Origin of the sequence: Enterococcus sp. AZ163 (assembly GCF_050498925.1) — a bacterium.
Classification (GTDB): Bacteria; Bacillota; Bacilli; order Lactobacillales; family Enterococcaceae; genus Enterococcus_A; species Enterococcus_A ferrettii.
The window spans coordinates 115,343-173,013 of record NZ_JBIPAO010000003.1; the positions used below are offsets into that span (position 1 = coordinate 115,343).

A 57,671-nucleotide genomic window follows, 5' to 3' on the forward strand; every position below is an offset into this window, starting at 1 on the left:
GTATACAAAATAATTGTGTAGCCCTTTTCCTTGTATTGCTTCATTTGATCCACCACTTCTTGAATTGGCTCAAGATCGGTATATTCCTTCTCACCCTTTTTCTCACAAAAGGTATTATCGATATCCATCACAATGGCTCTCATTTGCCACCTCAATTCTAGCGTTTCTCTTAGTTGTCTTCTGACTCAATCGTTAGACACTCATTGGGCTTAGCCGCTCAGCCATTCCCGAATATTCTGCATACCCGCTATCATTCTGACCCGTTGTCAGATAGACGAAAAATTCCGGTGCCAAGGCATAGCCCTGTCCCCATTTCGTAATGAGGGAATCCCCTTGGTAGCCGATTTTCTTGAACTTGCTTTTAATCTTAGTGGCAATACAAGAGAGTTGACTGCGATTCGAATCGGTTTCACCTTCCGACCACAGCACTTCACAGATTTCAGCACGAGAAAGCATTCCCCCTTGTGCCTCTAGCAACAGCTGAAACAGCCGCTCTTCCTTTTTAGAGAAATAAATCCGTCCCGTTGCGGTTTCCAACGTCCGATTCTCCATTCTCTGAACCGGCGGACATTCTTGGCTTTTATTTTCTAGCCGTTCTTCGTAATAAGTACTTTGCAACAAGACTAATTTTTCCCGCATGCTATCAAATGAAAGTGCTTTTGACAGATAGCCAAAAATACCGGCTTCTTTTTCTTCTTCATTGCGTTCGCTTTCAGAAGTCAGGCGAAGCGCCATATTTTTACCTTCACTAAGGGCCGCAATAATTTTACTCACCTCTAGATTACTCATTGTTTCACTCAACAAGACGATGGGGAAAAATTGAACGATCGAAAGCATCCGATGATTATTGAAGGTTTCAGCGGAACAAAACACTTCGTAGTTTAATAATTGCAGCTGCTTTTGCAGCTGCTGCTCAGCCAATATATTTTTGGTAAGAATCAGTATCCTATTCATACACATACACTCCTTGTCTTTCCTTTGTTGGTGGGTCATTCCACAAGACTCATTGAAAACTCTGGGGTCAAACAATACCCGCTGCCCCAAATCGTTTGTAAAAGATCGTCACTAAAACCAGCTGCTGCCAGCTTCTCTTTGATCTTTTTCACTAACACAGACAGCTGGGACATGCGCGAATGGTTCAACGGCTCTTTCCAGAGGTAGTCGCACAGTTCCTCGCGGGAAACAATGCCACCATTGGTCGTTTGCAAATAATGAAAGAGCTGTTGCTCCTTTTTCGTTAATGTTTTTATAAAATGCTCCTGCAGCCTTTCGGTCATCGCCGAATGCTGGTGCAAGGCCACGCGCTGTTTTTCTTCTGTTTGTTGAACCTGTTCCATTTTCTCAGCCAAGCAGTGCCTCCTGTTTTTGTTTCTTTCTCAATAGGATCGAATCGGCAGTTGAAAAGCTTGGGCGGCTTCCTTCGACAGTCGCTTCATGGGTTGAACGTCAACCAATTCTCCTTGAACCACCAAACGACTCGTCGCATACAAATCCCCACAAGTGATCAACGTTAACAGCTTCCTCTCTGGAACGATCGCCAACACTTCCGTCTGCGTTGGACGGACTTTCTCCTTATGCACCGTTTGATAGGTATAAACACTGGATAGATCCGTTAAATAGATCACATCTCCCAACTGAATTTCTTCAAGCGGTGTAAACAAAAGCTCCGCTTGATCCGAACGATGACTGGCCAAGGCATAATTTCCTGTTCCCATTTCCTGATCAGGTGACAGAGTCCCGGCACCATATAACAACCCTTCATTGGATAATCCTTTAAAAATCGGCAGCCGAATCTTCACACTAGGAATCGCGATACTCGCAATCACTGGCAGCTCCTTTTTTCGTCCAGCCAGTTGTGATTTCACAACCGCCTCTGAGCTGAGCGACTTCACTTGATCGAAATCAAAGGGCGCCTGTTTCTGTTTGTTCTTCGCTAATTGCTGCTTCGATAGATGTCCAATGTCATAAGCTGCACCCGTATCCTTTATAAAATAATTGATCAGCGGTTTATTAAATAGAAGAAAAAGTCCGACAACAATCAGCAAAAAAGAACAAAACTGAACGATTTTTTTCTTCATATCTTCCCTTTCTGTAAAAAAAAAGCCATACGATTGAAAAAAACGAACGATCCGTCTAAAAAGATTAATTCTTAGTTCTAGAGAGATCGTTCGTTTCCTTACTGTTTCCTACTCTTCATGATCGAAAAATTCATCAATTGTATCTTTGGTCTTGCGTTTCTTACGCTTCAGCTTGTCCTTCAGTCCAAGCAAGCCAAGTCCAAGCAAGCCCAAACCAGCAGCTGGATAGGCTGCTTCTTTCACTTCGGTCCCTGTCTTCGGTAATGAACCAGCTTTCACTGTCTGAGAAGGTCCCTTCTTCGGAGTCGGTTTGTCCGTATCTGAATCACTGTCTGAATCTGAGTCGCTATCCGAGTCTGAATCGCTATCTGAATCCGAATCGCTGTCCGAGTCTGAGTCGCTATCTGAGTCCGAATCACTATCTGAATCTGAGTCGCTATCCGAGTCTGAGTCGCTATCCGAGTCCGAATCACTGTCCGAATCCGAGTCGCTGTCTGAATCTGAATCGCTATCCGAGTCCGAATCACTGTCCGAATCTGAATCGCTATCCGAGTCTGAATCACTGTCCGAATCCGAGTCGCTATCCGAATCTGAATCACCATCAGACTTCACGATATCCTTCACCTTTTCACTTTCTTTTTGTTCTTCTCCAGGCTGATGGCCCTTCAAAACAATTTCAACTACATCGCCATCTTCCAAGGTAATCCCTACTAAGCGCGCGAGATTCTGAATATAATCATTCAAATCAATCGAGAAGCTGCTTCCAGGAGTCACAGCAAAATCAGCAATAAATAATTGACCATTGATATAAAGATCGATGGTGTAGTATCTATCGAAATCCGTATTCTGATTAGGCACATACCCAGTAATCACAGAACCACCTACGTAATTTGGATTCAGTGTTGGTGGAGTAACTACCCAATCGTCATAATCAACATCCTCGTCTGAATCGCTATCTGAGTCCGAATCGCTGTCTGAATCTGAGTCGCTATCTGAATCGCTGTCTGAATCCGAATCGCTATCCGAATCTGAGTCACTATCCGAATCTGAATCGCTATCTGAGTCCGAATCGCTGTCTGAATCTGAGTCGCTATCTGAATCTGAATCGCTGTCTGAATCCGAATCGCTATCCGAATCTGAGTCACTATCCGAATCTGAGTCGCTATCTGAGTCCGAATCACTATCTGAGTCTGAATCGCTATCCGAATCTGAATCACTATCTGAATCTGAGTCACTGTCTGAATCCGAGTCGCTATCCGAATCTGAGTCGCTGTCCGAATCTGAATCGCTATCTGAGTCTGAGTCACTGTCCGAATCCGAGTCACTGTCCGAGTCCGAATCGCTATCTGAATCTGAGTCACTATCCGAGTCTGAATCGCTATCTGAATCTGAGTCACTGTCCGAGTCTGAATCGCTATCCGAATCTGAATCGCTGTCTGAATCTGAGTCGCTATCCGAGTCCGAATCGCTGTCTGAGTCTGAATCGCTGTCCGAGTCTGAGTCACTATCCGAGTCTGAATCGCTATCTGAATCTGAGTCACTGTCCGAGTCTGAGTCACTATCCGAATCTGAGTCGCTATCTGAGTCTGAATCGCTATCCGAATCTGAATCGCTGTCTGAATCTGAGTCGCTATCCGAGTCCGAATCGCTGTCCGAGTCTGAGTCACTATCCGAATCTGAGTCGCTATCTGAGTCTGAATCGCTATCCGAATCCGAATCGCTGTCTGAATCTGAGTCACTATCTGAATCTGAGTCGCTATCTGAGTCTGAGTCGCTATCCGAATCTGAATCGCTATCTGAGTCTGAGTCGCTATCCGAGTCCGAATCGCTATCCGAATCTGAGTCGCTATCTGAATCTGAGTCGCTATCCGAGTCTGAATCACTGTCTGAATCTGAGTCGCTATCTGAGTCTGAATCGCTATCCGAATCCGAATCGCTGTCTGAATCTGAGTCGCTATCTGAGTCTGAGTCGCTATCTGAGTCTGAATCGCTGTCTGAATCTGAGTCGCTATCTGAATCTGAGTCGCTATCTGAGTCTGAGTCGCTATCCGAATCTGAATCGCTATCTGAGTCTGAGTCGCTATCCGAGTCCGAATCGCTATCCGAATCTGAGTCGCTATCTGAATCTGAGTCGCTATCCGAGTCTGAATCACTGTCTGAATCTGAGTCGCTATCTGAGTCTGAATCGCTATCCGAATCCGAATCGCTGTCTGAATCTGAGTCGCTATCTGAGTCTGAGTCGCTATCCGAATCTGAGTCGCTATCTGAGTCTGAGTCGCTATCTGAGTCTGAATCGCTATCTGAGTCTGAGTCGCTATCCGAATCTGAGTCACTATCTGAGTCTGAGTCGCTATCCGAGTCTGAATCGCTGTCTGAATCTGAGTCGCTATCCGAGTCTGAATCACTATCTGAATCTGAGTCGCTGTCTGAGTCTGAATCGCTGTCCGAATCTGAGTCACTGTCCGAGTCTGAATCGCTGTCCGAGTCGCTGTCTGAGTCCGAGTCGCTATCTGAATCTGAATCACTGTCTGAATCTGAATCGCTATCCGAATCTGAATCGCTATCCGAATCTGAGTCACTATCTGAATCCGAATCGCTATCCGAATCGCTATCCGAATCTGAGTCGCTGTCTGAGTCCGAGTCGCTGTCTGAGTCCGAGTCGCTATCCGAGTCTGAATCACTGTCTGAATCTGAATCGCTATCCGAATCTGAGTCACTATCTGAGTCCGAATCGCTATCCGAATCTGAGTCGCTATCCGAATCTGAGTCACTGTCTGAATCTGAGTCACTATCTGAGTCCGAATCACTGTCTGAATCTGAATCGCTATCCGAATCGCTATCTGAATCCGAATCGCTGTCTGAGTCCGAATCGCTATCTGAATCTGAATCACTGTCTGAATCTGAGTCGCTATCCGAGTCTGAGTCGCTATCCGAATCTGAGTCGCTATCTGAATCTGAGTCGCTATCCGAGTCCGAATCGCTGTCTGAATCTGAGTCGCTATCCGAGTCCGAATCGCTGTCTGAATCTGAGTCGCTATCCGAATCGCTATCTGAGTCTGAATCACTGTCTGAGTCCGAGTCACTGTCTGAATCTGAGTCGCTATCTGAATCTGAGTCGCTATCCGAGTCTGAGTCGCTATCCGAATCTGAGTCACTATCTGAATCTGAGTCGCTATCCGAGTCTGAATCACTATCCGAATCTGAGTCGCTATCTGAGTCGCTATCTGAGTCTGAATCGCTATCCGAGTCTGAGTCGCTGTCTGAATCTGAGTCCGAATCACTGTCTGAGTCCGAATCACTATCCGAATCTGAGTCGCTATCCGAGTCCGAATCACTATCCGAATCTGAGTCGCTATCCGAGTCCGAATCGCTATCTGAATCTGAGTCACTGTCTGAGTCCGAGTCGCTGTCCGAATCTGAGTCGCTATCCGAGTCTGAATCGCTGTCTGAATCTGAGTCACTGTCTGAATCTGAATCGCTGTCTGAATCTGAGTCACTGTCCGAATCTGAGTCACTATCTGAGTCTGAATCGCTGTCCGAATCTGAATCACTATCCGAGTCTGAATCGCTGTCCGAATCTGAGTCGCTATCCGAATCTGAGTCGCTATCTGAGTCTGAATCACTGTCTGAATCCGAATCGCTATCTGAATCTGAATTGCTATCCGAGTCCGAGTCACTGTCCGAATCTGAGTCGCTATCCGAGTCCGAATCGCTGTCTGAATCTGAATCGCTATCCGAATCTGAGTCGCTATCTGAGTCTGAATCGCTGTCTGAATCTGAGTCACTATCTGAATCTGAGTCGCTATCTGAATCTGAGTCGCTATCCGAATCTGAATCGCTATCTGAGTCTGAGTCGCTATCCGAGTCCGAATCGCTATCCGAATCTGAGTCGCTATCTGAATCTGAGTCGCTATCCGAGTCCGAGTCGCTATCTGAATCCGAGTCGCTATCTGAGTCTGAATCGCTGTCCGAATCTGAATCACTATCCGAGTCTGAATCGCTGTCCGAGTCCGAGTCACTGTCCGAATCTGAGTCGCTATCCGAATCTGAGTCGCTATCTGAGTCTGAATCGCTATCCGAGTCCGAGTCACTGTCCGAATCTGAGTCTGAATCGCTGTCTGAATCCGAATCGCTGTCTGAATCCGAATCGCTATCTGAGTCTGAATCGCTGTCCGAGTCACTGTCCGAATCTGAGTCGCTATCTGAGTCTGAATCGCTATCCGAGTCCGAGTCACTGTCTGAATCTGAGTCACTATCCGAGTCTGAATCACTGTCTGAATCCGAATCGCTATCTGAATCGCTATCCGAGTCCGAGTCACTGTCCGAATCTGAGTCGCTATCCGAGTCCGAATCGCTGTCTGAATCTGAATCACTATCCGAATCTGAGTCGCTATCTGAGTCTGAATCGCTGTCCGAATCTGAATCACTATCCGAGTCCGAATCACTATCCGAATCTGAATCGCTGTCCGAATCTGAATCACTATCCGAGTCCGAATCGCTATCCGAATCTGAGTCGCTATCCGAATCTGAATCGCTATCTGAGTCCGAGTCACTATCCGAATCCGAATCGCTGTCTGAATCCGAGTCACTGTCTGAATCCGAGTCACTGTCGGAGTCTGAATCGCTATCTGAGTCCGAGTCACTATCCGAATCCGAATCGCTGTCTGAATCCGAGTCACTGTCTGAGTCTGAGTCGCTATCTGAGTCTGAATCGCTGTCCGAATCTGAATCGCTATCTGAATCCGAGTCACTGTCGGAGTCTGAGTCGCTATCTGAGTCCGAGTCACTATCCGAATCTGAATCGCTATCCGAATCTGAGTCGCTATCTGAGTCTGAATCGCTGTCCGAATCTGAATCGCTATCTGAATCGCTATCTGAATCGCTATCTGAGTCACTATCTGAGTCACTATCCGAGTCTGAATCGCTGTCTGAATCTGAGTCACTGTCCGAATCCGAGTCTGAGTCACTGTCTGAATCCGAATCACTATCCGAATCCGAGTCGCTATCTGAGTCTGAGTCACTGTCGGAGTCTGAATCGCTATCCGAGTCTGAGTCGCTATCCGAATCTGAGTCACTATCCGAATCTGAATCGCTATCTGAGTCTGAGTCACTATCCGAATCTGAATCGCTGTCTGAATCCGAGTCAGAGTCGCTGTCCGAGTCTGAGTCGCTATCTGAGTCCGAATCACTATCTGAATCCGAGTCGCTATCTGAGTCTGAATCGCTGTCCGAGTCCGAATCGCTGTCTGAATCTGAATCGCTATCTGAGTCCGAATCACTATCCGAGTCCGAATCGCTGTCTGAATCTGAATCACTGTCGGAGTCTGAATCGCTATCCGAGTCTGAGTCGCTATCTGAATCTGAGTCACTATCCGAATCTGAGTCACTATCCGAATCTGAATCGCTATCTGAGTCTGAGTCACTATCCGAATCTGAATCGCTGTCTGAATCCGAGTCAGAGTCGCTGTCCGAGTCTGAATCGCTATCTGAATCCGAATCACTATCCGAGTCTGAATCTGAGTCACTGTCGGAGTCCGAATCGCTGTCGGCATCCGAGTCACTATCTGAATCATCATCTTTTACATAAGTGATCTTTGTATCTTGTTCTGGATTGGTTATTTCCCTTTTCGTATACCCTAGGCTAGGGTCCGTTTCGTCGATCAGCTCTAATTCTTCTCCATCTTGTGTCGCTACATAGCCAGGTTCATAAGGAATTTCAGGTCCTTCCAGAATCCCACTTGCATCCTCTGGGTCATTGACATAGTCAATAAGCGTTTCTTCTCCATCTTTTTCAAGAACGTATTGGCCTAATTTACCATATACATAGGTAATTGTTGGTGTATCTTCCGCACCAATGATTCCCTCTGACGATCCACCTTGTTTCTCTACATAGATATAGCCAGTAACCACTTGAATCTTTTCTGTAATCGTGTCGCCAACCTTTACTGATTCAGTGTCTGTATAAATTGTTTGGCCATTTCTGTCGACATACGTGTAAGAAATCGTCTTTGCTTGCCCCTCATAGATATAGGTAACGACTGTTTGGTTATCTGCCAGAACAGTTTCTGAATTACTATCGGTTTCCACAAGATCGTAGCCAGGGATTGCTTCTTCCTTGTTGGCAACAGTATCATCAAAACGTTGAGTATACGTTACAGTTGGATGGACTTCATCTCCGTGTTGATTCAAATATCGATAAGTAACTGTTGAGTCGTTCCCTTCATAGATATACGTAATGGTCGATGAACCATTAGGCTGGGCAATAGTATCTCCTTCTCTTCTAGCAAAGGTATACTGCTCAAAAGTCTTTGCTTCAGGGGCAATAATTGCCTGACCCACTAGATACTCCGAGTTAACTTCATCAGCCGTTAGTTCTTTGCCCGTATCACTTACGTAACGATAGGTAACCGTGGTTGGATTTCCTTCATAAACATAAGTGACTCTTGACGCATCATTTTCTAAAACGGTTTCGGACGAACCTGCTTGAACTTCCTTGAAGGTATAGTTAGGAATCTCCAATTTATTCTCAGGAACTGCTGCACCTACTTCTCCTTCAGCGGTTGTGTCCTCAGCAATTGGATTCCCGAACGTATCCACATAACTATAGGTAACATTCGCTTTCGCTACCCACTGATCGGAAAGAGGTCCTCCTTCTGTTCCGTATTCCATAATATCTGCCATAATATCTAGCGTAAGGTTTTCAAAAACACTCGCATATTCAATCAATTCTGCCGTTGTTACTGTAGGTGAGGTTCCAGCAGCTTTAGTTGCGTCAAATAAAGTTTGGTAAGCAGTTCCTAAATAGTTTTGATAAGTTGCTTCGATACTTGGATTTTCTCTAAAGTCAGTAGCCATCGCAGTATTCGCTTTTCTCACCGCAGCTCTACGGGCATCTATCAGTTTAGTGATGAGTGTATCCAATTCTCCAACGGCAGCTTCAAGTTCTTTTTTGTTGTTCAATTGATCGCCAGCTCTAACTTCCAAAACCGAATTAATCTTGTCCATTACTCCTTCTTCATTGCTAACCAACTCAGCCTTATCAAAAACAGGCTTAACAATTCTGTTGTACACATTTGTGGCATTGGGCGACATGCCTTCTGGTCGTGGAATAAATTCCCCAGAATCATTGGTAAAGAATGCCATATTTTCAACAGTCTCAAATGTAAAATTAGTTTCATTAGTCAATGTATCTTGTAAATCATTTCCTGTTGCATAAACGTTACCGATTGATAGTGAGCTAATAAATAGCGCGATAAATGGACTACTTGTGAATATAACTTTTCTGCCATATTTACGATAAACGATTTTTTTCTCTTCTGATGGCTGATACCTTTTTTTCATCTCATCAAAATTCATCAACAAATTCCCCCTTTAAACAAGTGAGGTCACACAAATTCACTTGCTTTACTTGTGCGCCCTCACAAAATGGTTCCATTAGCTACTTACTTATTCTGGTTTTTCATTTCTTCTTTTCTTTTTCTTTGAAACCTCATAGAAAGTAAGACCTAATCCAACCATTCCCAATCCAGCAACAGAATAAAGCAGCTGGCTTTCTTCTGTACCCGTACTAGGAAGTGATTTCTTGCTCAAGGAAGTGCCTGACGACCCGCTTGTCCCTGTACCTGGAAGTGTTTTAGGTTTATCGGAATCTGAATCACTGTCTGAATCTGAGTCGCTATCTGAGTCCGAATCGCTGTCTGAATCTGAGTCGCTATCCGAGTCCGAGTCGCTGTCTGAATCTGAGTCGCTATCTGAGTCCGAGTCGCTGTCTGAATCTGAGTCGCTATCCGAGTCCGAGTCGCTGTCTGAATCTGAGTCGCTATCCGAGTCCGAATCGCTGTCCGAATCTGAATCACTATCCGAGTCCGAATCGCTATCCGAATCCGAGTCACTGTCTGAATCTGAATCGCTGTCTGAATCTGAGTCGCTATCTGAGTCCGAATCGCTATCCGAGTCTGAATCGCTATCCGAGTCCGAATCGCTATCTGAGTCTGAGTCGCTATCCGAGTCTGAGTCACTATCTGAGTCACCTTGAACCACTGTACTCGCAGTTTGGCTTTCTTTATCTTCTTTTCCTTCTTGATGCCCTTTGACTATAGCGGTCACGACATCGCCTTCTTCAAGTACTTTTCCAGTCAGTCTTGCGTATTCATTTGCAATTTCAGCTAAATCATAGAAGAAATTCCCCTCAGAATCCACGGCTACTCCACCAACAATCAACTGGCCATTGACATATATGTCAACTGTGTACGTCCGATCGTAATCCATATTCTGACTTGGTATATTTCCAGAAATAACGGTATCTCCACCTTTATTAGGATTTAATGTTGGCGGGTTGACAATCCAATGATCATAATCAGCGTCCGAATCTGAGTCGCTATCTGAGTCCGAATCACTGTCTGAATCCGAGTCACTATCTGAGTCTGAGTCGCTATCCGAATCCGAGTCGCTGTCTGAATCTGAGTCGCTATCTGAATCCGAGTCACTATCTGAGTCTGAGTCGCTATCCGAATCCGAGTCGCTATCCGAGTCCGAATCACTGTCCGAATCTGAATCGCTGTCTGAATCTGAGTCGCTATCTGAGTCCGAATCACTGTCTGAATCTGAGTCGCTATCCGAGTCTGAGTCTGAGTCGCTATCCGAATCCGAGTCGCTATCTGAGTCCGAATCACTGTCTGAATCTGAGTCGCTATCCGAGTCTGAATCGCTGTCTGAATCTGAGTCGCTATCCGAATCCGAGTCGCTGTCTGAATCTGAGTCGCTATCTGAATCCGAGTCACTATCTGAGTCTGAGTCGCTATCCGAATCCGAGTCGCTATCCGAGTCCGAATCACTGTCCGAATCTGAATCGCTGTCTGAATCTGAGTCGCTATCTGAGTCCGAATCACTGTCTGAATCTGAGTCGCTATCCGAGTCTGAGTCTGAGTCGCTATCCGAATCCGAGTCGCTATCTGAGTCCGAATCACTGTCTGAATCTGAGTCGCTATCCGAGTCTGAATCGCTGTCTGAATCTGAGTCGCTATCCGAGTCCGAATCACTGTCTGAATCTGAATCGCTATCTGAATCCGAGTCACTATCTGAATCCGAGTCACTATCTGAGTCTGAGTCGCTATCCGAGTCCGAATCGCTGTCTGAATCTGAGTCGCTATCCGAATCTGAGTCGCTATCCGAGTCCGAATCGCTGTCTGAATCTGAGTCGCTATCTGAGTCTGAGTCACTATCTGAATCCGAGTCACTATCCGAATCCGAGTCACTATCCGAGTCTGAATCGCTATCCGAATCTGAGTCACTATCCGAGTCTGAATCGCTGTCCGAATCTGAGTCACTATCCGAGTCTGAATCTGAGTCACTATCCGAGTCTGAGTCGCTATCTGAGTCTGAATCGCTGTCTGAATCTGAGTCGCTATCTGAGTCTGAATCGCTGTCTGAATCTGAGTCGCTATCTGAGTCTGAATCGCTGTCTGAGTCTGAGTCACTATCTGAGTCCGAATCGCTATCTGAGTCTGAATCGCTGTCTGAATCTGAGTCGCTATCTGAGTCTGAATCGCTGTCTGAATCTGAGTCGCTATCTGAGTCCGAATCGCTGTCTGAATCTGAGTCGCTATCTGAGTCTGAATCGCTGTCCGAATCCGAATCGCTGTCCGAATCTGAATCGCTATCTGAGTCTGAGTCACTGTCTGAATCCGAGTCACTATCCGAGTCTGAGTCACTGTCTGAATCCGAATCACTATCCGAGTCCGAATCGCTATCTGAATCTGAGTCACTATCCGAGTCTGAATCGCTATCTGAATCTGAGTCACTGTCGGAGTCTGAGTCACTATCCGAATCTGAGTCGCTATCTGAGTCTGAATCGCTATCCGAGTCTGAATCGCTGTCTGAATCTGAGTCGCTATCCGAGTCCGAATCGCTATCTGAGTCTGAGTCACTGTCTGAATCCGAGTCACTATCTGAATCTGAGTCGCTATCTGAGTCTGAATCGCTGTCTGAATCTGAGTCGCTATCCGAGTCCGAATCGCTGTCTGAATCTGAGTCGCTATCCGAGTCTGAATCGCTATCCGAATCTGAATCACTATCCGAGTCCGAATCGCTGTCTGAATCTGAATCGCTATCTGAGTCCGAATCGCTGTCTGAATCTGAGTCGCTATCCGAGTCCGAATCGCTGTCTGAATCTGAGTCGCTATCTGAGTCCGAATCACTATCTGAGTCTGAGTCACTGTCTGAATCTGAGTCGCTATCCGAGTCTGAATCGCTGTCTGAATCTGAGTCGCTATCCGAGTCCGAATCGCTGTCTGAATCTGAGTCGCTATCCGAGTCCGAATCGCTATCTGAGTCCGAATCACTATCTGAGTCTGAATCGCTATCTGAGTCCGAATCACTATCTGAGTCTGAATCGCTATCTGAGTCTGAATCACTATCTGAGTCTGAGTCACTGTCTGAATCCGAGTCACTATCCGAATCTGAGTCGCTATCTGAGTCCGAATCACTATCTGAGTCTGAGTCGCTATCTGAGTCCGAATCGCTGTCTGAATCTGAGTCGCTATCTGAGTCTGAATCGCTGTCTGAATCTGAGTCGCTGTCCGAATCCGAGTCGCTATCTGAGTCTGAATCGCTGTCCGAATCTGAGTCCGAATCACTATCTGAGTCTGAGTCACTGTCTGAATCCGAGTCGCTATCTGAATCTGAGTCGCTGTCCGAATCTGAGTCCGAATCACTATCTGAGTCTGAGTCACTGTCTGAGTCTGAGTCGCTGTCTGAATCTGAGTCACTGTCTGAGTCTGAGTCGCTGTCTGAATCCGAGTCACTATCCGAATCTGAGTCGCTATCTGAGTCTGAATCGCTGTCTGAATCTGAGTCGCTATCTGAATCTGAGTCGCTATCCGAGTCTGAATCACTATCCGAATCTGAGTCGCTATCTGAATCTGAGTCACTATCCGAGTCCGTGTCGCTATCCGAGTCCGTGTCACTATCTGAGTCTGAATCGCTGTCCGAATCTGAATCGCTATCCGAGTCCGAATCACTGTCTGAATCTGAGTCACTATCTGAGTCCGAATCGCTATCTGAATCTGAGTCGCTATCCGAGTCCGAATCGCTGTCTGAATCTGAGTCACTGTCTGAGTCTGAATCGCTATCATCGTCACTTTGTTCAAATTTTATTTCCATATCTTCATCTAGCGCACTTACCTCTGGAGCTTTGTACCCTTTGGTTTCATCCGTTTGATCAAACCATTCCAGTGGGGTGCCACCACCATCTACCGGTGTGTAACCCTCTACATATGGAATAATCTGATCTGGATTTCTTTGTGTTGGATCTGTTTGGTGATTCTCATACTTAATTGATTCTTGAATTTTAGAACCATTTTCATCCACAAAAGTATAGCTACCCATCTCTTTATAGGTATATACAACCGTGGCTGCACCACCAGAATCAATTTTCCCTAAACTTTCTTCACTGGTATCAAATCCAGTAATGGTTGTTTTATCTAGATAGTACCCTTCAATTACTGTTGCTCTGTCAGTAATCTCATCTCCAACAGCAGCATTGACATTAATTGCCGGACTTAACTCTCCTCCACTACTATCTTCAAAGGTGTAATCAAGTGTTGCGCTATTAGGTGTTAATGTTAATACCGTATCTTCTGTCGCATCAGCAGGTGTTATGGTGGCACCATTTTGATGAATAGTTCCATTCGGTCCAACTAGATGATAACCAGCAGGCACACCACTCACAGTTAGATTGGCAACTGTTGTTAAATTAGCATTGACTGTGTAGCGGGCATCTGCTAAAGCAGATAAATCTCCTGAACCTTTATATGCTGAAGTATCATAATCCCACATTCCAACCTGCTTATAATGATATTCAACTGTTTGTTCTTCTTCACCAGTTACAGTATAGAAATTCATAGCACTTTGATTGGTTAGAACATACCCATCATTTCTATGATTGCTAGCTGTAATAACTAAGGAACTACCTGTTGTCCCTTTCATATCTCTTTCATCTAACTGAGTTTTTTGCCCTTCAGCATCAACTAAATAATCCACTACCTTGACTTTTCGTTCCAATGCTCGATAAATGAAAGTAACTTCTTCATTTGTATCTTCGACAAATGTATACGTATAAGTTCCGTCTTCATTATCAACAAAACCTGTCGGAACCTCTTTTACTTCTACAAACTCATATCCTGCGATTTCTTTTGGTGTAATAGCTGCGGTTACATCTGGGAATCCACTAGCTATCGCTTCAGATACATCAGCAAGGCTGCCGTCTTCTGTTTCATAGTTTGCTACTAAGGAGCTCTGCTCTCTTACTGTTACAATATTTGGTTGTGAACCTATTTTAGACGGAGTGGATACACCATTAACTGAGTCCCTATAAACTACAGTCATCATATGAGGTACAGAATCATCTTCAAGTGTGAACTCAAATCGCTGGGTAGTGCTCGTAGGTACAGTGCTATAGGTCGAGTTCACTTTGGCTTCGAATTCCGGTGTGTAACTTATCCCATATATTAAATTAAAATATTCAGCAGGAGTTCTTGCTCCGCTTTCTTTAAATTCACGTGAATCAGTAAGTTTGGCTCCATTCGCACCTGTACCAATGTTTCTAGCAGTTATAAAAGTATTGTCACTTTGCCTTACCACCGTATAGGTATTGGCACCTGCTTTCTCAAGAATTTCCATTATTTGTGTCTCAGTTGAATTTACAGGAACTTCTACAAAGTTGAATTCCGTTGTGTAGGTTGTTGCCATAAAATACTGAGCCCCTGATTCGTCTGGTACAGGCATCACCACGTAGGCATTTCCCAAAAGAATTTCATTTGGATCTTCACCAGTATATGAAGCAATAGCTGAAGTAGACTCTATTTCAATTTTTTGTAACTGAACTATATTTTCGGGAACATCCTTTGGCTCTTTTTCTTGTAGTGAGCTTCCCGTTTTATTATTATTAATATAGAGATAACTGCCGATTAAAACATTTGGAGCAGTAACAAAATTGGAACTTAATGTATATCCTGTAGTTGTTTCTGGATAAACAGTCACAGCTGCCGAAGTTGTGACTGTTTCCAACAACTGACCTCCGAAAAAGATATTTATTGGGTTATAAATAGCTTTCTTCAATTCCGCACTGTAATAAATAACAAATCCCTGTCCGAGACCAGTGTAACTATCAACTTGTCCAGGTAAGGAGATTGCAAACTCCTTCTCACCACTCTCTTGATCCATATCGGAAGTTACAGTAATTACAAACCCGACATCATCAGATTCATACTCAATTGTTCCAAGTCCGGGAATTGTACCATTGGTTCTTGCAAATGCCCCTTGACCTTTAGCCATAGGCAAATCACTTCTATCAGAAGTTATAGGTATGATTATTTTATCCCCATTTTTGGGCTTTGCTAGTTCACTATTTAAATTCATTATGAAGCTAATACCACTATGCATGGCCTGACTTGAATAACTAGATGTTACAGGATTACCATCTTTATCAACTCGATGTACTGTATCTTTATCAATACTTATTCCAGCATCTTCATTTACTACCCAAGTTTTCGTCCCATCCGGATTCTCCGTAGCTCTTGGTTGTGGTCGTTGAGGCATATCCGTTCCTGCTGCAACAACCTCATTACTCTGTTGCGCGACTTCCTCCACTGGATCACTACTGGCAACCGTTCCTACTCCTTCACCAGTGGCATCCACTACTTCATTTTCTGCGGCATGAGCCAACAGATTGCTTGCTGGACTTGCCACTGTACCAACCAGCATTGCCCCAGCAACGCCGCCTTTAACTACCCAATTCTTCTTAACCTTGTGCATCCGGTATTTCTTGATTGGTTCATGCCGGTACACCATTTTTCTTCTTCTACTCATACGTTTTGCAACTCCCCTTTTTGCTAATTTCCCCTTTGATTCTTATTTACTCCGTGTAAAAATAGGTATAGAAATTGATCAGTCCACTTAAGAAGTGTTCCTGATCATCAATCCGCATGCGGAATTTATCGTGTCTGGTATAAAAACCATTCACAATCTTATCTGGTCGTTTCATGAATAACGCCATTTCGGGATGCATGACGCCTTTTTCGATTTCGATTACCGCTCGCTTAATAGCAACTTGTTGCAAGCGCCAGAAATCCGTTTTCGAGACAAATTCAGTGAATTGCCCTTTTTTATAGTCATCGGATGCTTTTAACTGATCCGTCGTTTTGATGGCTGCCATTAATAGTTCCAATAAGGTTGGATACGCGGTATCCCGATGCTCAATGAAACTTAAATTCTCAAAGGCATTCTTTAAACCAAACTCATAATATTTTTTGTCTTTCAAGTACAACAAAATTTCGTTCGTGGCGTAGCTCAACCAATGATCGTGGTAGCGTTCATAGTTCTTCGCTACAAAGCGATCAAACAGTTTTTTCGCTAGTTCCAAGTGTTGTGGATTCTTAGTGATCGCATACCCTCGTAAAATACTAAAAACTGCTTCGCCATCGTAGTAAATAATATTGAATTTCTTCTTGGTCTCAAGATTCTCATTTAAGATATGGGTGGTTTCACCTTTTTCATCGACAAAGTGCCGTTCCATCCCTAAAATCAGTTGATTGATCGCGGCTTCATATTTGGTATTGCCAGTAATCACTTGGAACTTCGCTAAAGCCAAGACAGCTAAGGCTTGGGCACCTAATTTTACAGAGATCCCTGAGCCCGCTTTTTCCTTAATGTATAAGGCATCTTCTGTTTGAATCGTTAGATTAGCTAATCCCCAATCCAATCCTTGTTCCGTGGCCTTCAACTCTTCGGTTTGTTTCAGATATTCCTGCGCTTCCAACAAAGCATACAAACTAGAGAAATGCCGAACGGAATTGTACCCGGTCAGCTTATAATCATAAGTGGGATAGTAGCCATAAATGAACTGGCCGGAATCCTGTATTTGTCGCTGTAAGAAAGCGGCTCCTTGGGTTATTGCCTCATCAATAGCCGGCGGCAGTGTTTGATAATCGACGGTTCGCATTCCGGCCTGCTCCTGCTGGGTGGCTAAGGTTAGCCACTCGCCATTTTCCAAGTAATGCCCTTGCGTATCGAACACATAGAATTTCCGCTGAGCGATTTTGTTCTTTAGTGTCTGTCCATATTTTTTCTTCATGTAGCTGTCGATATTCTTTTGATCAAAGGACAATTCAGGTGCATTAAAGCCCACCCGATGATTGGCTGAAGGCTTGATCAAGGCATTGCCCATCAATTCTTCTGCTAGAAAAGCCGTATTGAATTTCTTGTCAAAGGCAATACCCGACCGAAAGTAATTGTTGCGGGTGACGACTGACAGCTTGCGCATGAGTTCTAAATATGTGCATTCCTCGATTGTTTTGACTACATCTACTCGGATGTAGGTCTGCTTGTCTTTCGCTTTCTTTAGTTCTTTTCTTAGCCACTCCAGGCAGTCCTCTAAACGTGCTGTGCGGATATTTTTTACTTTGGCGCGATTATTCCCTTTAGAAACCGATAAAAATACCAGTCGTTCTGCTGTCTCAATCGGCACTTGTTTGATTAACTTTTCCAATTTGGTTACTTGCTGCTCCACTCAAAAACGTTCCCTTCTCCAACAATCTCTTACCGATGTTTAACGCCATCGGCCGCGCTTGGGTCCCCATCTGTTCACGATTGGTTTACTCTCTGGTGTCACACGCAGCGGGCTGTCATCTGTATCGGCTTCCCAAGGATACAAGCCGTTCTCATCCTTTTCGTAGATGGCTTCAATCCGTTGATTCTCTTCTTCTGCGGTAATTTGCCGATGCTTGTACCGATTTTGTAAATACCGTACAGCCATCATGGTAAACGTGAGGGCAATCAGGATTCGCTTAAAATTAAATCCGCCAGCCCCCACAGCACTATCCATAGAAGAAAGCCATGCTGTTTGAAGTAGTTGTGTCATCATTGCCTCAACTCCTTCATTCGATCGGCCAGTAGGAGGATTTCCTTCAAGGTCTTGTATTCTTTAAAGTCATAGAGAGACACGACCTTATGAGTGAAAGTTTCCCCTAGCATCAGGTAGCGCAGCACAAAAGGATCATAGATGGACGTGAGTCGCGGCTCTTCATTCTTCACTTACATGACCTCTTTCTCCCGTTCCAACACCTGCGTGGTGGATGGTTGTCTGGCTTGTGTTCCCTTTCGGACTGTTTCATTTTTCTTTGTTAATGCTTCAATGCTTGCCGTGTATTCTTGACTAATTTCCTGTCTGGCAGCGGTCATCATTCCAGCGAAAGTCAGAATCTCGTCATGGATCGAGGCCTTCAGCTGCAACAAGTCGTGCTGTTTCCTCTCCAACAGGTGTTGTTGGGCCGTTAACTCTGCCGCCCATTGCTCCTGCTCTTTTTGCAGGGCACTGATTTCCAGCTTGCTGCTGAAGAGGTTTTGCAGGCGCTCTTCTTCGGCTTGGTTCATCAGGGCTTGTTGTTGTTGTTCCGCTTCGGTTAACAACGTCTGCTTTTGTTGCTGAGCGGTGGTTAAAATACTGGTCTTTTTCCGTTCGGCTTCTTCCAGTAGTTTATTGGCTGCTTTCTCAGCTGCTTCCAGTGTTTGTTGGGCAATTCGCTTCATCTTGGTGATGTCTTGGTAGTCTAGATGCAGTTGCTTGAATTGGTCCCACTCGGCTTTTTGTGCTCTTAATTGATTCAGTGTCGCTTCTAACTGCTGAATCTTCTGCAACAAGTCGTTCTTTTCCGTTTCTTGTTGGGTAGTCAAACGGTTTTGTCCAGCTTGTTTTGACGTTAGCTTGGTCTCTAGTTTTTCCTTTTCTTCAATCAGGCGACGTATCCGTTCGTCATAGGTCTCATAGTCATCGGCCACGTTTCGCAAAAAATCATTGACATCACTCTGCCGAAAGCCGCCTAAAGCATTCTTCTTAAAGGTGAGCTTGCGCAGTTCAATTGCTTCAAAATTCATTGACTTGTTTCCTCTCTACGCTTGGATTTGGTGCAGCTTGTCATCAAAGGTTCCTGCCCAGTTTTGCCATTTCACATCGTTGATTTTGGCTAATGCGGCTTTATAATCGTAGATCAGCGTATCGCGGAAGTTGATTTCTTCCCGCTTGGCTGCGCCGATTGCTTGTTTGGTTTGCGCCATCTCTTCTGCTAGTAGACTTAACTCATGCTTGGTCTGTTGCAGCATCATTTCCTTTTCTTGTTCTAGCTTCACTAATTCTTGTTGGCAATGGGCCTCTATTTCCTGCTTCCGTTGTTCGGCTGCAGCCAAGACCTGATTGGCTTGTTGCTGGATCGCTCGACGACTGGTTTCGGCTTGCTTTAAAAGGTTCGTCTTCTCTTCTTTGGCTTCTTTGATAATGCGGCCGCGTTCAACATGGGCCTCTTCAATGATCTTAGCCCCTTCTTGTTCGGCACTGCGTTCAATTTCTAACGCTGTTTCCTGCGAAATTAGGATGGCCTCTTGGAAGGTACTGCTGGGCTGCTTGGTCGCTTCTTGTTCTTTTTCCCAAGCTAATTGTTTCAAACGTCCTTCCAGCTCTTCCGTTCGCTGTTTTTGTTCGTGCAGCTCGATGACATAGCGCGAACGTTCTTTACTGAACTCGTCTTCCTGCTTCTTCTGCCGAACAGTGATCATTTCGATATCTTCTTGCAGGTCTTCCTTGTCCTGTTCAAAGCGCCGATAATCTTTGGCGACATAGTGCAGGAAATCGTCGACATCATATTTCCGGTAACCGGAAAAGGATGCCACTGGAAACGTGGTTTTTTTAATCTTTTCTGAATCGAATTTCATGGAACTCCCCCTCCTAAAACAACACTGTTGCTGGATCAACCAGCCGCTCCACCGCTAAGGTTGAATCTAAGCACAATTCAAAGTGCAAATGGCTGCCGGTACTGTTACCGGTTGAACCAACAAAGCCAATCGTTTGTCCTTGTTCGACCCGCTCTCCGGCATTGACTGCGAAGTTGCGTTGATGGGCATACAAGGTTGTTTCTCCATTGTCGTGTTGAATCACGACGTAATTGCCCCAAGAGTAGTGGTACTCTGCAACCAAAACTTTTCCTGCTTTACTAGCAAAGATTGGCATGCCTTCACCAGCGGCTAAGTCAATACCTCGGTGAAATTCACTGCCGCGCATTCCGAATGGACTTGATACAACGAAATCATTCAATGGTAGTAAATAACCTGATGAAGCCACTTGATTGGTGGCTTCAGATTCCTCTTTCGGCTGATCGTATTGCGTTAAGTTATAGGTTTCGATTAAGCCATTTAGTTTCTTGTTGTAAGAAGTATCCGTGGCATACTTGCCTGTTAAGAATGCTGTCGCTTCTTCATAATTTTCAGTAGTCGTTTTCCAAGCACCCTTATAAAAATCTTGATTACCAGAAATCCCTTCTTTCAACAATTTCGCATAATCTTCAAAGCAATCTTCGTAATCGTCATAGGCTCTGAAGCTGGCTTGGATCGTGGTCATGTTGCCACCACCCGTATCTTCTTGCGTGGCGAAACTAACGCTCTTGCCTTCGTGTGCTCCCTTAATTCCAAATAAGTTATAGTTCGGTGCTTGTGCCAATTGACTGCCGCCCGAACCGGATTCTAAAATGGCTTGAGCAATCATGACCGACGCATAAAGTTCCTGTTCTTGCCCAATCTTTCGTGCCGGTTCGCCAATTTCTTCAATAAATTCTGTCGTCGTTAAGTTCCGATCAAATTTGATTGAACCATGACTAGCAGTAGTTTGTTGCGGACCAACGGGCACGATATTTTCTGGGGAGTGCACAACAATCGGTTCAGTTACTGGCTCTTGGACCGGTTGTTGTGCAGGCTGTTGCACGTAAATGACTTCAAACTCAGATTGAGGAGTGGGGGTCTCTTTTTCTGGTTCAACTGGTTTGGACGGTTCTGGTGCCGAGATTTCCTGTTCAGGCTCCGGCTTTGGTTTTTCTGGTTCAGGCTTTGGATCTGGCTTCTCTTCCGGTTTAGGGGTAGGAGCCGGTTTTTCTTCTGGGTCGTCTGGATCAGGGATAGGAGTAGGTACTGATTCAGTCTCCTCCTCGTCTTCCGAATCAGGCGCTAACACGTTTTCTTCCTCTTTAACTGATCCTCCATCAGAAGGAGCAATGACCGTTTCCTCATTTACAGGTTTGGAATCTTCCTTTGTCTCCGTTGGAGCAGCTGAGGAAATGGTTGGCTGTTCAACTACTACCGACTCACTGGTCGACGCTGCTTTCCCGCTGATCGTATTCTCCGTTGAAAGGGTGCCTTCCGCCGCATGAGCCAACACAGAGGTGCTGTTTATGGCAATTGAAGCTGACCCCAACAAGGTTGTGGTTCCAATAATCCCTTTCCTTAGTGTCGGATGTTTACTACGTGATCGAAAGACTTCCTGTTCCCACATTCGCTGATACCTTTGCCTTCTTTTCAACTCTTTCCTCTCCTATCCATCTCCATTGGTTGCTTGAACAACCAGGGTGCTTTCTATATACTTAACTTATTTATAGGTAAATCTGGATTACCGACTTGAGTAAAATCTAACGAAGTCCCTGGCTCATTTAAGGCAATTTCACTGACTTCGTACGTTAACCGTTGCACAAGCGCTAATAAGGGGGTGGCTAATTCCGCAATTTCAGCCTCGGTCAGGTCTTCCTGGGTTTCAACCTGTTTATTTTTTATGTGATTAATTTGAGTGATGCCGCCTGAAATCTTAAATTTCTTAACCGTTAATGAGAAATCTAATCGGGTGCCCACTGTACTTGTGTGGTGTTCTTGTGATTCTGGATGTTCCGTTTCCAAAGGAAGAATACTTAGATTGAGGAGCTGTTCCTCTGTATCTTCTTGGATGCGATCGTAATGAAATGCTTCCACTAGCGGGTGGCGTCTGTGAATCTCCATTTTGTTCCCTCCTGACTATCTGTAACAACTTAATTTATTACTACTTAACGATGAAATAAATAAAGAAAAATGGTCGCATCAATTGCTTTAACGCCATTTTTAATTGGAAAAATCGATTCATTTAGTCACTGATTGCCCCTCTTAACTCATGAAATTTATTTCTTGGTTTTAACAAGACCAAGAGAACCAGCGAACAATCCTATGAAGACAATAAAAAACCGCCAATTGACGGTCTTTGACGGTTTAAAAAGTTTGTGAAAAATAAAATGAAGAAAAATTAATAAATAATGAGAGAATATTTCGGATAAATTTTTCAATTTACTGCGTTGATCCTTGAAACGATTCTTCAGGGAAACACGTTTTAGTGAGACAGACATCTACACCCAACAAAGTAAGCGTTTTCTTTAAAAATGAAAAAAGAGTTGCCCGATAACTAAAATACTTACTTTTTGTAAGCTATTAGCTGATGGCTCGTTCCATCTGTTTGACCACCTTGATTCGTTGCTCCAGCATCGAATCAGTATAGGTGTCTAACGTTAACTTCGCTGAGCTGTGGCCCATGAGCTGGCTAACACTCTTGATATCCCCTTTGCTCTCGATGCAGCGGGTCGCAAACGTATGGCGCAGCTGATGGAAATGGATATGTTCCAGCTTGGCTTTACTCCGCAGCTTATGAAAGTGATAGGTCAATAGACGCGGCTCTGCCGGGTTTTCTTTGGTTGAAAAGACAAATTCCCCAGTTGAGTCTGCTTGATGCTTCAACAATAATTCTCGCAACAGACCACTCATAGGAATGTAACGGGCAGAAGCTTCTGTTTTGGAGCTGGTATGAATCAGCTCTGTTTTACTCTCCTTGTCTAAAACACAAAAGACACGTTGAAAGGTTGAATGGACGTGAATAGTATTGTCATCAAAATCAATGTCCTGCCAAGCCAACGCCGAGGCTTCGCCAATGCGTAAGCCGGCATGCAAGGCCAGAAGTATTGGCAATCCTTTACTGGTCTTTTCTGTTAAGGCAACGGTCTCTAATGCCTTTTGTTCTTTTTTTGTTAAGGCCTGATGCTTATTTTTAACTGCCTTTGGCAATTTTACTGAAGCAAAGGGAGCAGACTTCAAAAGATTTTTGGTAATGGCAGAATGAATGCACTGATTGACAATTCGGAAAATGACTTGAATCGTCGAATCCTTAAGTTCCTGTGCTTTTAATGATTCCAGCAGCTCTAAACCAGCTGCTTCATCCAGTTCATTCAGCGCATAGTTGCCAATCACCGGCAAGACGTAATGCGTTAATTTGTGCTTGTAGTTGGCATGGGTTGATTGCTTCACGTGCTCTTCTGCCTCATAGAGCCAGCGCTGTCCCCATTCTTCTAATAGGATGCACGCTCCTCCCTGGGTTTCCTGGATCAATTGATACTTTAGCTTCAATGGATACAATTTCTGGCGGACTTCTTGAAGGGATTTGCCGTATACCGAGCGGTATTTCCGTTTTCCATTCGCTTTTTTGCCAACAGAATAACGCCCTTCCCAACGTTTGTCCTTTCTTCGATAGATATTTTCTCCTCTGCGCATAAATAATTTCCTTTCTATAGAATGACGGAATTTTTGACGGTAAATAGAGAACCCTGTTCTACTGCCATTCTTTATTTCTTCTTTTTCCAACAATAAATAAAACGATTCAGATTAATTATTTTTTTAAAAGATATTGCGTATTCTAAGCGCATATTCTATAATTAATTCAGTTAAGAATAAATTTTACAACTGATTTTGTTTTGATTTCTCGATTCCTCTTAATTTTGTTAAGACTAAGATATATTTTCTGCTATGAATGATAACTTTTAACCTCTCTCCACCACAAAAGCGAGTTAAAACCTCAATTATTTCTCATTTCATTATAATACAACGATATAGTTTATTGGAATTTACAAATAGAAGTTTGTGAATTTTTCAGTTTATAAAAGTTATTAACTAGTGTTTTTTATTAATTACACTATTCCCAAATGAATCGGTTAAATGTACTATATTAGTATCCCCTTAATAACTGGGACAAGTAAAAATTATACCCTAAAAAATGATCGGAGTGAGAATCAATGTTACCTATAAAAAATGAAGAATTATGGATGAATGAAAGCGATATTTTGTTAAACTGCCAAGAATGGGGTCCTGATTGGGCGCGTGAATTAGAGCGAGCCGATCCTATTTACCCAACCTTGGATATCATGCAGACTCACCTTGTCCTACCAATCCCTGGGCAAAATGCAACCCTCACCTTTTATGATGAGAACCAGTGTTACCATTCTCCCTTCAAAACGCTGACCACCTTACGGCGGAAGGAAGAAGCGCTAACCTTCTATGACTACCCTCTTACCAGTCAGGTGTTCACTCATTTACACCAGCATTTAAACGTTTTTCAGAGCCGCCTGCATCCCATGGTGAATGCCCTGTATGTGCTTTTTCCACTAACCACCATTGAGCATACAATCTGGATCAATCCTTTATCCATTGACACCATTTGGGAAGACTCTGGCCGAACCTACATCAAGATGGCCAGTGGCCCTGGAGCGATTGTCAAAACCCGCAAAGAAACCATTATCAAATATGCCGCGAATGCAGCTCTGGCTTTTGCCTGTTCTGAACGGGATCTACCATGGCCAACGAAACGATCGCGTTACGGAACACCACTGGACTATTTACAATTGCCAGACACACCGTTTGGACTCCTGTTAAGCAAGCAGCCAGTTTTACAGCAATTTCCTTTCGAGTCCGGTATTTATTATCACCAATATTCGACTCGCTGGACGACCCACTATCAGGCTGAAGCAGAGAGAAATCGCGGCTTCGATGCCTTCCCTTTGGATGAACAGTCCGTATGATCAGACAAAAATAAATAACTAGAAAATAGAGGCAGTTTCCCTTTCATCAGGTGAAACTGCCTCTTTGTTTGTTCTTAATTTTTTCGTATTTTGTTATTTTATCTTTTTTCCAAAATAGCTTAAACCGACCTTTCCGTTGATATACCAAGGTTTATCGGCTTTTCCCCACAAAAGGAGAACACCCCGATTAAAAAAACTTTTCTGGTACCCCAGCCCCTTTTTTCACTTTTCCAAAAATCAAAAGCCTATTAAATCAAGGTTTTGATTTTTGAAAAGGGCCTGTAAGCCCGAATTATACTCTGGGGTCCCTATAGCTTTTTTTTGAAAAATTATTTATTGTTTAGTCACCGGCCGGGACACAAAAACGAAAAATAAAACAACACCATTGGAGGAATGAAAAAAATGATCCAACTACTAGGAACAAAATTGCAGGTCCAAATTGAACAGAATGGCGAAGACAAACAAAAGAAAGTCAATTTCAGCAATATCGTCAATAATCCAGCGGAAGCCGACATCGTAGCATTAGGGGAAATAATGGCTGACCTAGCACCTGACGGCAGCTCGTTGGACAGCGTGATTGTAACAAACCAAACACGAGTTACTAAATAAAGGAGGTTAACTATGCCTACAACTAAACTAGTCGCTAGATTTCAAACGGAAGATGGAAAGAAGCAAACTTGGTCTTATGAAACGCCCAATAAGAGTAAAACAGCAGAAGAAATGAAGGAAACACTTGAGAGAATGACTCAACTAAATCTGTTTCAAAAGCATGGCATTCGTCAGTTTGCGGCGATCCAAAGTGCTGAATTTATTACTACCAAAGAAACAACGATCTTTTAGTCACTTATTATAAAAGCTTCGTTCGCTTAGACATTTTCGAAGTCATCACTAAAAACATACTGAAAACATTAAAAATAGCCCCGCAGTCTGAGTCCTGCGGGTGCTAAAGGAGGAATTAATCGATGTCAGAACAGCCTTTTACCACTCATCAGCTGTTTCATTCAAAACAAGAAAAATTAGAAGAAAAAATTCTGAACTTCTATCAAGAAACACAGGATAGTACTGTCACTATCCAAGTTTTACTAGCCGCTAAAGTTCGTTACCAGCTAGGCGACACAAGCTTTCACTTATTTATGAAGGGATTGGTACGGCATTTATTTTCCAAAGCAACGATTAACCGTGCCCTTCGCCGTTACTTCTTTTTCTTTGCGGACTATTTTACCAAAGATGAGTGGCAAAAGCTGACTGCGCGATGTTTTCCAGCTGAACCTGTCACTACTGAATTATTTGAAGTCACTGAAGCCCATACCCTTGGAACTGATCTGTCTGCAGCAGAAAGTTCCTGAAAATAATAAAAAAAGAAAAAAGAGGAGAGATCTATATGTTAAAACTAAATGCTTCATTTGAAGACGAAATGGGAAAAAGACACCGTTGGTCTTACAATGAACCTAATCCAAATCTAACACCTGAGGAAATTCGCACGTCATTAGAAACCCTAACCACACTGAAGTTATTTGAGAAAGACAATGTGAAGCAATTTCAAAAGGTGGTTTCTGCTAAATTCGTAGAAACGATTGAAACACCACTCTTTGATTTATCAAAACCAGCCCCACAAGCTTATGTAGCAGATCCAGATAATGTATTTACACCGCAATTTGTGATTGAAGAAGTATCCCAAGTCTCTGAAGAAGTTACTAAAATTGATGAAGCTGCCATCGCTTTAGAAGAAGAAAAAGCTGTAAAAACACTGGCTGCACCCGCTGAACAAGGGCCAGTAGCTCCTGTTTCAGTGAAAGCAGTAGAAGCTGCTGGTATGAAGAGAACCGCTCCAGCTGTTGTTCCAGCAAAAATTTCTGTGCCGCTAGCAGCTGTTTCTGAAGAAATGAAATTTAATCCTCTTCCAAATGATTCAGCTAAACAGCTGCTTGAAGCGACTGAATCACACGAACCTGAAGCTCCTGTTAAACCGATCAACCCGCGAAAGGCTCAGGTAGATCGAGTTCGAGCCTTCCATGAAGCCAAGAGGAAGAAAAAAGGGACGAAGAAGAAACGCTAAACTGCCTTTCTTCCCTGCCCTCACCTGTCGTAAAGGGGGTGACACTTAATTGAGCAGTGTTTCTGGCGGTGGCTGAACTCCCTGAAAGGAGGGATGCTTGTATGCTTACCCTAGGAAAGGATTCTCCGCCATGACTGTGTTTCAAGCGTTGACGCTGGCAATTGCCTTTGCGACCTTGATCATCACCATTGATCGACAGAACAAGAAATAGATTCTACTCTCACAGTCACCGTCTTAAATGGTGCTACTGAGGTGCCAGCGCGCGGCACCTCTTATCTGAGTAGAGGGTTACTATTTTTCTGCTACATAAATGAAAGCTGGATTGAAGAATTTGTTCATTGACATCAGAATATTTTTTAGAAGGATCTAGCTGCTTCGGAACTCTCAGAAGATATCAGGAAACTATTGCAAAAATAAGTGGCAAGTAGTATGTATTTGGCGGGTGCCTTAGAAATCTTTACTTGAATCTACTGCTCAATGAATTTGAAAAATATTTACTTCATACCCAATTCCAAGTCGGGATTTTTATTTTTCGATTTTTCTCTATAGCATTTTAAACTTAGAAAACCTTTCAACCGAAAAAAAACGACTCAAGGAACTTGATCATTTCCTTAGAGCCGCATTCATTTACACATAATGGATTGTTCTGTACTATCTATTTTCATACATGATTATTAGAGTTCTTTATAGCTTTATGAGCTTGTTTCAACAAGAAACAGCATTCGTTTTGAGTCCTCAGAAGTCGAAAGCAATCTTTGTAATTGTCTTGTTATGCTTCTAAACTTCTCAAAGATTTAATCAGATTATCGTAAGTCTCTTCTTTTTTAAATAAAGCTGAGGTTCCTAAGACAAATCCATCCACACTCATTTTGAGCTGGTTTTCTATTTTATCAGGCGATAGTGCCCCATCTGTATAGATTTCAAAGGAATAGGCTTTTTCCTCTCTTAAATTGGCAAGCTGTTGAATTTTTGCATCGACAAGATCAAGATATTTTTGTCCAGCAAAGCCTAAATTAACTGTCATTACAAGAACAGCATCCACCATTGGCAATAGCTCTTGAATAGTGCAAATAGAAGTGCTGGGACTTAGGACAATGCTTGCTTTAAGTCCCTTTTCCTTTATTTTTTGAATTGTTTTACTGGGTTCAGGATCTACCTCTGGATGAATATGAACCATATCCCCTGAAACCAATTCAAAATAATCGATAAACTGATAAGGTGATTTCGTCATTAAATGGACATCCAATGGTTTCTTGGAGACTCTTTTTACTGCTTGGATATCCTGCTGTCCTAATCCAAAGCTTTTGACGAAGTGTCCGTCGATTACATCAATATGATAGCCATCGACACCTGCTTCATCTAATTTTTTTATTTCCGAATCAACTTGAGAAAAATCAAGACACATTAACGAAGGCAATAATTTCATGACGGATCTCCTCCATTCACATTAAATAGTTGCTTTAAGTCGGCAATACCTTCACTGCCTGCGGTGATCGCTTTTTCTTTAAGTTCTTGAACATTTCCGACTGTCTGACTGTTAACGACCGCTTCGATTAACATCGGGAGATTCACACCAGCGACGAACTCGACATTGGGCGTATTCTCGTTCAGTTTATTTAAAATTAAAGCACTCCGATTTGATGGACTGCCACCCAGCAGGTCGATAAAAACCAAAACTTGTCTCCCTTGTTCTAAAGAAGTAAAGATTTTCGATTGAATTTCTTGTTCTAAATGCTCTACATCATCGCCATGAAAGAAGCCAACATAAGTGATGGGGGTTGTTTCTCCGACAATGAGCGTTACTGTTTCTTCAAAAGCTTTGCTTAGTGGTCCGTGTGTAGCGACTACAATATCAATCAAGCTGCTCACTCCCTTAGTTATTCAATAAATTTAGCAATTGAATGGATTCTCGATTTTTTTTGATTTCTTGATAATAATACAAGGTCTTTTCTATATAAGGTGCATCCTCTTTGATTTCTAACAGTTCAGCCAGTAATTTTCGGTGGTCACTAGGCATTTCGGGTTCGGTGATCCCTTGTAGTTCTTCCCAATAAACCAATGCCGCAGCTGCATTAAAAGGTAAAATCTCTGTATCCAACTCATTTTGTCTAATAATCGTATAGGGTGCATAGATTCGTTCGGTTTTGCCAAGCTTACGTTTGGCTGCCCGACCGTTTTTAATACAGAAATCGATAATTGCCCGATCCTTAAACTTAGTCATCGCTTTGTCAGAAAAGTCTTTTTGCTCTTCTAGGGGAATGTTAAAATATTTTGCCAAGCTAGGATTCAAGCTTTCCTGAAGCTGATCGATCATCGTTAAAATTTCAGGATCATTTGCGGCGTCACCAAATAATTCGTAGCCTTTAAGATACCCTAAATAGCTTATGATCCCAGCAAAACAGTTATACGTATAAATTTTACGTTTTAAATAGTTTTCAAAATCATGGATCTTTTCTGCTCCATTAAAATCAAGTGTGCCCTCAAAATGATCGGTATCATAAGGGAAGTGGGTGATATTTTGTGACAAAATGTCCAACCGTGTTTGTTCTAGATTGATTGTTGAACAAAATACCGCCGTTTGTGACACGTTAAAATTTAAATCCTGTTCAAATACTTCTACTAAAGCTTCGTGAAGAACTTTTCCAGGGTTAATGCCGTTTTCACAGGTTAATAATTGTGGCAGGTTTCTATCCGACTGCCAATTTTTACGGATCGTTGTGGCAACGGCTTTTAAGTTTTGTTCACCTACAGCGGTAAAAATCATGTCTGCTGTTTCCAAAACTTCGGATAAATCATCCTCCACATGATAGCCGGTAATCTTTTTTACAATAAAAGGGGTGCGATCTTTATTGTAAAAATGAATGGAAAAGAAGCCATCTTGGTTTATTCGCTGGATCAGTTCCTTATCCTGATCAACGAAGACAATTTCTACGTTTTTTTCAACTAAGTATCTTGCTGTGTAGCCTCTACCTGTCTGACCTGCGCCAAAAATGACTACTTTATTCATCTTCCTTCACCTGCTTTATCCATTCTTTTTCTTTCAACTCATCAATCGCCGCAAGTACCAATTTTAATAAAGCATCATTTTCTTTTAGTCCAGACAGCTCCTCTAACGTTTTGATATCTCCCTTTTCTTTTCTCATCTCCTGCAGCTTTACGGAAACCGGATCTTCCTCGTTATCATAGTAAAGCGCAGCTGCGATTGCTTTAGCAAGTGCCCTAGGCTCAAACCCTGAGTCTAAGGCCATCTTTGCAGGGCCGATTAAGCGATCGGTCGGCGATAACTTGCGAATTGGATCTCTAACGATACGATCCACAGCATCAATAATTGTTCGACTTTGGTATTTTTCTTTGGCAATCTGAGAAAACTCCAGCTGACTCTCTTCTGATACCTGCAATTGAGCGATCAACGCTCGATTTATCTCATCGTATCCTTGATCAAGTAGTTCAACTATTTCAGGATCGTTCGCTGCGTCACTCAATACTGTATACCCTTTTAGCGAACCTAGGTAGGCAATCAACGCCACACTGGTATTATTTGTATAAATTTTTTGATACAGCATCTTGCCAAACTGCGGATCAAACTTAAAATATTGCCAGTCAGGGAGTTGATTAACCGTTATTCGTGCTTGATCGACGGGAATCTCCCAATAATCCTGCACCCAGGTATCCATCTGGTTTTTCAGATCAAAATCCGCTGGTGCTGAGGTTCCTGAAGCGCGAATTACAGCTTGGCTAACATCATTTCCGTCTTCAAATTTGTTTTGCTCCGCTTCAGATAAACCATTTAGAATCGCTTCGTGAAGTTCCTCCGCTGGTGTGAGCCAATTTTCACAGGTGATGAATACATTTTTGGGAAGCTGATTTTGCTGATACAACTCATGGTAAGCTTCTGAAATTTTTTCTCCCACACCTGCCAGATTTTTACCGCCTACTGCAGTGAAAACAACGGTGGATTCTGCCAATTCTGTTGCCAGTCGTTCTTTATCAGAGAGTAAATATGCCTGATAATGATCAATAACTGTATCCTTTTCTGCGTTTCCCAAAACATGAACGGTGTACGTTTTATACTCATTTAGCTGTTCCACCACCGATGGATTCACATCAAAAAATGTCAGCTCTACCTGATTGCGTTTTAATAGCGACGCCACAAATCCTCTACCTATTCTACCTGCACCTATAATAATTGCCTTCATCAATACTTCCTCCCCGTTCTAAATAAATCCAATCAAAACTCCTACGACTGCAATCATGACTAAAATCAATAGCAATTTGGTAGAGCTAAGATTCTTCTTCATTAACAAATACAAGGTGAGAAAAATAATCGACAATGGTAAAATCCCTAAAATGATCTTATCGAATAATTCTTGGATAACCATCTTATTGGCTCCTAAGTTAATGACCGCCGAAGAGGAAAGCTTCACTGTATTTGCAGCTAACCCGCCGATTGTCACTGCCCCAACACTGGTTGCCATCGTCATATACTTTTCTAATAAACCGCCAGAGAAGATTTCGCTAATTCCTTCTTTTCCTTTCGTAAATAGTTTGCGAAACCCAAAGTAAGAAATACCGTAGTTAATCCCTAGTGTCGCCACCATATAAAAGATTGGTCCAAAGAAGCTCCCGCCAGTCCCTAGCGCAATCGCAATAGAGCCGATAATTGGAACTAAAGTTGCTTGTCGTAATGTATCCCCAACACCGGCCATAGGTCCCATCAAACCAGTTTTCATACCTGAAATATCTTCGCTTTCAATAGGAACACCCGCTGCTTTTTCTTCTTCCATGGAGAGAACAACGGCTAAAATAAATGGCCCTGTTAACCAAGGCTCGGTATTATAGAATTCCATATGGCGAGCCATCATTTCTTTTCTTTCCTGCTTGTATTTGTTGGCATCTGGATACAAGCGTTCCATGACATGGATCATTGTCCCTGCCATCGCCGGACCCTGCATTCGCTCCCACGAATAAGTCGTTTGTGCTAAGCTGGTCCAGTAAATAAAGGCTTTGTTTAAATCCTTTTTCGTTAATTTACGGGATTCGTCAAAAGTCATCTCATTCATTTGATTGTCCATTTTTAGACCTCCGCTTCATCTTTAAATTTTAAGTCTGCATAGAAATAAGCAATGATCGTGGCAAAAACTGCTAATAGCATCATTGGCAATTCTGCATAAACAACTAAGAAATAGCCCAACAGGAATAAAGGAATGATTCCTTTTCGATTCATAATTACTTTAAGGGTTAAGGCAATCCCCAGAGCTGGTAAAACACCGCCGATAGCACTAAGAATACTCATCGGTGTTCCTTCTAGAAACGTTAATAGGGAAGAAACAGAGCTGCCTCCCAGCTTTAAAATCAGCATCACAGGAATCGCGCTAATCGCAAAAGTAGATAATTGAGACGGAACTAAATGAATGAACATGATTTTATGATAGGTTTCTTTTTCTACCATACGATCCATCCATTGAACAAAGAATGAGTTGATGGTTTGTCTGACATTCCAAATCAGTGTTCCAACTAATCCAAAAGGAACGGCTAGGGAAATCGCTACTTCTGGTGAAGAGCTGGACATAATGGCTAAAGCGGTCCCAACTATCCCGGCAATACCTGGTTCGCTGGAAACAGATCCTCCCGGTGAGATAAAACCAATAAAGAATCCATTGATTGTCGCACCGATAATTAATCCGGTTAACGGGTCCCCCAAGATAATACCTACGATCGTCCCTGCCACAATCGGCTGCCGGACAGAAACACTGGTCAACCCTGTTAACCAAGGACTATTTGCAACAGTAAAATAATATAGAACGCCAATTAAAAACGCTTGAATAAGTGAAATTTGCATGTTGGTTCCCCCTCTTTAAAGAACTGACGAAAGTTGAACTTTGTTAGTATCCGGTGTTACTTGGAAAAAGACATCTAATCCTTTTTCTTGCAGCTTAACCAAGGCAGCTTTTTCATCCTCTGAAGCTGAAATATTACGATACAATGGACTTCTTTCAGGCTTGGCTCCCATTCCGCCAACACCTAAACTTTGAAAATTGACACCCTTTTCAACCAGCTCAAGCACTACATTTGGCGTTTTCACGAGAACAAATAGTTTTAGCTTGGGATCGTCTTTACTTAGATAGTCAACCGCTTGTTCAATCGTTAGTACCTCCAACTTAATCTTCCCAGGCATCGACTGTTTCATAACCATCTGTAAAAACGTATCCTTGGCTACTTGGTTATCAATAATGACCACACAATTGGCTCCAGTCGTTTGAACCCAAGCGGTCATAACCTGTCCATGCACCAAGCGATCATCAACTCGTGAATAAACAATATTTTTCATACATTTTTCCTCCTTTGTTGTTACTTTACTAAAAGCAAGTATCGTGCCAACTCGCTAAAACGCGCTTCAGCATACCTAAAGAAAGCAAAATGCACACATAAAGGAGGATTCTCCAAATGTGTGCATTTTATTCCTTTGATGTGTGCAGCTGCGAAGACCGCATTCTAACTTGTGTGCACGGAGCTATCCTTCGAGATTAATGATTATCTCGATCAAATACGCCATCTCATCATCACTTAGTTTAATTGTGTATGCATTTTCGATTAGAATCATTTCCGTACGAAGAACTTTATAAATGTGTGCATGCTGTGAAATGTCCTCCGCCGTTCTTGGATTGACGAGGGGTTCTTTCCGAATTCCTCGCTCGATCATGCTGTGGCAATGGAACTGCATCTTGATATAAACCGCATCTGTGATGACTAATTTCAAATGACTGCATATTTTACTGATTGCTTCATTTATTAACGGAATTGATTTTTTTGTCTCAATAAAGTTGGTCGAATCTTTGATCAACTCGAAGATTCGAGCATCGTATCGCAAAACTTCTGCTAAATCTTTTTTCTCATCTTTATAGGCACTGATAACTGAAGCGGCCTTTGCCCCTTCCAAATAAGCCGCATCATGAGCAATTTGCTTGATAAGTTCATTTACAGTCATGCCGGGAAGTAGTGATTTTCTCGTTGCTTCTAAAACAATCGGTGTGCTAACAGAGCTGATCAGCTTTACATTCAGTCCTGTGCGCTCTGAAACAATTCGATCTAAACTCACTAATGACCCCATATCTACAAGTAATAAGAGTCCATTATGATAGTTTTCCCTTTTTATCTCTTTTATTACTAGCTCAACTATGTCGGTAAACGAGTCTGTTAATCGCATATCTATCGCTTTCGCGTGATCACAATCTAGCAGATCATTTGCTACCTTCGCCATACTGCTGCCCGTGCTGTCTCCATGCATGACAATCAGAACGCCCACACCATTATTTTGCTTTGAGACTTGAACAGCTTCTAAAAACATGCAGATTGCCAAAATTTCGTGATCGGGTAATTTGATATTGATGTGTTTTCCTAAAGAATCATAGACAATTTGATAGATACCAAAACGATCGGAATACTTTTTTTCGCGCGTTTTTGCGGGTGATTCCAATCGTCCTGATTTTAGCTTAACTTTAACTGATTCAATATGAAGGGCCAAGCTATATCGGACTTGATTATCGAAGAGCAGTTTTCTTTCTTTACTTACCCGATCGAATAGTTCTTTTACTCCATCGAATACTTCTGGAGAGATTATTTTGCCTAATTGAAAGGCTTTATTATCCACTGGCAATTCGATGGAGAAAAACTCTTCCAATTTTCTTTTAATATCGGTTGTCTCAAATGCTTGATCCGCACTTGCCATTTCAGAATACATATTTAAGATACTTTGATAAAGGACTTGCTCCTCTTGATAGGTATCAATCGAGAGAGATTTCCCACCGATTGTCTCACGACTAATATTCTTCCCATTAAAGAATATTTGAGAACCTACGCTATCCAAGAAGTTGCTTGTTACTACTGCATTGCGCTTTTCTTTGGCAAATAAAATTCGTTGTTCTTCATTCATTTGCATGTGACCACTCGTTACTTCGATCGTTTCTGCATCACTGATAATCGCTTCAGCAAACGCACGGGCACAGATCATTTGAATATCATTTTTAAGCTGTCCGATATTTCCCACACAGTCATAAATGCAGAAAAACTTGATCACATCCTTGTGAACATTCATTTGATTTTGGATCTTGGTGGATTCATACTTAAAAAAGCTCTCAATCAGCTGAAATCTTTCTTCTGTTTTTTTACTCTTCAACCCTTCCAAATGAATAACGTTCGGTATACGTCGTCGAAAAGTCGCTAAGATACTCTCATCGACATTTTCTGTAGTCGCTCCAATTAATAATAGATCCACTTGGTGCTGCTCATTATTATTCTCTCCAAGTCTCCGAAACGTCCCATTATCAAGGATCGAAAAAAGCATTTCTTGACCTTCTGGAGGCAGTCGATGGATTTCATCCAAAAATAAGATCCCCCCATTGGCAGCATCCACTAATCCACTTTTCTCTTTATCCGCACCTGTAAAAGCTCCCTTTACATGGCCAAACAAGAAAGAGAGAAGCAGCTGAGAGTTCCCAGCATAATCCGCACAATTATAATAAACATACGGTGCGTTCTCTTCTAATTGGCCGATATCTAAGGCATATTCATGCATTGTTTTCGCAAAGGTAGTTTTTCCGACACCGCTTGGTCCCGTAATCAACGTATGGATTCCCCTAGGCGGATACAATATCGCTGCCTTCGCTTGGTTGACAGCATGTGAAAGACTGCCGTCGTAGCCAATCAGCTTTGAGAAAGCATCCAGCTTAGCATCTTCCTTGTGTTCCTTTTTGTGAGAGAAAATAGCCTTCCACAAATCATTCACATCTCTCCAGGTTGTTTGCTCTAACGCTAAAAAGTTATAAATATATTTGACTGGTTTTCCCTTAACCTTTAAGAAACGCCCCTCATTGACTTCTTGATTCAATACTTTACTTACTCTTGTTCTCTCAAACCCCAGTGAATCTGTAATATCTTTCGTTTCCAAAGAAATGAGCAATTTATCTTTTTGATTGATTTTTGTATTTTGTCTGACGTACTGTACAATTTGCTCACGCATCGGACACCCTCCCCATTCTGAAAATAAAACGATTTCTTTAACCTTATCATATTTAGCAAACAAAAAATATTCATTTTCCAGATGACGTTTTGATCCTTGTCCTTGCCGCCAAAAAGACCGAATCAACGGTTGATTCGATCTCCTGCTCTCTTTTTATTCAAACAAATGCCCAACTGAACTAGTAGTTACGCGTATTTCTCTTCCGAATCATTCTTCAATAACTGAGAAATAACGTGGCAGAAATACATGTGTGCATCCTCAACTACCCCGTAATTCTTTGATTGAATCACTTCACAGTAATCTGAGTAGGTTTTCATTTCGCCATTGTAATCACCTAAGATCGAAAAGACCGTCGCATCATTGTCTTTGGCATATTTGAATGCGCTGACAAGATTCGGTGAATTACCTGACACCGATAAACCAATAACAAGATCCTTTGGTTTTAAATAGTTTTTCAATTGCTCAGTAAAAACCTCTTCATAAGCGACATCGTTGGACAACGCCGTCACAAGCGGACTGTTATCTACTAAGCTCTGAATATGCAATCGCTTATCCTGCTCCACCGTAATATTTTTACTGAAATCTGCTACCCAATGACTGGAAGAAGCGGCACTCCCGCCATTTCCCAGCATAAATATTTTTCGATCCTCTACTCGTGCTTGATTGATTTCATTTTTCAAGGTTTCGATAAATGTTACATCAATTTCGGAGATCGCGTGAAAAAAATCTTGATTATATTCCTCAATATATGTTTTCGTGTTTGTCATGTTGTTGCCTCCTAGTTTAGTAGTTTTGCAATGAAATCAGAGAAGAGTCCCACGACCGTGAAATCGGGATCTCCAAAGGTCATATTATTTGAAAGTCCACCTACCACCGCCATAAAGACAGCGGGCAAGATGGAAATCAGCAAGCCATTCATTACCGCACCGGCAATTGCTCCTCTTCTTCCCCCTGTACTATTGCCATAGATAGCCGCTGTCGCACCGGTGAAAAAATGTGGCGTCATGCCTGGAACAATCACGGGTAATTTCGAAAAGCTAAGTAGCAGCATTCCCAATAGCCCAGCTAAAAAACTTGAGATAAAGCCAATAATTACTGCATTCGGGGCGAAGGGGAAGACGATCGGGCAATCAAGAGCCGGTTTTGCTCCTACGATTACTTTGTCCGCGATTCCTTGGAATGCGGGAACAATTTCAGTCAAAGCCATTCTCACACCAGCTAATACAACATAAACCCCTGCCGCAAAAGTAATTCCTTGAATTAAAGAAAAGACGACAAAGAATTGCCCTGAGCTTAATTCAGTTTCAATATATGCAGGCCCTGCAAAGAATCCAACAATTACAAATAAGATGGTCATCGTTAGAGAAATTGCGATAGAAGAATCTCTGAGAAAGGATAAGCCTTTTGGCACATTGATATCTTCTGTCGATTTGCTCTTGTTTCCAATAATGCCGCCTAATTTTGAAGCGAGAAGATACGAGACTGTTCCTGAATGACCAATCGCAAAGTCATCGGAATCTGTTATCAGTATCGTGTTTTTCTGGATAAGTGCTGGCCCAATTGCCATATAAGCTCCTAGAATAATAGCACCGATAACTACCGCCAGCCACGGAGTAACTCCACTAAAGATCATTGCGAGCATCCCAGACATGTACATAGTAAGGTGTCCGGTCAAATAAATATATTTAAAACGAGTGAACTTCGCGATCAACAAATTGACTGCCATACCAAAAATCAGAATGAAAGCTGCCGTGCTGTATTTTTCATTGGTCAAAGCACCCATCGCATCTGTATTCGTTACCACTCCTTGAAGCCCAAAAGCTTGAGTGAACATCTGATTAAAAATCGTTAGTGTTCCCGAGATAATTCCCGCACCGGCTCCCAGCAAAATGAACCCCATAATCGTTTTTATCGTCCCAGTTAGTATATTCGTAAAGGGTTTTTTCAAAAGCAATAAACCGATAAAAACAAATATTCCAATCAGGATTGAAGGAGTTCCTAAAATATCGCGTACAAAAATATCGAGCATTTTATCTCCTCCTTATAAATCGAATCCTTTTTCAATGGCCGCCTGCAGGTCTTTTTTACTCATTAAATTAACCAATCCTTGAATGTTTTTCTTTCCATCTTCAAGGTTTTCTACAATCGATTTATCGCCAATATAAAGATCAGCGACCTCACCCTTCGCAGAAGTTAAGTCCGTATGGCTTACTTCCATCTCTAGACCCATTTCGGCAAGAACTTTTTTGATATTCATTTCAACCATAAAGCTGCTGCCTAACCCATTACCACAAACAATTAAAATTTTCTTAGTCATTTTCTGTTCCTCCTTCTTTGATCAAATCCATGATCGACTGCTTGTTCTCACATTTAAATAGCTCTTCCGTTTTTGTTTCATCAGAAAGAATTTCCGATAATTGCGCTAATGCTTTCAAATGTAGAGAATTGTCAACCGTTGCCAAAATAAAGATCAAATTCACGTCTCCTTTTTCTCCAAAAGAAACGCCTTCCTCAAGCTTCAGCAAACTCATCCCAAGCTGGTTCACACCGTTCTCCGGTCTACTATGCGGAATAGCTACACCTGGTGCAATAACAACATATGGACCGAATTTTTCAACATCCTCGATCATTTTTTCAACGTAGCGAGTTTCAATTTGTTTTCCTTGAATAAGCGGCTCAGAAGCCAGTTGGATCGCTTCTTTCCAATCACTTACAGAGTGTAAAAATTGGATATGTTCTTCTATTAATAGGTCTTTCAACATAGGTTTCCCTCCAGCAGTTACAGATGTCCGATTAAATATAAAGTTCGTCAATTCTTTTCTTACTTTTTCTTCATCATGAATCGTTGCGTAACTTTCAATAATATCCAAGACCCCGTCCATGTAATGCCTGATCTGGTAGCCTGTGATATCTGTTCCTAATTGTTTCCGAATCGCCTTTATTTGATCAATTCCCAAGAATGGCTCGATTTGCATAAAGGGATGATTCGTAGCCGTTTCTAAATAAATCGTTGATAAAACTAAATCAATCGGATTCATTGATGGTTCTAAGAGTGTGAACTCTTCTTTCGAGTAGGGGCCAACTACATTAATTTCTGGTATCTCATTCGTCAACTGAATCGATAATAAATTCGCTGTTCCAATTCCACTGGCACACACGAGAATCACTTTCTTCTTTTCAGTCTTTTCAACGTGGTTTTTGATTTCTCCACCAAAATAGACCGTAATAAAGCCAATCTCATCTTCTGAAAATTTTCTTTTTGCATACTCTTCTAATGAGCGAACAGACAATTTAGCAATGGTGAAGATATCTTGGTACTCTTTTTTTAGTTGATCCAAAATTGGGTTAATGTTTGGAATATCGTAGATCAACCGGTAGTAAGCTCCATAAAGATGAGAATAGAATTCTTCTAAAAAACTTTCTTTTTGATTAACATACACCCCTGACAACCGTTCAAAAGAGGCCACGATCCGCACAGTGATACTAAATAATTCCTTATCAATCGACGTATTTCTCTTTCGATTTCTTAACCCATTCAGCTGTCCACTAATCAAAAAGGTTTCAAAAAATTGAAGTTCACTGGATTCAGTCGTTTTCAAAAGCTGCTCAGCAATCTTTATCTCCGAAGATTCATCTTGCGGCTGCTCTTCACTAATGAGGGAGTTTTCAATTAAGCTGGTATTGATTCGAATGTTAATTGATCCAGCAAATACACTCAGCAAGTATCGGATTTCATCTGTATAGACAATAGCGTATTTATTTTTTGCTTGATCAATGATAGCCAAGCAACGGGTCACATCTGATCTAAAAGCTTCTGCTTCGACGATAAATTCATCAAACACTGACAAGATTTGGTCTAATCCGTAGTGAGAACGATAGGCATAATATTGAATTACTCTGAAGAGAAATTTCCTCGTTTGTTTTTCCGATTCTGGCTTTAGGTAATGACCGTCCTTATCCACGGATAGTTGGATAGCTTCTTGTGACGAGAGTGTTTTTAAATCTTTCAGTACGGTATTTTTTGTAACTGCGTTCAACTCTTCCAACCGAGAAATAGTGACGGCTTTGTTTGAGAAAAACAGGCATAGAAACGTGCGGAATTTTCTTTCTTCGGCATCAAATCGAGTAACTATGATTTCTTCATTTGTGAGTTCCAGACTTAGCTTTTCAACCGTTGCTTCTTCAAGATAGTAGCCGGAAATCTTTGAATATTGAATCGGAACCAGCTGATATTGTCTCAACCATTCATTGATTTTTGAGATATCATAATAAACTGTTCGCTTAGAGACAGAATATTTTCTGATGAACGTCTCTACAGAGATATAGTCAGGTGAAGTTTTCAAATCATTCAGCATGTTTTTTCTTCTCAGCGTCAGCATAATACCGCTCCTAATTAGTTTATTTTTCTACTCTTATGATACCATGCACAGCTCGTGAACTTTGTCATATCAAGGTTATTGCTCATTTTAGTTTCAGCGTTCTGTTCAATATGGGATACTTTCCGTTCTCTTTTCTACTTCTTCGAATTCGTTTGCCCTCCTTTTCATTTATTATTGTATGTTCTTTGGTTTTCGGATGTAAGTTGAATCCCTGTACTATAAAACAGTGCAAAATAGTTTGCTTGTTATGACCTGTAACTATTTTATTGCAGTAATTGTACTTGGTTCAAAAAAAGGCGAGCTTCTTTTTTATAAACTCACAAGTAAATAGGCTCTTGAGAACCTACTATTATGGCAGGTTGAATTTTAAATTGCACTTCTCCTAATGGACAACACTGTAAAAAGACTGAGCGATGAATACGCGTGTTGATTACTAGGTAAAAATATTCACAGTATACTGTTGCACTATTGATCAATCAATCACCAAAATAAGGTACCACGCTCAGCAGATCATTGTGAGTGTTTTGCTATAATAAGACGCTATAAGTATGTGCTAATTTTCTTTTTAGGAACTTATATGATTCAAAATGCAATATATACTTTACAAATAGTCAGATATAAAATATACTAGGTTTATCAAATTTGGCGAAAGGATATACTCATGACATGAAGAATAAACGAATGAAGATGGCTAGAATTGAATGTGATGTGAGTCAAGAAGACCTAGCTAACGCGATTGGCGTTACCCGACAAACAATCGGATTGATTGAGGCTGGCAAGTACAACCCAACATTGAAGCTTTGTATTGCCATTTGTAAAACACTGAATAAAACCTTAAACGACTTATTTTGGGAGGATTACTATGAAAAAGAATAAAAATAAAGATGAACGAACCGTACAATTGAACAACAAAATTCAAAGTGAAGGCTTTGCTTTAGTGATTGGCGTATTATCCCTATCCATATTTATTAAGACATATATTTTGGACATGCCAGTTGCAGAATATACGACTGAATTAGTCATTATGGCTATTGCTGTCCTTTACATTACGATTCGAAGCTCAACTTTGGGTTTTAACTCTTTTGATTACCCGATGAACATGAAAAAATTGATTGTACCTTTAACAATTGCTATCGGATTGCTTATAACTGTCGTTAGTGGGGTTAGAAATTTTTCTCTTTATGGTAATAAGTACACCGGCATAATGGATGGACACTTCCTTGCTGTTTTAGGAGTCACTTTCGTCTCTTCAACTATTTTCATAGGCGTAATTATTGGCGTTTTGTATTCTATTGGCGAATTTGGACAAAAGCGTTTAGAAAAAAAGCTGTATGATGAGGATAAGTAATTCTGGACTTGTGCTTATGAGAAGCAAAGTTTTAGTAGCAATTAGAAAAAAGAGCACTAGGATAAAATAGCATCCTTCACCGAACAGCTTAGAAAATCTCAATAGTAAAAAAACTGAGCAGATGTTTTTAGACACCCTGCTCAGTTTTTGTATTATTCTTTTACGTTTGGTTTCGCTAATAAACAACAAGCTAACAAAGATTTATTTCCGCATTAAGGGAGTTGAATTCATAAGAGAACCTAAAAAAGCTGATTATGGTACTGTTGCGGTATTCAAAGACTTATACGGAAATTTATGGGATTTAGTTCAATTTGATACGGATTATCCAATGAGTAAACAAGTTGAATATTAGGTAAGCATTCTGTATACCTTTTTTCCTTGCCTCAATGATAACTAGAATTAATAATTCATTCGTTAAAGCTATCATTTATTTGATAGATTTTTTTAGCCATTAAAAGTTAGCTGATTGCCCCAACTGGATGATCTATTTAAATTCAATATGCAGCTCTTTACCTACTTTTGTAGCAATCTCATAGAGAATGCTAAAGCTAGGGTTCATTGAGCCATTTTCAATACGAGCAATTGTACTTTGTGGCTTGCCTACTCGTTCTGCTAACTCTCTTTGAGAAAGACCAAGCTCACTTCTTAATTGTGTCAAAGCAACCGCAACATCCAAACGTTGCGACTCCTTTTCATATTCAGCGGCGAAAGTCGCACTCTCCGCTTTTTTCTTTGCAATTAGTTCATCAATCTTGTTCATAATTATTTTCCTTTCTCATATTCTTCACGCATCCGTCTAGCATGTTCAATCTCACTTCTGGGTGTTCGTTGCTGCTTTTTAGTGAATCCATGAGTTATAAGATATTCGTTTCCGACCTTTTGAAAATAGATTGCTCGTTGAATATTACCTCCGACTTTTGATCGTAGCTCGTATAAGTCAGAATCTAGTTTTTTTACCCATTCCATTCTTTGAGCAACCAGCAATCCATGATCTTCGGCTCTTTTGATTACTGCTAAAAGTTTTGCAGAATCTTTTTCTGGAATTAAATTCAAAAAATCTTCAAATTCACTTGATCCATCTTTCCTTCTAATAAAATCAAACTTTGGCTTTTCCATACTCTGATGATAGCTCATCCGCTATCATTTGTAAATAGTATGCATCAACTAATTAGACTTAACGTTCGTGTTTATACGGAAAATATTCGTTGATTGGGCGCCTACAGCTGTACGGATCATATTCCTCAAATAATGTTAGCTGATCTGCTGCATAATCGTCTTGTAATTAATTACGAATATATTCTCCTTATTTCGTCCTACTGTGTCCACATAATAGCCTCGACACCAAAACTTTCGATTCCCATAACGATATTTCAGATTGGAGTGACGATCGAAAATCATCAAACTATTTTTTCCCTTTCAAATAACCTATGAATTGAGCAATACTTATTTTGGGCGGGAAGCTAACAAGTAGGTGGCTGTAGTCTTTACAAGTATTTGCTTCGAGAATTTCTACTCTCTTTCGTTCGCATAATTCTCGAATAATCTCACCGATGCTTTGTTTGTATTTTCCATAGATAATTTGCCTTCTATTCAAATTGTCTAAATTTACAGGCATTATCGAGATAAGATTAAGCTTCAAATGATCGTTTTTTATTTTTTATAACTAGAATTTTAGTATAATTTTAGAAACGCAGAATATTCTAACTTTTATAGTGATGTCTATACTTATCCCTTGGTTGTACAATTTCTTACTACCGTCTAGAAGAAGTTGGAAAAATACAGTGTAAGAAGTCGCAAAATACTTGTTAATATATTCGGATATTGTGCTTCTAGATACCTTTATTCCGCAAAGCCAAGAAATCGCAAGAACATTAATAAATCAACGTTTCCGTGTTATAATATTACTTATAAATATAGCAATCCAACAAATTATCCCTTATCCTTACTAGTTAGTAAGAGCTGGATGAAATATATAGAAAAGGGTTTGATAGTTTTGACAACTGTTAAAATGGAGTTAACAGACGACGAAAAGAAAGCTTTAGATGATTTAGGCTTGACAAGTGGTAACGAGATCAAAGCATTCATCTTTCGTAAAATAATCGAAGACAATGTTTTTCCAACTATCTCAAATCCTAAAAAATCTAAAAGAGTTAGTCTAAAAACTTATGGTGATGGCTCTCTTATTGTCCCAGATGATGCCCCAGAACATGTTAAGGAGTGGGTGAAGCACGGCTAACTATGATATTTATCTAGCTACTGTCCACTTTCCAGATGATTTTGGGAAGAAAGATAGACAAAAGGACTGGGAAAAGCTGGATTAAAAACTCACTCTATCCTTGATATAAGTATATTATTCGATGCTCTACTTGTTGAGATTAAGCAAAGTCAAAGCCTTGGTAAATTAGCTCAAAATGATACTGTGAGCTTGATTAACAAATTCAACGAATACAACAAATAGTAATCTCTCTCTACGCCTCTTATGCTCTCATTATTTACGTGGGCATTTTTCTTTGTCTATTTTTCGCTTTGGTTTTTTGACTGAAAAGTGCGCAACCTCTTAACAGGATATGTCAGCCCAATCCCACGGACCGATCATGTTAACCCTTATTCTTTAAATTTCACTGTAAAAAAACTTATACCTGCTCAAAGATGTTAAAATAGACTATAGCTATTGATTGAAAGTAGGAATTTTTAAATGAAAAATAAATTGGGTGGTTGGCTTAATGGGCGAATTGGATTCATTTTCCTGTTGGTTTTATTGCTATGGATGAAGGCGCTATTTGCTTATTTTGTAGAGTTTGATTTAGGGCTTGATAATGCGCTGCAGTATTTTATCTTGCTGATTAATCCATTGGCTTCAAGTCTTTTGATTCTTTCTTTTTCCCTCTATATAAGAAGAGAAAAGCTGGCCTACATTACAGCCTTTGTTTTATATGTGATACAGCTGATTCTACTGTTCGCCAATATTATGTATTATCGGGAATTTACGGATTTTCTGACAGTCAATACGATGCTGGGGGTAGGCAAGGTAAGCGGCGGCTTAGGTGAAAGTGCGCTGCAGCTGCTTCATCTTAGCGATCTGTTGTATTTTATTGATTTGTTCATTCTGCCGTTTCTTCTGTGGAAGAAAAAGCTTCAGATGTCTACGCAGCGAATTCGAGCTCGTAAAGCATTTGCGGTATCTCTTGGCGCACTCTTACTTTTTTCGGGCAATTTGTTTTTAGCTGAAACTAGTCGGACTGGCCTTCTCACTCGGAACTTTTCTAGAAGCTATTTGGTGAAATATTTAGGAATGAATGTTTACACAGCACTAGATGGCATCCAGACTTACAATACCTACCAGGTTCGGGCTGAAGCGAGTCCTAATGAGCTAGTGGAAGTTCAGGATTACACTAGCGCGCATTTTGCAGAACCGAATAGCGAGCTGTTTGGTATTGCTAAGGGAAAAAATGTGATTTATATCCATTTGGAAAGTACACAGCAATTTGTGATCGATTATAAATTAAAGGATGAGAACGGCGAAGAACATGAAGTGATGCCTTTCATTAATCAGCTTTATCATGATAAGAGCACCTTTAGCTTTGAGAATTTCTTCCATCAGGTTAGTGCTGGTAAGACCAGTGATGCTGAAACTCTGCTGGAAAACTCGTTATTTGGTTTGAGCCAAGGATCGTTGTTTAGTCAAATGGGGGATAAAAATACCTTTTATGCTGCACCGGCGATTCTGAATCAGACTCAAGGCTATTCTAGCGCCGCTTTCCATGGCAATGCAGGGAATTTTTGGAATCGAAATGAAACGTATAAGCGGTTTGGCTATCAGAATTTCTTTGATGCTTCCTATTATGATGTGAACGAGGACAATTCCTTCCAATATGGTTTGCATGACAAACCTTTTTTCCAGCAATCGGTGCCTTATCTAGAGCATTTGCAGCAGCCGTTTTATACGAAGTTTATTGCGGTTTCAAATCACTATCCTTATGCTCCGCTGAAAAATGATGAAGCAGGCTTCCCAATGGCGGCTACCGAGGATAAAACCATCAACGGCTATTTTGCTACGGAAAATTATTTGGATCGTTCAGTGGAGGAATTTGTGAATTATCTGAAGGCTAGCGGACTATACGAGAATTCTATTTTAGTCTTTTATGGGGATCATTATGGTATTTCAGAATCACGCAATCAAAGCATGGCTGGTTTGTTAGGAAAAGATAGTCAGTCTTGGAACAATTATGACCAGGTACAGATGCAGAAGGTGCCGTTGATGTTCCATATTCCTGGTCAAGAAAATGGCGGTATTCGATCGACTTACGGCGGACAGGTAGATGTTTTGCCTACCCTGCTTCATTTGCTGGGGGTCAACAGTCAGGAATATCCTTTCCTAGGTCAAGATTTGTTTTCTGCTCAACATAATCAAATGGTAGCCTTTAGAAATGGTGACTTTATTTCTCCTGAGTACACGTATCATCGCGGTTCTCTGTACCATACACAGACTGGTGGGATTATCAGTGAAATGCCTAGTGAGGCTGAAGCTGTGAAAGAACAAGTGGCGACTCAATTGGAGATGTCTAATAAGATTAACAATGGTGATTTATTGCGCTTTTACAATAACGAAGGTCTTCACCCAGTGGATCCTACTGACTTTGTCTACAAGAATTCTTTGGAACGTTTAGAGACTGAGGAAAAGAATTTGGCTGAAAAGTCTACCAGTGTTTATTCGCAAAATGGTGGACAAACAACCAAAGATTTGTATGAGTCGAAGAGCTATAAAACGTATGAGCTAGAGAATGATCAATAAAATAAATACTGCAAAAGCTGCGTAAACGTCTCAGAAGTCGGTTACGCAGCTTTTTAATTTGCCTATTGCAATGGAGTTAAAATTAGGATTGTCTTTTAAAAATGGTAGCAAAGTACTTGAACTTCTTTTGTCTAACGTTCAGACTGAACGCAAAGCTATTTTTCTGGTGTAATGTATGGAACTGTTGGGACAGTTACGCCGATTGAACTGCCTCTGATATAGGATTGATTCTCTAGCTCAGTAAGGTTCTGGGTTTGCCCGGTTACCATGACGCCCAGTACTGGCAACTCATCCATTTTCTTATCTTTGTTTTCCTTAATAAAGGCAGCGGCTTGCTTATTACCAGCGGAAGCAAAATGTGTGTCAAATGAATCAAAGAAATTATCTTTATCGGCTGAATTATTTTTTGCATCGTTGCTCAATTGGAAGCCATACACCGGCATGCCGGAAGGCCCAACACGTTCATCCCTCTCTTCCGAAAATAAGTAAAGCCACACAACATTGATGTTTTCTGGCAGCATTTCTTGCACTTCACGGTAAGTGTACGGTCGATCAAAGGAAATGGCCACTTCGGCAACATAATTATCCATTTTTTTTAGTTCAGGTAATTCATTCTTCACATTATCATAATACTTTTTAATACTAGGATGATAAAATGTCGCCACCTTTTGTTTAGTCTGTCGATTGTACTCATAGGAATTTTGGTCTGAATGGTACCAAGAATTTGTCAACTCATTATAATCAATCGAATTACGCCAAGTTGTATATTTACTGCGTAAGCTGCTCCAAGGTACGATATACCCATCAATATTTTTGGATTGGTTCGTTACAACATCTCCACCCAAGAAAGAACTGTTGGCAATTACTTGAGAATCGATTTGAGTATTTGGTGCAGCAATTGTTTGATAATTGAACAAGGCTTTGTCTAATTTGCGGTAATTATTTGTTGCGATTTTATCTAAGGCAACGATCAATAAGCCTAAACTAACCAGAGTAATCAGTATTGAGATACCTGCAATTCGTACTAGATTTTTTCTTTTTGCTTTCTGGATGCTTTTGTTTAAATCCATGATCAGTCCTCCAAGCTTTTCTTTAATTTTTTCCGACTTCGGTATAGTTTCTTGCGTACATTTTCGATGGATATCCCTAATAAATCAGAAATGTCGCTATAGGACAGTTGATAAAAGTATTTAAGCAGGATTAACTCTTGTTCTGCAGCAGTCAATGAATCAATCAATTCAAATAATTTCGAGTGTTCTTCTGAAAAGTCTGATTGAAAAACATGGTAGTTATGAACGAACCCCTGCTCCCTTCTTTTTTTCCTATAAATGTTTATATAATTGTTAAAAGATACTCGAAAAAACCACGGTCTCAAATTGTCTTGCGTAATTTCGGGAAGAATCGAAAATATGGTGTGATATGTCTGAGATACCGCATCTTCTGCATCCTCAAAAGAACTGCCTCTTTTTACCAAGAGGTTTGTCATCTCTTGCCCCAACGAAAGCAGAACTTCTTCAAATTTCACATCCTTTTTCATTTGATTTTCTCCTTTCACCTATACAACGTCTGAAGGTACCAAAAAGTGGACAATAAAATTCGGAAAATACTAATTAAGGCGTTAAAGCTTTAGATACAATTATTCAACCTACTAATTCCTCTTGTAAGACCTCCCTTAAGCATACCATGTCACTATCCCTTCATACTTATTTTTCAAGATAGGAAAGAAAGTCGCTATGGTTCGCTAGCATTGAATAAGTTAACTAGAAGTGATCTGCTGGAGAAGTTAAAAGAAGTTATTCATTCTGCTGTGGTACCTATCGTTGCCATTAGTATTTCCATTCCAGGAAAAGTCTTTCAAGGAACCTTAATATCGAGCTGGAAGCAGGAATTGAACGGTTGGGATATAGTAGGAGATTTAGCTAAGCTAACAGATGTACCTGTCCGTATTCAAAATGATGCACATTTGTTTACGATTGGTTATTCGCTGGACCAAAATATTCTGGAGGGAACGACCATTGTTGGAATATACTACCCTCCTCATAGTATGCCTGGGGTAACCATTTTATCTGATGGTCAGCTAATTGAAGGGGAAAAATCGTTGGCTAAAGAGGCAAAATTTCTGCCGTTTTTGATGGACTCGGAGCTGCCAGCTTCTGAAGAGACCTTTCTGAAAAATCTGGTGAATCTCGTTTCAATTTACAATGTGGTTATTGCTCCAAAATATTTTGTCATTTCTGCAGGAAAGACTTCACCACAGTCGCTAAGTCAGACCTTGACTCAAAATGAGACCTTACTTCAACAGCCTAACACACCTAGTTTTTACTTTGATGATCAGGTTACTCATAGTATTGAGTCCGGATTATTCTGGCTAGCTTCTCAAGATATTAACTTTTAACAACAAAATAGACCCGTTAGCTGTGGGGGAGCTAACGGGTCCATTTCTTCTATTCTTTTTCTTTATGTTCGTCGATCTTCTTATTCATTTTTCCAGCAGCATCATCGGCAGTATCCTCAGCTTTTTCTTTCGCTTTGCCCATGCCTTGCTGAATCTTGCCTTTTAGTTCATCTTTATTGTCACCTGTCGCTTTACCTTTTGCTTCATTTAGTTTTCCTTTAATTTCTTCTTTGTTTGTCATAGTAATTCCCTCCTGTTTTTACACCTTTAATTATACGCTTGAAGTACTTCTTGTTCTAACAATGTGCTCGCAAGTTAACAAGCAGGAGAAAGAGCAGATCTATCGGCCTATGTTACACTCATAATGAGGTGAAGATCATGCGCAATACTTGGTTGGCTGAACAGCTGCAGACGTTAAAAAATGAGCAGAATCAGCTGGTAATTGAAGAAGCACTTCGTTACATCGAACAGTTAGAGGATGACAACGAAAGTTTACAGGTGGCTTTAGAAGGAAACATTTGGAGTCCCAAAAAATGGAATGAAAACAGATAGCCGTGCTGGTTTGCAGCACGGCTATTTCTATGGTTTGATATACGCGTACCCTTCATGCTGAAGACGGACAAGGGCCATCACCCCAGCGGGGACAACCTCGATTTCCTTTGCCAGATCTTCTTTTTTTATATGGTGGGCTTTCATGGCGTTGTTGCAGGCAAGATAGCTGACTGTTGGACAGTCTTTCATAAACTCAAGCTGAGCTGGCAGCAAATAGCCTTGAATGGCCTCCCCGTTAACAACTAAAGTAATTGCCGCATTTTTATCTGCAGCTAACAGGTTTTGAATATTATGACGGGCTTCACTAAGCTTACCTAATTCATCGACATGGAACACAACTCTCATCTTCAATTTCCCCTTACCTATATATATTTGCACGTTCTTCCATTAGATTAGCTGAAATAAGTAAAAAAAACAAAGCATACGAATGCGTTATTTTTCTTTATCGAAATCACAGAAAGTTTTTACTTTGCTTCTTTTGATAATTTGTAAAAAAATTTACTTTAAATACAAAAAAATTGTTTACATGAGACGTTTTTTTGTTTATGTTTAGATTGGTGGTTTAAAAGATGTGATGGAGGTTGTAAGGTGTCTTATCAAGAGATGTTTTTTACGTTTTTAGGTGGCTTAGGAATTTTTCTATTTGGGATCAAGTATTTAGGTGACGGTCTGCAAAAAGCAGCGGGGAATCGTTTACGGGAAATACTGAATCGATTTACTTCAACCCCTCTGCGAGCAGTCCTGGCTGGGCTTATTGTTACTGGATTGATTCAAAGCAGCTCGGGTACCACAGTTCTAGCCGTCGGATTGGTTAGTGCTGGATTTATGACTTTAAAGCAGGCGATCGGGGTTATCATGGGGGCAAATGTCGGCACCACTGTAACCGCATTCATCATCGGCTTTAATTTGAGTGAGTATGCTCTCCCCATTATGGGTATTGGGGCTTTGCTGCTATTCTTCACTAAACGCAAGTCACTTCAGTACTTAGGACAAATCCTGTTTGGTTTCGGTGCTCTGTTTTTCGGACTGGAATTAATGGGCAGCAGTATGGACCCCTTAAAGGATTTGCCACAATTTAATGACTTAATGATTCGAGTGTCTCACCTGCCGATTTTAGGCGTGGGGATTGGAACTTTACTAACGATGGTCCTGCAAAGTTCCAGCGCAACAATCGGAATTTTACAACAATTATATATGCAAGGAAGTTTAGGACTGTCTGCTGCATTGCCGATTTTGTTCGGTGACAATATTGGAACGACAATTACAGCTGTTATCGCCTCTTTAGGGGCTAGTGTTGCAGCTAAACGAACCGCCGCTTCGCACGTCATTTTCAATTTAGTTGGTGCAGTTATCTTTACTTTATTATTAACGCCCTTTACACACGTAGTAATTTTTTTAACAGATACATTTAATTTAAACCCGGCCATGCAAATTGCTTTTGCTCATGGATTATTTAACGTATCCAATTTAGCGATTCAATTCTGGTTCATTCCACAAATTGAAATTATTGTGAAAAAGATCATTCCAGGTACCGAAAAGAATTTGAACATTCGACCAACTGCCTTGAGCGATTCCCTGATTTATACTTCGCCTAACATGGCGATTGAACAGGCTTCCAACGAGGTCATTCAAATGGGACGTTATGTGCTGTCGGCCTTGGATGCTGCAAAGAAATTTTATCTGGATCCTAAGAATGAATGGCAGGAAGATGTTAGTCAATATGAGGAAGCCATTAATCGCTTTGATGTTGAATTAACGGAATTTCTTGTGAAGATTTCTACAGCTGAATTGTCCGATTTAGAGAGTCAGGAACAGGCGATGCTGATGGAATTCACCAAAGACTTTGAGCGAATGGGGGATCACTGCATCAATATCATTCGTTACATTGAAGAATCCATTGACCGCGAAGAACGACAACGGCAAAAAGACAAGCGTAATAAGAAACCCAGCCCACGGGATAGTTATATCCTCTATGACGAGGATCTGGAATTGTTGTTTGATAAGGTACGGAAAAATATTCGTGATGCACTGACTGTTTTGGAAGATGATGATGTTGAATTAGCAGAAAGGATGCTGGAGCGGGAAAAGGAAATCAATCAATTGGTAGAATTGCTGCGTTCGAAGTATATTCGCTTGATGAATGCCGGTGAAGGTCGTGCTGGAGATAGTGTCGTATTTATTGATATCAGTTCGAATCTAGAACGTTCTAGTGATCGGACCTTGCATATTGCCAAGTATATTTTGGGAAATAAATACAGCTTTAAAGCAGACACTAAGAATTTCCAATATATTGAAACAGAAGATATATAAAAAAAGCTGTCGCATCACTGATGCGGCAGTTTTTTTCAGCCATTAATCCTGCAAGGTCATAATCACTGGACCATCTTTAGTAATTGCAATGGAATGTTCATATTGCGCACAGTATCCCCCATCAATTGTGCGAGCTGTCCAGCTATTTAGATCCATCTGCATCTCCCAAGTATCTGTTGCAATCATTGGCTCAATGGTAATCGTCATGCCTTCTTTTAAACGCGCTCCTTTACCAGCTATACCTACGTGAGGAAAAATCGGATCCTCATGAATCGATGGTCCAATCCCATGGGCTAGAAAATCACGGATCACGCCATAGCCTTTGCCTTCAGCGTAGGTCTGAATAGCGTGCCCAATATCCCCCACACGATTTCCCACCTGTGCTTGTTCAATTCCTCGCATCAATGCTTCATAAGTCACTTCCATTAACTCTTTATGTTTATCAGAGATTTCACCAACTGCATAGGTCCAGCAGCTATCCGAAATTGCACCATGGTAATCGACACAGAAATCAACGTTAACAATGTCACCGGATTTCAAGCAATAATCCGAAGGAAAACCGTGACAAATTTCGTCATTTACGCTGGTACAAGTCGCATACTTATAACCTTCAAAACCAATTTGTGCAGCCACAGCTCCTGCTTCCTCAATCCTCTTTTGGACGAACTGATCAATTTCATTGGTCGTGATTCCAGGTTTGATGAACCCTCTTAATTGTTTATGTATGCCTGCTAAAATTGCACCTGATTCTTTCATTTGTTCTATTTCTCTTGATGACTTTAATGTAACCATGTAACACGCTCCTTTTTTAATTGCAAGATGCTTCCCCATCGCAAAGACTAGCTGGATTATCTCACTATACTTTGGTAAATACAACTGTTTGAAAAGGAATAAGCAGCAGACACGGATGCATCTGCTGCTTGTAACTAGTCCATTGCTATAACAATTCGATAAGTTTCCGGAGTTAGGGCTGCCTGTATCCCCTCTACAATAGAAACGAGTGGATAAGTGCCGGAAATAAACGGCTTCACGTCAACAATCCCTTCATTTAACAATTTCATAGCAGTGATAAAATCGTGGGTATTGGAATTGGCCGTTCCGACTAGCTTAGTCATTCGACGGTGCAGTTTATTCGGGCTGACACTTATCGGTGTATCGGGATGGTAGGAACTATACAGTACCACTCGTCCATACAAAGCGCTCATCTCAATTGACTCTTCTGCCAGCTTGGAAACACCCACTGTGTTCAAAATAATATCAGCACCTTTATTATCTGTTAGCGCCAAAACTGCTTCTACGACATTCACTTGATTCGGATTGATTAATTCATTAAAGCCTAATGTTTTTAGAAAGTCTAAGCGCTGCTCATTTGGTTCTACTACAATTACCCGGCCGCCTTTATTACGAGCTAAAATTGCATGGAATGCACCCATTATCCCAGCTCCGATAACCACAACACTTTCACCTAGTTGAATATTTGCTAACTCAACACTGTGCACAACGCAAGATAGGGGTTCTGTCAAGGCTGCTTCTTCATAGCTTAATTTATCAGCGATTTTGAAAAGCTTGCTGACAGGAACCGCCAAATATTGAGAAAAGCCGCCCATACCACGTGTATCCAAGCCGCCAACCATATTTTCATAACTGAAATTTTGGCAGCTGCTTTCTTCACCAATTCGGCAATTTTCACATTCACCACAGGAAGTCAGCATCCCAACTACCACCCGATCACCGATGTTCCACAGCTTTAGATCAATATCACTACCGACTGCGGTAATAATTCCAGCTTCTTCGTGCCCGCCAATGAAAGGAAAATCAACTTGATTGATCCCTTTATAGACCCGCTGCTCCCAAGTACAAATTGCGCAGGTTTTAAGTTCGACCAAAACCTCGTTGGCTTTAGGAACAGGTTTTTTAATATCAACTACCTCTAATTTTTCTACTTCGGTGAAAATTGCTGCTTTGCATGTATCCATTATATTGTTAGCTCCCTTCGCTACTTAGAAAATTCCGATGATCGCGCCGATAGTTGAGATTAAAACCAGGATCAATAATACCATGGTAGATTTCATTTTTTTATTTAAAAAATATAGTGCCAGCATTGTTACCGTTAGTGGCAGCATACCTTCTAACAGCTTATCCAAAATATCTGTTTGAACATTCAACTTTAAATCACCAAATTTGAAAACCATGCTCGTACTCAAACTGACATAATTAGCGGTCAAAGCACCGATAACCACGCCACCCATAACTTTCGCTCCCAGCATCACCTTTTTTAGTAAATCGCCATTCATTAATTTCTGAATACCTTCTTTACCGTAATTGTAGCCTTGCATCCATAAATAATAGGCAATCCCCAACATAATGACAAACATAGAAATAATATAGAACAACGGACCAAATATATTCCCGTCTGATCCGATACTAATGGCAATCGACAATAGAATCGGAACCAAGGTCCCTTGCCACAAGGTATCACCAATCCCTGCTAAAGGTCCCATTAAACCTGTTTTAATCGAGTTAATGGCATCACCAGTAATCGGAGCTCCAGAAGCCTTTTCTTCTTCTAATGCAATAGTCAATCCACCAATAATTCCACCAAAATGCGGTTCGGTATTGAAAAATTCTAGATGCCGATTGTAGCTTTCTCTCAATTCTTCTTCATCATCCCCATAAAGCTTGTTAAGCACTGGCAACATTGCCAATAGAAACCCTGAAGACTGCATTCGTTCATAATTATAATTAGAATGAGAGAAAAAGGTCCATCGCCAAAAACTCTTTTTTAACTCTTTCTTGGTTAATTTCTTTGCTTTATTTTCCATTCTGCTTCCCCCTACTCTAGTCCGGCATTTCCTTTAAACAATAATTGTGTATAAACAAAAGCAATGATGAAGGCAAGTATTGATACGGCAATAATCGGTAGACCCAAATAAACTGCCAATACAAAGCCTAAGAAGTAAAACACTGCGGTGTCCCTGCTCATAATAGATTTTAAAATCATCGCGACCCCAAGTGCCGGCAGCACGCCGCCAATTACTTCTAACACATGCAGTGGTTTTCCTTGCAATGCATCCAGAATATCCTTCACCACTCCGGAACCAAAATAAGTAATAATAAAGACTGGAATAACTGAGATTAACAGCAAAAACAATTGTGGCATAAACATTTGAATTCGTTCGATTTTTTTGGGATTTAGTTCGTCAGCAGCCTGATCAATCATGTGTAAGAAGGATATATCAACGGTCATATGAGCAATCCAAATGACTGTTCCCAACAATCCAATCGGCACTGCCATTGAGACCGCTACTTCTGGTGAAGCATTCGCTGCCATTGCTAATGCGGTTCCCAACGTTCCCGCCAAGCCTGGGTCCATCGGTACTGTCCCACCGGCTGAAATATAAGCCAAATAAGGTAAACTAATGGCTGCACCGATCATACACCCTTGAACAACATCCCCTAAAACCAATCCGACTAACGTGCCGCAAATCAGCGGCCTTGCTAAAACCGTGCTTCCAAGCAATGTTAACCATGGTGTTCCGTTAATACTCAAATAGTAAATAAAGCCAATTAAAAGTGCTTGAAATAAATTGATTTCCATATTTTTCCCCCATTTTTCTATAAGTACTGTTTAATATCGGCACTGTTTTCTTCCGGTATTACTTGAACAAATACGCGGACTCCTTTATCGGCAAGCGTTTTGAAACACTGACGCTCAGAATCACTAACAGAGATGTTTCGGTAGAGCTTACTGCGGTCTTTTCGAGCCCCCATACCTCCAACATTTAAAGCCTCAATTACCACTCCACCATCAATCAGATTCTCAATCACGTGAGGATTCTTGGCTAAAACAATGATTTTATTGTCGTCAGCTTGTTGTGTTAAATATTCAATCCCTCCGTCCTCTGTTAAAACAGATACCTTAATACCGGCTGGTACTGATGAAGCCATAATCATTTTTAAAAATTCATCCTGTGCCACTTCATTGTCCACAATGACAATTTCGTTGCCCTTGGTTTCATGTACCCAAGCAGTCATCACCTGTCCGTGAATTAAGCGATCGTCAATACGGGCAAATACAATATTTCTCATGCTTGTTCCTCCTTTTGAAATGCTCCTGCTTCAACAAACAATTCTTTGATACCCTCTTGTCCTGTGCTCATAATATGGAGCGCTAATGTATCCAGATCCTTGCTGTCTCGCATTAAAATACTTTCAATCAGCATCGGAAAGTTTACACCCGCGATTGAGCGGTACGACTGCGGCCCTAGTTTACTGGCACAATAGGCCGTTGCTTTAAAAGGACTAGCACCATAAAGATCCGTGAAAATCAATACCCCAGATCCATCATTTAATTGTTGTATTTTCGTGATAACCTTTTCATTGAATTCATCAATGTTATCACCAGGATAAAGTCCTAACCACTCTAGTTTTTCGGTCTCTCCGACAATCATTTTGCTACTTTCGATAAAGCCCCTGGCTAATTCGCCATGTGTCATTACTAAAATACTGATCATCTCTTTTCCTCCTCTTCACTTTCTATATAAGCAATTGCTGTGCCAAAAATCTGGTACACATCTTTTTGGCTAAATACGAGAGTTTTTTCTCGATCTGTGACAGATCAGTTGTTACACATCATAAAAATGATCTGTAACAAGTTCAAAACTATCTGTAACAAGAGATGTGTAACAAATAGTTTTGTCTAAACGAAGGTTTTCACCATCTTGGTTACATATAAAATTTCGCTTTCTGGCAGGCTGATCCCGTATATCCGTTCCAGCAGTTGCAACTCTTTTTCAATCTGATAGAAGTAATTATCTTTATCCTCGCTTCGTAATTCGAAAGCCAAATTCTCTTTACGAATAGAACGTTCAATCATTGCTAAGCAATGGAAATAGAATTTAATAACTAACGTATCAATAATTTCAAACGCTAAAAGCTCCGATAAAGAAAGCAAGATTTCGTCTAAGATTTCCGAAGCTCGCCGGATATCTAGAAAAGTGACACTTTTTTCCAAAGAATGGTAAAATAAATGATCTTTATTTTTGATTAATCGTCGGCTGGAGTAATCAAAAATGGTTGTATTCTTTCGATGACTGGTGAAATAAGTACTCTCCTCTAACAGTTCATTGACAAGGCTTTCAATTTCCAGATTAGTAAACAATGCTTTTCTGGTAGCTTCAATTAGCAGAGGTGACGTGATATTGTCTACTACTCGCACGTTGATCCCCAGTTCTTTCTTCAATCTGACAGAAAAAGTGCTGAGAGAACCCATATCCACCAGCAGCAGAACTCCTGCTCCTTGGTCAATCCGTCGCACAATATCGATGGATTTTTCATAGACACTTTCGATCGTATCCTCTAGGGGCATATCCAATCCTTCTGCATGGTGGATTCCCAATAAATCGTTGACCATTTTTGCTAAATTCGTTGCCACACCCACTCCGTGCATAATAATCAGGATACCAATTGGATTTTTGCGTGTATCTTTATAAATAGTCTCTAGAAATAGTTCAATAATTTCCTGTTCCTCTAAAGGAATTTTTATTTGGAATTTTCGATTAATACTTTTAACCAATTTTTGAGCATAGGGATGAAAAGCTGTTTGTTTAGCTTCCTCAGAAATTTTTCGCTTGCTAAAGTTACGTGATCCGGAGTTGCATTTTAGAACTAAGGCTTCTACATGCAGAGCCAAATTGTAGGTCACTTTTTGATCACAGTTCACCTCTAGATCCGCCGATATTTTCTGAATGGTTGTATTGACAATACTTAATACTTCCTCTGAAACTAGTTTCTCAATCCCTTTATTACTGAGAGGTTCTCGACTTTCAACTGCATCGATCTGAATATTAAAACGCTGATTCATAAAGAGAGTCATCTTCTGCTGAATTTCCTTAATAGATTTTCCCTCCTTCAACAGCGTCGAATATTTTTCTAAAATTTTCTGATAAAACGAAGAGTCAATGGTACTCTCGATCGGCAGCTCCACTTTAGTTCGTCGGTTTAACATAATTTTAT

The 57,671-nt window shown here is 41.2% G+C and carries 52 protein-coding genes and 1 pseudogene (2 of these 53 running past the window's edge); 13 read left to right on the forward strand and 40 right to left on the reverse strand.

Going from position 1 to position 57,671, the window contains the following annotated elements; all coding sequences use genetic code 11:
* The 14 genes from IGI46_RS22165 to IGI46_RS22230 all read right to left on the reverse strand — a co-directional run.
* Positions 1-143: the 5' portion of a capsular biosynthesis protein gene (locus tag IGI46_RS22165; RefSeq protein ID WP_429974292.1), read on the reverse strand. The gene continues 238 nt to the left of window position 1, outside the view; the window shows 143 of its 381 coding nt (coding positions 1-143); it begins with the start codon at positions 141-143; the stop codon falls past the left edge of the window.
* A 49-nt stretch (positions 144-192) separates the two neighbouring features.
* Positions 193-954 (reverse strand): helix-turn-helix domain-containing protein, encoded by a 762-nt coding sequence (locus tag IGI46_RS22170; protein WP_429974293.1) that lies wholly within the window; start codon positions 952-954, stop codon positions 193-195.
* A gap of 35 nt (positions 955-989) precedes the next feature.
* Positions 990-1,349 (reverse strand): winged helix-turn-helix domain-containing protein, encoded by a 360-nt coding sequence (locus IGI46_RS22175; RefSeq protein WP_429974294.1) that lies wholly within the window; start codon positions 1,347-1,349, stop codon positions 990-992.
* Between the two features lie 27 nt (positions 1,350-1,376).
* Positions 1,377-2,078, reverse strand: coding sequence for a class A sortase (locus tag IGI46_RS22180; RefSeq protein WP_429974295.1), 702 nt, complete (start codon positions 2,076-2,078; stop codon positions 1,377-1,379).
* 108 nt (positions 2,079-2,186) lie between these two features.
* Positions 2,187-9,434, reverse strand: coding sequence for a MucBP domain-containing protein (locus tag IGI46_RS22185; RefSeq protein ID WP_429974296.1), 7,248 nt, complete (start codon positions 9,432-9,434; stop codon positions 2,187-2,189).
* A 90-nt stretch (positions 9,435-9,524) separates the two neighbouring features.
* Positions 9,525-15,944 carry a MucBP domain-containing protein gene (locus IGI46_RS22190; RefSeq protein WP_429974297.1) on the reverse strand — a complete coding sequence of 2,140 codons (6,420 nt, stop codon included), beginning with the start codon at positions 15,942-15,944 and terminating at the stop codon, positions 9,525-9,527.
* Positions 15,945-15,990: 46 nt separating this feature from the next.
* On the reverse strand, positions 15,991-17,643 hold the full coding sequence (locus tag IGI46_RS22195) for a hypothetical protein (RefSeq protein WP_429974298.1): 1,653 nt from the start codon (positions 17,641-17,643) through the stop codon (positions 15,991-15,993).
* Positions 17,644-17,682: 39 nt separating this feature from the next.
* Positions 17,683-17,997 (reverse strand): hypothetical protein, encoded by a 315-nt coding sequence (locus tag IGI46_RS22200; RefSeq protein WP_429965680.1) that lies wholly within the window; start codon positions 17,995-17,997, stop codon positions 17,683-17,685.
* On the reverse strand, positions 17,994-18,167 hold the full coding sequence (locus tag IGI46_RS22205; RefSeq protein ID WP_429965679.1) for a hypothetical protein: 174 nt from the start codon (positions 18,165-18,167) through the stop codon (positions 17,994-17,996). Before IGI46_RS22205 ends, IGI46_RS22200 begins: the two co-directional genes overlap by 4 nt.
* Entirely contained in the window at positions 18,168-19,007 is an 840-nt protein-coding gene (locus IGI46_RS22210) for a DivIVA domain-containing protein (protein ID WP_429974299.1), read from the reverse strand.
* A gap of 15 nt (positions 19,008-19,022) precedes the next feature.
* Positions 19,023-19,838, reverse strand: a complete 816-nt coding sequence (locus IGI46_RS22215) for a DivIVA domain-containing protein (RefSeq protein WP_429974300.1) — start codon at positions 19,836-19,838, stop codon at positions 19,023-19,025.
* 13 nt (positions 19,839-19,851) lie between these two features.
* Positions 19,852-21,471 (reverse strand): glucosaminidase domain-containing protein, encoded by a 1,620-nt coding sequence (locus tag IGI46_RS22220; RefSeq protein WP_429974301.1) that lies wholly within the window; start codon positions 21,469-21,471, stop codon positions 19,852-19,854.
* Positions 21,472-21,524: 53 nt separating this feature from the next.
* A complete protein-coding gene (locus tag IGI46_RS22225; protein ID WP_429974302.1) occupies positions 21,525-21,938 on the reverse strand; it encodes a DUF1149 family protein in 414 nt (137 codons plus the stop codon).
* 459 nt (positions 21,939-22,397) lie between these two features.
* Complete coding sequence (locus tag IGI46_RS22230) at positions 22,398-23,507, reverse strand: tyrosine-type recombinase/integrase (protein ID WP_429974303.1); 1,110 nt, start codon at positions 23,505-23,507, stop codon at positions 22,398-22,400.
* Between the two features lie 518 nt (positions 23,508-24,025).
* Here IGI46_RS22230 and IGI46_RS22235 point away from each other — a divergent pair.
* The 5 genes from IGI46_RS22235 to IGI46_RS22255 all read left to right on the forward strand — a co-directional run bounded on the left by IGI46_RS22235 (position 24,026) and on the right by IGI46_RS22255 (position 26,864).
* The gene (locus IGI46_RS22235; RefSeq protein WP_429974304.1) at positions 24,026-24,808 is read left to right on the forward strand and encodes a hypothetical protein; all 783 of its coding nucleotides are present in this window, start codon (positions 24,026-24,028) and stop codon (positions 24,806-24,808) included.
* Between the two features lie 402 nt (positions 24,809-25,210).
* Positions 25,211-25,417 (forward strand): hypothetical protein, encoded by a 207-nt coding sequence (locus tag IGI46_RS22240; protein ID WP_429974305.1) that lies wholly within the window; start codon positions 25,211-25,213, stop codon positions 25,415-25,417.
* A gap of 12 nt (positions 25,418-25,429) precedes the next feature.
* Positions 25,430-25,648, forward strand: coding sequence for a DUF2922 family protein (locus tag IGI46_RS22245; protein ID WP_429974306.1), 219 nt, complete (start codon positions 25,430-25,432; stop codon positions 25,646-25,648).
* Between the two features lie 122 nt (positions 25,649-25,770).
* Positions 25,771-26,154, forward strand: a complete 384-nt coding sequence (locus tag IGI46_RS22250) for a hypothetical protein (RefSeq protein ID WP_429974307.1) — start codon at positions 25,771-25,773, stop codon at positions 26,152-26,154.
* Positions 26,155-26,189: 35 nt separating this feature from the next.
* Complete coding sequence (locus tag IGI46_RS22255; RefSeq protein ID WP_429974308.1) at positions 26,190-26,864, forward strand: DUF2922 domain-containing protein; 675 nt, start codon at positions 26,190-26,192, stop codon at positions 26,862-26,864.
* Between the two features lie 769 nt (positions 26,865-27,633).
* Here the strand turns inward: IGI46_RS22255 and IGI46_RS22260 are convergent.
* From IGI46_RS22260 to IGI46_RS22315, 12 genes are all read right to left on the reverse strand, one after another.
* Positions 27,634-28,290: a ribulose-phosphate 3-epimerase gene (locus tag IGI46_RS22260; RefSeq protein ID WP_429974309.1), complete on the reverse strand. Its 657-nt coding sequence runs from the start codon at positions 28,288-28,290 to the stop codon at positions 27,634-27,636.
* Positions 28,287-28,733: a PTS sugar transporter subunit IIA gene (locus IGI46_RS22265; RefSeq protein ID WP_429974310.1), complete on the reverse strand. Its 447-nt coding sequence runs from the start codon at positions 28,731-28,733 to the stop codon at positions 28,287-28,289. Before IGI46_RS22265 ends, IGI46_RS22260 begins: the two co-directional genes overlap by 4 nt.
* A gap of 4 nt (positions 28,734-28,737) precedes the next feature.
* Positions 28,738-29,871: a hypothetical protein gene (locus IGI46_RS22270; protein WP_429974311.1), complete on the reverse strand. Its 1,134-nt coding sequence runs from the start codon at positions 29,869-29,871 to the stop codon at positions 28,738-28,740.
* Positions 29,864-31,060, reverse strand: coding sequence for an NAD-binding protein (locus IGI46_RS22275; RefSeq protein WP_429974312.1), 1,197 nt, complete (start codon positions 31,058-31,060; stop codon positions 29,864-29,866). Before IGI46_RS22275 ends, IGI46_RS22270 begins: the two co-directional genes overlap by 8 nt.
* Positions 31,061-31,078: 18 nt before the next feature.
* Complete coding sequence (locus IGI46_RS22280) at positions 31,079-31,936, reverse strand: PTS system mannose/fructose/sorbose family transporter subunit IID (RefSeq protein ID WP_207703564.1); 858 nt, start codon at positions 31,934-31,936, stop codon at positions 31,079-31,081.
* A gap of 2 nt (positions 31,937-31,938) precedes the next feature.
* A complete protein-coding gene (locus tag IGI46_RS22285; protein ID WP_207703563.1) occupies positions 31,939-32,703 on the reverse strand; it encodes a PTS mannose/fructose/sorbose/N-acetylgalactosamine transporter subunit IIC in 765 nt (254 codons plus the stop codon).
* Between the two features lie 15 nt (positions 32,704-32,718).
* Complete coding sequence (locus IGI46_RS22290) at positions 32,719-33,192, reverse strand: PTS system mannose/fructose/N-acetylgalactosamine-transporter subunit IIB (protein ID WP_429974313.1); 474 nt, start codon at positions 33,190-33,192, stop codon at positions 32,719-32,721.
* A gap of 183 nt (positions 33,193-33,375) precedes the next feature.
* Complete coding sequence (locus IGI46_RS22295) at positions 33,376-35,880, reverse strand: sigma 54-interacting transcriptional regulator (RefSeq protein ID WP_429974314.1); 2,505 nt, start codon at positions 35,878-35,880, stop codon at positions 33,376-33,378.
* Positions 35,881-36,065: 185 nt separating this feature from the next.
* Positions 36,066-36,647, reverse strand: coding sequence for an SIS domain-containing protein (locus IGI46_RS22300; RefSeq protein ID WP_429974315.1), 582 nt, complete (start codon positions 36,645-36,647; stop codon positions 36,066-36,068).
* Positions 36,648-36,658: 11 nt separating this feature from the next.
* The gene (locus tag IGI46_RS22305) at positions 36,659-37,909 is read right to left on the reverse strand and encodes a PTS ascorbate transporter subunit IIC (protein WP_429965661.1); all 1,251 of its coding nucleotides are present in this window, start codon (positions 37,907-37,909) and stop codon (positions 36,659-36,661) included.
* 12 nt (positions 37,910-37,921) lie between these two features.
* Entirely contained in the window at positions 37,922-38,197 is a 276-nt protein-coding gene (locus IGI46_RS22310) for a PTS sugar transporter subunit IIB (RefSeq protein WP_207703558.1), read from the reverse strand.
* Positions 38,190-40,259 (reverse strand): BglG family transcription antiterminator, encoded by a 2,070-nt coding sequence (locus IGI46_RS22315; protein WP_429974316.1) that lies wholly within the window; start codon positions 40,257-40,259, stop codon positions 38,190-38,192. The genes IGI46_RS22310 and IGI46_RS22315 overlap by 8 nt, the downstream gene beginning before the upstream one ends.
* Before the next feature lie 666 nt (positions 40,260-40,925).
* On the opposite strand from IGI46_RS22315, the gene IGI46_RS22320 reads away from it, so the two are divergent.
* The 3 genes from IGI46_RS22320 to IGI46_RS22330 all read left to right on the forward strand — a co-directional run bounded on the left by IGI46_RS22320 (position 40,926) and on the right by IGI46_RS22330 (position 41,959).
* Entirely contained in the window at positions 40,926-41,135 is a 210-nt protein-coding gene (locus IGI46_RS22320; RefSeq protein ID WP_207703556.1) for a helix-turn-helix transcriptional regulator, read from the forward strand.
* The gene (locus tag IGI46_RS22325; protein ID WP_429974317.1) at positions 41,122-41,607 is read left to right on the forward strand and encodes a DUF6773 family protein; all 486 of its coding nucleotides are present in this window, start codon (positions 41,122-41,124) and stop codon (positions 41,605-41,607) included. The genes IGI46_RS22320 and IGI46_RS22325 overlap by 14 nt, the downstream gene beginning before the upstream one ends.
* A gap of 166 nt (positions 41,608-41,773) precedes the next feature.
* Positions 41,774-41,959, forward strand: a complete 186-nt coding sequence (locus IGI46_RS22330; protein WP_429974318.1) for a hypothetical protein — start codon at positions 41,774-41,776, stop codon at positions 41,957-41,959.
* Between the two features lie 132 nt (positions 41,960-42,091).
* On the opposite strand, the gene IGI46_RS22335 is transcribed toward IGI46_RS22330, so the two are convergent.
* The 3 genes and pseudogenes from IGI46_RS22335 to tnpA form a co-directional block, all read right to left on the reverse strand.
* Positions 42,092-42,367 (reverse strand): helix-turn-helix domain-containing protein, encoded by a 276-nt coding sequence (locus tag IGI46_RS22335; protein WP_429965658.1) that lies wholly within the window; start codon positions 42,365-42,367, stop codon positions 42,092-42,094.
* Between the two features lie 2 nt (positions 42,368-42,369).
* Positions 42,370-42,723 (reverse strand): type II toxin-antitoxin system RelE/ParE family toxin, encoded by a 354-nt coding sequence (locus IGI46_RS22340; protein ID WP_429965657.1) that lies wholly within the window; start codon positions 42,721-42,723, stop codon positions 42,370-42,372.
* A gap of 58 nt (positions 42,724-42,781) precedes the next feature.
* Positions 42,782-43,195: pseudogene (gene tnpA / locus IGI46_RS22345) on the reverse strand (IS200/IS605 family transposase); the annotation flags it as partial.
* A 375-nt stretch (positions 43,196-43,570) separates the two neighbouring features.
* Between tnpA and IGI46_RS22350 the strand changes: the two are divergent.
* Together IGI46_RS22350 and IGI46_RS22355 are read left to right on the forward strand one after the other, a co-directional pair.
* Complete coding sequence (locus IGI46_RS22350) at positions 43,571-43,843, forward strand: hypothetical protein (protein WP_429974319.1); 273 nt, start codon at positions 43,571-43,573, stop codon at positions 43,841-43,843.
* Between the two features lie 459 nt (positions 43,844-44,302).
* On the forward strand, positions 44,303-46,399 hold the full coding sequence (locus tag IGI46_RS22355) for an LTA synthase family protein (protein ID WP_429974320.1): 2,097 nt from the start codon (positions 44,303-44,305) through the stop codon (positions 46,397-46,399).
* Between the two features lie 155 nt (positions 46,400-46,554).
* Here the strand turns inward: IGI46_RS22355 and IGI46_RS22360 are convergent, their stop codons facing one another.
* Both IGI46_RS22360 and IGI46_RS22365 read right to left on the reverse strand, forming a co-directional pair.
* On the reverse strand, positions 46,555-47,469 hold the full coding sequence (locus tag IGI46_RS22360) for an anti sigma factor C-terminal domain-containing protein (RefSeq protein ID WP_429974321.1): 915 nt from the start codon (positions 47,467-47,469) through the stop codon (positions 46,555-46,557).
* 2 nt (positions 47,470-47,471) lie between these two features.
* Positions 47,472-47,936 carry an RNA polymerase sigma factor gene (locus IGI46_RS22365; protein ID WP_429974322.1) on the reverse strand — a complete coding sequence of 155 codons (465 nt, stop codon included), beginning with the start codon at positions 47,934-47,936 and terminating at the stop codon, positions 47,472-47,474.
* A gap of 210 nt (positions 47,937-48,146) precedes the next feature.
* On the opposite strand from IGI46_RS22365, the gene IGI46_RS22370 reads away from it, so the two are divergent.
* Positions 48,147-48,794, forward strand: a complete 648-nt coding sequence (locus IGI46_RS22370; RefSeq protein WP_429974323.1) for an ROK family protein — start codon at positions 48,147-48,149, stop codon at positions 48,792-48,794.
* Positions 48,795-48,843: 49 nt separating this feature from the next.
* On the opposite strand, the gene IGI46_RS22375 is transcribed toward IGI46_RS22370, so the two are convergent.
* Positions 48,844-49,035 carry a CsbD family protein gene (locus IGI46_RS22375; protein ID WP_429965651.1) on the reverse strand — a complete coding sequence of 64 codons (192 nt, stop codon included), beginning with the start codon at positions 49,033-49,035 and terminating at the stop codon, positions 48,844-48,846.
* A 137-nt stretch (positions 49,036-49,172) separates the two neighbouring features.
* Here IGI46_RS22375 and IGI46_RS22380 point away from each other — a divergent pair, with 137 nt between their 5' ends.
* Positions 49,173-49,346, forward strand: coding sequence for a hypothetical protein (locus IGI46_RS22380; protein ID WP_207703546.1), 174 nt, complete (start codon positions 49,173-49,175; stop codon positions 49,344-49,346).
* 27 nt (positions 49,347-49,373) lie between these two features.
* Here IGI46_RS22380 and IGI46_RS22385 read toward each other — a convergent pair whose 3' ends face one another.
* Entirely contained in the window at positions 49,374-49,691 is a 318-nt protein-coding gene (locus IGI46_RS22385; RefSeq protein WP_429965650.1) for a DsrE family protein, read from the reverse strand.
* Positions 49,692-49,934: 243 nt separating this feature from the next.
* Between IGI46_RS22385 and IGI46_RS22390 the strand changes: the two genes are divergently transcribed.
* Positions 49,935-51,656 carry a Na/Pi cotransporter family protein gene (locus IGI46_RS22390; protein WP_429965649.1) on the forward strand — a complete coding sequence of 574 codons (1,722 nt, stop codon included), beginning with the start codon at positions 49,935-49,937 and terminating at the stop codon, positions 51,654-51,656.
* A gap of 42 nt (positions 51,657-51,698) precedes the next feature.
* Here the strand turns inward: IGI46_RS22390 and map are convergent, their stop codons facing one another.
* From map to IGI46_RS22425, 7 genes are all read right to left on the reverse strand, one after another.
* Positions 51,699-52,448 carry a type I methionyl aminopeptidase gene (map, locus tag IGI46_RS22395; protein WP_429974324.1) on the reverse strand — a complete coding sequence of 250 codons (750 nt, stop codon included), beginning with the start codon at positions 52,446-52,448 and terminating at the stop codon, positions 51,699-51,701.
* Positions 52,449-52,582: 134 nt separating this feature from the next.
* Positions 52,583-53,632 carry a zinc-dependent alcohol dehydrogenase gene (locus IGI46_RS22400; RefSeq protein ID WP_429965647.1) on the reverse strand — a complete coding sequence of 350 codons (1,050 nt, stop codon included), beginning with the start codon at positions 53,630-53,632 and terminating at the stop codon, positions 52,583-52,585.
* 24 nt (positions 53,633-53,656) lie between these two features.
* Positions 53,657-54,478, reverse strand: coding sequence for a PTS system mannose/fructose/sorbose family transporter subunit IID (locus tag IGI46_RS22405; RefSeq protein WP_429965646.1), 822 nt, complete (start codon positions 54,476-54,478; stop codon positions 53,657-53,659).
* Between the two features lie 11 nt (positions 54,479-54,489).
* The gene (locus IGI46_RS22410) at positions 54,490-55,254 is read right to left on the reverse strand and encodes a PTS mannose/fructose/sorbose/N-acetylgalactosamine transporter subunit IIC (RefSeq protein ID WP_429965645.1); all 765 of its coding nucleotides are present in this window, start codon (positions 55,252-55,254) and stop codon (positions 54,490-54,492) included.
* A 17-nt stretch (positions 55,255-55,271) separates the two neighbouring features.
* A complete protein-coding gene (locus tag IGI46_RS22415; protein ID WP_207703539.1) occupies positions 55,272-55,745 on the reverse strand; it encodes a PTS sugar transporter subunit IIB in 474 nt (157 codons plus the stop codon).
* Positions 55,742-56,170 carry a PTS sugar transporter subunit IIA gene (locus IGI46_RS22420; RefSeq protein WP_429974325.1) on the reverse strand — a complete coding sequence of 143 codons (429 nt, stop codon included), beginning with the start codon at positions 56,168-56,170 and terminating at the stop codon, positions 55,742-55,744. The genes IGI46_RS22415 and IGI46_RS22420 overlap by 4 nt, the downstream gene beginning before the upstream one ends.
* A 185-nt stretch (positions 56,171-56,355) precedes the next feature.
* A protein-coding gene (locus IGI46_RS22425; protein WP_429974326.1) for a sigma 54-interacting transcriptional regulator crosses the window boundary here: on the reverse strand, positions 56,356-57,671 show its 3' portion. 1,120 nt of this gene lie beyond the right edge of the window; only the last 1,316 of its 2,436 coding nucleotides appear in the window; its start codon lies beyond the right edge, outside the window — the gene reads right to left on this strand; it ends in the stop codon at positions 56,356-56,358.

Bases quoted from the DNA above. Each gene is read 5' to 3' on its own strand.
- IGI46_RS22170 (WP_429974293.1), bottom strand. From the start codon at position 954: ATGAATAGGATACTGATTCTTACCAAAAATATATTGGCTGAGCAGCAG.
- IGI46_RS22180 (WP_429974295.1), bottom strand. From the start codon at position 2,078: ATGAAGAAAAAAATCGTTCAGTTTTGTTCTTTTTTGCTGATTGTTGTC.
- IGI46_RS22185 (WP_429974296.1), bottom strand. From the start codon at position 9,434: ATGAATTTTGATGAGATGAAAAAAAGGTATCAGCCATCAGAAGAGAAA.
- IGI46_RS22190 (WP_429974297.1), bottom strand. From the start codon at position 15,944: ATGAGTAGAAGAAGAAAAATGGTGTACCGGCATGAACCAATCAAGAAA.
- IGI46_RS22200 (WP_429965680.1), bottom strand. From the start codon at position 17,997: ATGATGACACAACTACTTCAAACAGCATGGCTTTCTTCTATGGATAGT.
- IGI46_RS22210 (WP_429974299.1), bottom strand. From the start codon at position 19,007: ATGAATTTTGAAGCAATTGAACTGCGCAAGCTCACCTTTAAGAAGAAT.
- IGI46_RS22215 (WP_429974300.1), bottom strand. From the start codon at position 19,838: ATGAAATTCGATTCAGAAAAGATTAAAAAAACCACGTTTCCAGTGGCA.
- IGI46_RS22225 (WP_429974302.1), bottom strand. From the start codon at position 21,938: ATGGAGATTCACAGACGCCACCCGCTAGTGGAAGCATTTCATTACGAT.
- IGI46_RS22230 (WP_429974303.1), bottom strand. From the start codon at position 23,507: ATGCGCAGAGGAGAAAATATCTATCGAAGAAAGGACAAACGTTGGGAA.
- IGI46_RS22235 (WP_429974304.1), top strand. From the start codon at position 24,026: ATGTTACCTATAAAAAATGAAGAATTATGGATGAATGAAAGCGATATT.
- IGI46_RS22240 (WP_429974305.1), top strand. From the start codon at position 25,211: ATGATCCAACTACTAGGAACAAAATTGCAGGTCCAAATTGAACAGAAT.
- IGI46_RS22245 (WP_429974306.1), top strand. From the start codon at position 25,430: ATGCCTACAACTAAACTAGTCGCTAGATTTCAAACGGAAGATGGAAAG.
- IGI46_RS22250 (WP_429974307.1), top strand. From the start codon at position 25,771: ATGTCAGAACAGCCTTTTACCACTCATCAGCTGTTTCATTCAAAACAA.
- IGI46_RS22255 (WP_429974308.1), top strand. From the start codon at position 26,190: ATGTTAAAACTAAATGCTTCATTTGAAGACGAAATGGGAAAAAGACAC.
- IGI46_RS22260 (WP_429974309.1), bottom strand. From the start codon at position 28,290: ATGAAATTATTGCCTTCGTTAATGTGTCTTGATTTTTCTCAAGTTGAT.
- IGI46_RS22270 (WP_429974311.1), bottom strand. From the start codon at position 29,871: ATGAATAAAGTAGTCATTTTTGGCGCAGGTCAGACAGGTAGAGGCTAC.
- IGI46_RS22275 (WP_429974312.1), bottom strand. From the start codon at position 31,060: ATGAAGGCAATTATTATAGGTGCAGGTAGAATAGGTAGAGGATTTGTG.
- IGI46_RS22280 (WP_207703564.1), bottom strand. From the start codon at position 31,936: ATGGACAATCAAATGAATGAGATGACTTTTGACGAATCCCGTAAATTA.
- IGI46_RS22285 (WP_207703563.1), bottom strand. From the start codon at position 32,703: ATGCAAATTTCACTTATTCAAGCGTTTTTAATTGGCGTTCTATATTAT.
- IGI46_RS22290 (WP_429974313.1), bottom strand. From the start codon at position 33,192: ATGAAAAATATTGTTTATTCACGAGTTGATGATCGCTTGGTGCATGGA.
- IGI46_RS22295 (WP_429974314.1), bottom strand. From the start codon at position 35,880: ATGCGTGAGCAAATTGTACAGTACGTCAGACAAAATACAAAAATCAAT.
- IGI46_RS22300 (WP_429974315.1), bottom strand. From the start codon at position 36,647: ATGACAAACACGAAAACATATATTGAGGAATATAATCAAGATTTTTTT.
- IGI46_RS22305 (WP_429965661.1), bottom strand. From the start codon at position 37,909: ATGCTCGATATTTTTGTACGCGATATTTTAGGAACTCCTTCAATCCTG.
- IGI46_RS22310 (WP_207703558.1), bottom strand. From the start codon at position 38,197: ATGACTAAGAAAATTTTAATTGTTTGTGGTAATGGGTTAGGCAGCAGC.
- IGI46_RS22315 (WP_429974316.1), bottom strand. From the start codon at position 40,259: ATGCTGACGCTGAGAAGAAAAAACATGCTGAATGATTTGAAAACTTCA.
- IGI46_RS22320 (WP_207703556.1), top strand. From the start codon at position 40,926: ATGAAGAATAAACGAATGAAGATGGCTAGAATTGAATGTGATGTGAGT.
- IGI46_RS22325 (WP_429974317.1), top strand. From the start codon at position 41,122: ATGAAAAAGAATAAAAATAAAGATGAACGAACCGTACAATTGAACAAC.
- IGI46_RS22335 (WP_429965658.1), bottom strand. From the start codon at position 42,367: ATGAACAAGATTGATGAACTAATTGCAAAGAAAAAAGCGGAGAGTGCG.
- IGI46_RS22340 (WP_429965657.1), bottom strand. From the start codon at position 42,723: ATGGAAAAGCCAAAGTTTGATTTTATTAGAAGGAAAGATGGATCAAGT.
- IGI46_RS22350 (WP_429974319.1), top strand. From the start codon at position 43,571: ATGAAATATATAGAAAAGGGTTTGATAGTTTTGACAACTGTTAAAATG.
- IGI46_RS22355 (WP_429974320.1), top strand. From the start codon at position 44,303: ATGAAAAATAAATTGGGTGGTTGGCTTAATGGGCGAATTGGATTCATT.
- IGI46_RS22360 (WP_429974321.1), bottom strand. From the start codon at position 47,469: ATGGATTTAAACAAAAGCATCCAGAAAGCAAAAAGAAAAAATCTAGTA.
- IGI46_RS22365 (WP_429974322.1), bottom strand. From the start codon at position 47,936: ATGAAAAAGGATGTGAAATTTGAAGAAGTTCTGCTTTCGTTGGGGCAA.
- IGI46_RS22375 (WP_429965651.1), bottom strand. From the start codon at position 49,035: ATGACAAACAAAGAAGAAATTAAAGGAAAACTAAATGAAGCAAAAGGT.
- IGI46_RS22380 (WP_207703546.1), top strand. From the start codon at position 49,173: ATGCGCAATACTTGGTTGGCTGAACAGCTGCAGACGTTAAAAAATGAG.
- IGI46_RS22385 (WP_429965650.1), bottom strand. From the start codon at position 49,691: ATGAGAGTTGTGTTCCATGTCGATGAATTAGGTAAGCTTAGTGAAGCC.
- map (WP_429974324.1), bottom strand. From the start codon at position 52,448: ATGGTTACATTAAAGTCATCAAGAGAAATAGAACAAATGAAAGAATCA.
- IGI46_RS22400 (WP_429965647.1), bottom strand. From the start codon at position 53,632: ATGGATACATGCAAAGCAGCAATTTTCACCGAAGTAGAAAAATTAGAG.
- IGI46_RS22405 (WP_429965646.1), bottom strand. From the start codon at position 54,478: ATGGAAAATAAAGCAAAGAAATTAACCAAGAAAGAGTTAAAAAAGAGT.
- IGI46_RS22410 (WP_429965645.1), bottom strand. From the start codon at position 55,254: ATGGAAATCAATTTATTTCAAGCACTTTTAATTGGCTTTATTTACTAT.
- IGI46_RS22415 (WP_207703539.1), bottom strand. From the start codon at position 55,745: ATGAGAAATATTGTATTTGCCCGTATTGACGATCGCTTAATTCACGGA.
- IGI46_RS22420 (WP_429974325.1), bottom strand. From the start codon at position 56,170: ATGATCAGTATTTTAGTAATGACACATGGCGAATTAGCCAGGGGCTTT.